The organism is Pseudomonas sp. FP597 (assembly GCF_030687435.1).
GTDB lineage: Bacteria > Pseudomonadota > Gammaproteobacteria > Pseudomonadales > Pseudomonadaceae > Aquipseudomonas > Aquipseudomonas lactucae.
In genome coordinates this window covers 3,906,162-3,963,832 of record NZ_CP117432.1, presented here as the reverse complement: position 1 = coordinate 3,963,832, position 57,671 = coordinate 3,906,162, and the positions used below count along the sequence as shown (strand labels likewise).

Genomic DNA, 57,671 nt, shown 5'->3' with positions numbered 1-57,671 from the left:
GGAGCTGTTTCAGCGTCTAGCTCGGCAGGGCAATTGCCCACGGGTGGTCTTCGCTAGCACGATCGCTGTCTACGGCTCATCGCTTCCACAGGTAGTGGACGAAAAGACGCCATTGCGGCCGGCAATGTCCTACGCGGCACACAAGTTGGCCGGTGAGATCCTCTTGGATGACTACAATCGGCAAGGTCTTCTGGACGGGCGTACATTGCGACTGCCTGGCATAGTCGCGCGGCCGCCGGAGCCGTCGGGATTGTTGTCTGCTTTCATGAGTGATCTATTCTGGAAACTTGCCGCAGGTGAGCATTTCGCCTGTCCAGTGTCAGCCAAAGCAGTGGCGTGGTGGATGTCGGTTGGTTGCTGCGTCGAGAACCTTCTTCATGCTTCACGCGTTTCATCTGAGCAACTTGGGGCGCGTAGGGTCTACACACTTCCGGTGCTGCGTCTAACCATTGCACAGGTAGTGGAAGGGCTTTGCGAGCGTTATGGGGAAAATCGTCGGCTACTGGTCGATTACCAACCAAACCCTGACCTTGAGAGAGTTTTTGGCAGTTTCCCGGAGCTCGATTCAAATGTTGCCGAGTCCATTGGCTTTCGCAACGATGGCAGCGTAGCCGACCTCGTCGTCAATGCCACGGCCTGGCGTGATCCAGCCTAGGTTCGTCTGAGCTCAATTCAAAGTGCATGAACAGATATACTCAGCCGCAGACACCCGCCTACTATCAGGTGGCGGGTCGCTCGGCTGATGTATCTGTTTGGGTTTTTTTGTAGACAGCGGAGGGGCTAGTTGCTCGACCGCAAAAGAAACTGTGGCGGCCCTAGCAACGAGCCCTACGCCGTAAAGGGCGGAACCACAATTCCGTCGTGGCCTGCGCCGGTGGGGCTCGACGCGGTGAGCGTTTAGGAGGTTCGACCGTCAAGGGGTTCTGCGACCCAGTCAGCGACGTACTGATCAGTGTGATGCTTTTGTCGACGCTCGAATGCTGCACACCGCCTTTCGTTCGGTAAAGATCTTCAGGTCTCCACGCCGCGACCGATCTCGACCACCTCGCCGGTGATCTCGTGGCTCAGCACCAGACTTCCGGCGCGGTGGTGCGCGACGGACTATGTGATGGTCGGAGCCGCAGATTTTGCTGGAAACGACGCGCAGGGTCACCCCGTGATCGATCTGCTTGCTCTGTGGGTCCTGCATCTTAGGATAGGGGATGTTCTGCACTTCGACCTTGCCCAGGGTAAGAAAAACCACACCACGATTAACAGAGATGCGTCTTTCTCCATGCGCTTGAGGCGTCTTTTCGTAGAGCGTTTAATGGCAGCCCTTTCAGGCTGCCGTGGAGTTCAGCAAGAAGCCTGCCGAAGCTGCTCAATGATTTTTCGAGCGCGGTTGGCGCCCACGTCGACATGGATGTCTACCATGGGCTGCGGGCCAAAAGTCACCATGTTCTTGTATTGGGCCTCGATGACCACCTTGTCTTCATCGAAGGTCAGCGCAGTTTGCTCAACGACCTTGGCCTTGACCTCGGAGGCATTGCTCTTCGGGTTCGTTGCCATGGTCCAGAAGTAGTGACTGGTGGTCTCTGTCTCCGGAGTTACGCCATGGAAACCACGCATGTGGAATCCGCCACGCGCAGGGTTTTCCAGCGAGTCGGTACCGGCGTCGATAGCTCCCGTCCAGATGCGCAAGTGGCTTACACGAAACTCAATTTCTTGCCAGCGATCAACCCGGCCTTCAAACGGATAGGCCGCGGTGTAGGTAGGTGGTGGAACAGAGTCGGGCATGTGACGAATCACGCGTACGCTGGTGTCATCACTCTCAACTCGCATCTGTGCATTCATGTGAATGCTTGCGTTCCCGCCGATAGTACGCAGATGGACATAGCCGAGATGGCTCAGGTCTAGCAGATTGTCGTGGATAAGCTGATAAGGAGCGTCGTAGTGGTAGACGTCACCTTCGAACAGGTACTCGCCATTGCTATGAAACTCATAGGCCGGCGGCTCGCAGGTGGGCTCAGAGTGCTCCGAACTGCCAAACCAGATCCAGAGGATCTGATCACGCTCGCGTACGTGATAAGTAGGAATCTTTGCCTTTCCAGGAATACGGGTCTGGCCCGGGACTTCGATGCAAAGACCGGCACTATCAAACAGCAGGCCGTGGTATCCGCATCGAACACCACCTTCCTCCAGGGTGCCGTGAGATAGCGGTAACGCGCGGTGACAACATCTATCCTCCAGCGCAGCAGGCTGTCCATCCGCGGAACGGAAAAGCACGATGGGTTTGTTCAGCAATGTACGCCCGACAGGCTTGTCCTTTAGTTCCCAGGCCAGGCCAGCGACATACCACTGATTAAGGGGAAAAGAGGGCATCGCTGAAGGCGAGCGTACTTCATTTGCCAACGAGTGAGCTTGTACAGTGCTCATGTCTATCTCCTGTATTTGTTGTTGCTGAGTTAGAGGTCCAACACCAGGCGGGGTGTGTGAGAGCGCGAACAGCAGGGCGTGAAACAATCGTTGCGTGCGTGTTCGACATCGGTCATGTACTGGTCTCGGTGATCAGGGGAGCCCTCCAGTACTCGTGTGATACAAGCACCACAAATGCCTTGTTCACAGGAGCTTTCCACTTGAACACCATGCTCCAGCAGCACTTCCAAGGCCGTACGCTGGGCGGGAACCACGAGAACCTGGCCGCTCTGGGTGAGTTCGATCTTGAAGGGCTGGTCGTTCTCATGGACCTGGGGGGCGGCAGCGAAGTCCTCGCGATGGAGCTGCGTCTCGCTCCAGCCGCTAGCTCGAGCGTTGTCGAGGACGTGGTTCATGAAGCCTGTTGGGCCGCACACGTAGAGCTGGTCACCGGCGGAGGGGCTTGCCAGAACAGAGGCCGCATTTAGCCGTTGCTCTTCCGGGCCATTGTCGACGTGAACCCGCAGGCACTCTCCCCAGGGGGTCGCTCGTATCTGCTCGACGAACGCAAGGCGCTCTATGGAGCGGCCGCAGTAATGCAACTCAAACGACTTACCTACGGCTGCCAGGCTGTAGGCCATGGCCAAGATGGGAGTGATGCCGATGCCGCCCGCAAAGAGCAGGTAGTGGGATGCCCCCATATCCAGCTCAAAGAGATTGCGCGGAGCACCTATCTGCACGCTGGAACCTTCGGTCACCCCAGCATGCATAGCCTTGGATCCACCCCGAGATGTCGGTTCTTGAAGGACCGCAATGAGATAACGGCTTCGCTCCTGCGGCGGATTACACAGCGAATATTGTCGGATAAGCCCCGGTGCGACATAGACATCAACATGAGCACCGGCGGTGAATGCCGGCAATTCGATTCCAGCAGTAGGTGTCAGCTCGAAGCTGCAGACACCGTCAGCTTCAACGACCTTACGAGAAACGCGTACTTCAAGCATGAGTGTGCTCCCACCACGGTAATGGCAGTGTTTGCAGGTGATCGGATGCACCACCGACGATGTCGGCGGAGTTGGATTAGTTAGGGGGGGTCAGGAAGGAGGAGTGTGAGGAAGGCAAAGCATGGTAAGGGACCTCGGATTTTTATTGTCGTTGTGACTGCGCTTATGATGCGGACGCACAGTTATCTCGTTATCCTCATCTTAATCAAATTGGTTGCGGTGTCAACCAATTAGCACCCGTAAGCAGGAACCACTCGTCATGCCGTACCAACCTCTAGACCTCGATCGCTATGTGCCTGCTCTACTGACGGCCCTGACTAACAAGCTCTCCAGCGGGGCTTCGGTTTGCTACCGCAAGCATTACGGTATAGGGATCGTAGAGTGGCGCGTGTTGGCCATGCTGGCGGTGGAGAACAACATCACCGCGAACCGCATTGGACAGGTTGTAGGCCTAGATAAGAGTGCAATTAGTCGGGCGATAAAAGTCCTTGAGGAGGATCGCCACGTGTCCACCCAAGTCGACGCAAATGATGCACGTCGTTACACAGTTTCAATGACCGCGATCGGGAGGGCGCTTCACGACCGCGTTTTGGTCACGGCGTTGGAGCGTGAGCGGTTGTTGTTAGCAGATTTCTCAGTTGAAGAGACTGAAGTGCTGATTGGTTTCCTGCATCGGATGGGTTCTCAGTTGGAAAAGGTCAACGCAGTAGAGCCGGACTGACTAATTACTAAAGTAGGTGTGCGAGGAATGCAGATTTGCCCGCTTTTAGTCGAATCTTTTGAAAAAAAGCGGCAACGTCTGCGTCGCTACGCAAAATCTGGAGCAATCCAGTGCCGGGATTGTGCCTCCGACTTCAATGTCAGCCGTCCACTTTTGCAGGTAGAAATCAAAAGTAATTTTTCAACAGAGTTGGCCGATTTCTGCTTATCACCACGGGTCCATGATTCGACCGTGGTTTTCTTTCTTCTGCGTGTAATGGTCCGAGCGACGCATGGCTCGCGTTCACCGTAAATGTTCAAGTACTTCAGCCTGTATGAAGAAGGTGCGAAAGATCGTCTTGTGTGACACCTGATAGCTCGTATCGTCCGGGTAAGTGCGCGTCACTCATTCGACAATTTGCTCCGGTGATCACTGCAATTGAAGCTTGTCTGCCTGGTATTGCAGATCCCCTCAATCCGTTCAGAAAGTCACTCTTTCCATCGTTAGGGCCCACAACTCAACACCAAGCATGCCCCGTATGTATGTGCCACGTCTCTTCACCCCAAAAATCGCAGCAAAGCAGGCTTAGAAGTTCAGGCCTCAAAATGTTCTCAATTTCCACATCAATCGTGGCCTTATGTCCCTGGCCGCGAGGTCCATCTGGACGATTCCACTCTTCGGATAGCAAAGCGCCCGTTCGTTGAATAATTTCGGTTACTCGGTTGAGAAGCTCTATTCGATCTGGACTAGTCATGACACTCTGAAAAAAATGAACCTTTTAAGGGGTGCCTCCAGCTAAAAGCGATCCATTGTAAGTAGCGGCGCTTGATCTTAGATGAGGCGGCTCACCACATTAACTCGGACAGCGCGTGGCATTTGACTAGGCGTTTACAGCCGATTTGACTTGGACCAGTCAAAGTCCCCTCCCCACGCGACAACTACCAGCGCCGTAACGTCAGCTTGATGATCCCGGCTGGGCTTATGGCGACTGCAGTCGTTTTAAGTGGTAGATGATTGTCTATCGCCATAGATGTCTGTGGGGGCAATCAACCCTGGTCACCAGCCCGTGGTGTCGTCATTCACTGTCGAACCCTAGTGGAACTGAAAGCAATCGTTGGTCGGGGTCCACTTAAAACGTAAGCATAATTTTGTTATGATGCAGCTATGTCAGGTATCGTTCGCTTTACCTCTTTATAGAGTTTTAAGCGTCTAGATTGGATGTGAAGGGTTTGTTTCAAAGTTTTTTATTTTCCGCTAAGTTTTCTATTTTTGGTTTTTGTGGTAACTAACTGTCTCAACCATTGCAATGGATTTTAAGGTTTAGGTGGGGCATTTTTTCATTGTGGTTATTTCTCAATTGTTAGTCGGAACGTGAAGTTATGATGATAAATGAAAATGCATCTCAAATAAATAAGGCTGCAGAGCTTCGTCGTAAAAAGCTCCGTGGCAATGTCGGAAAGGCCGTTGTAGATTACGCGATGATCGAAGATGGCGATAAAGTTATGGTGTGCGTGAGTGGTGGCAAAGATTCTTTTGTAATGTTGGATGCACTAATACATCTGCAGCGCGTTGCGCATATAAAGTTTAGCGTTGTGGCTGTAAATCTTGATCAGAAACAACCTGGTTTTCCTGAGCATGTATTGCCTGAGTTTTTTGAAAGTAAAGGGATCGATTATTATATAGTTGATAAGGATACTTATTCGGTTGTCAAGCAAAAAATCCCTGAAGGTAAAACAACCTGTTCTCTTTGTTCCAGACTCAGAAGAGGTACGCTTTATAGTTTTGCTGAGGAAATTGGGGCCACTAAATTGGCGCTTGGGCATCACATGGATGATATGGTTGAGACCTTGTTTCTCAATATGTTTTTCCAGGCACAGATGAAAGGGATGCCGCCTAAACTTCTCAGTGACGATAAGAGGAATATAGTTATTCGGCCGCTCGCCTATTGTCGAGAAAAAGATATAGCGAAAGTGGCTGCCGATAGCGCGTATCCGATAATTCCGTGTAATCTCTGTGGCTCACAGGAGAATCTCCAAAGGAAAAAAATTAAATCGATGATTGCGGAGTGGGACTCGGTAAATCCCGGATGCGTGGAAAACATTTTTCACAGCTTACAAAGCGTAAGCCCTTCCCAGATGGCTGATCGCAGCCTATTCAATTTTGTAGATCTATCTATTGACAGATCGGAAGACCGGCAGCCGTACAAATTTGAAGAGGCAACGGTTTCGTCTTCCCGCGTTGAAAATTGGATAAAAGTCGTCCAGGTTTTGTAAAGGTTCAACGTCGCTTTATTGGAGGTAAGGAAGGTTCGGGAGTCCGTGATATCATAAAATTTACATTACCGACTTTTTGTGTAAAGCGTTTTATATATAAAAACCTATTGAAATCATAAGGTTATTAACATGAATCTGCTATCTGTTGGGCTGTCCTTGAGCTATAAGGGAAGGACAGTTACACCCTGCTCGATGTGCTGCTGCACCTGCAAAAGGTCGCGCCGATCCAGTTCGAGATCGTTGCCGTCAACATGGACCAGAAACAACCGGGCTTTCCCGAGCATGTGCTGCCGGCCTACCTTAAAGCGCTGGGCGTCGAGTACCACATCGTCGAAAAAGACACCTATTCGGTGGTCAAGGAGCTTATTCCTGAAGGCAAGACCACCTGCTCACTGTGCTCGCGCCTGCGCCGTGGCACGCTCTATACGTTTGCCGATGAGATCGGCGCGACCAAGATGGCCCTGGGGCATCATCGCGACGACATCGTCGAGACCTTCTTCCTGAACATGTTCTTCAACGGCTCGCTCAAGGCCATGCCGCCCAAGCTGCGTGCCGATGACGGGCGTAACGTGGTGATTCGCCCGCTGGCGTATTGCAACGAGAAGGACATCCAGGCCTACTCCGACCTCAAGCAGTTTCCGATCATCCCGTGCAACCTGTGCGGCTCCCAGGAAAACCTGCAGCGCCAGGTGGTCAAGGAGATGCTGCTGGATTGGGAGCGCAAGACGCCGGGCCGTACCGAAAGCATCTTCCGCAGCCTGCAGAACGTGATCCCGTCACAGTTGGCCGACCGCAACCTGTTCGACTTTACCAGCCTGAAGATCGACGAAACGGCGGCGTCGCGCTTCGTCAATGTAGTGAACCTCTGAGCGAATACAATGCTCTGACACACGGCGCTTGCGAGCGCCGTTTTCAATTGAATTGCCAGGAGAGGGCATGCGCGATTACAAGTGGTTGCACGAATACTGTCTGAACCGCTTCGGTTCGGCCGCCGAACTGGACGCCCACCTGCCTGTACCCAAGACTGCGGCGCAATTGCGCAAGATCAGCGATGATCGCTACCTGTCGACCCTGGCCCTGCGGGTATTCCGCGCCGGTTTGAAGCACAGTGTGGTGGACGCCAAATGGCCGGCGTTCGAGCAGGTGTTCTTCGGCTTCGATCCGGAAAAAGTCGTACTGATGGGCGCCGAGCACCTGGAGCGCCTGATGCAGGACACGCGCATTATCCGGCATCTGGGCAAGCTCAAGAGCGTGCCGCGCAATGCGCAGATGGTCCTGGATATCGAGCAGGAAAAGGGCAGCTTCGGCGCGTTTATCGCTGACTGGCCGGTGACCGACATCGTCGGGCTGTGGAAGTACCTGAGCAAGCATGGCCACCAGTTGGGCGGGCTGTCGGCTCCGCGCTTCTTGCGCATGGTGGGCAAGGATACCTTCGTGCCCAGCTATGACGTGGTGGCCGCCCTTAATGCACAGAAGATCGTCGACAAGGCGCCCACCAGCCTGCGCGACCTGGCGACGGTGCAGGGCGCGTTCAACCAGTGGCATGCCGAGAGTGGGCGGCCGATGTGCCAGTTGTCGATGATGCTGGCGTATACGGTGAATCACTGAGGTTGAGGTGAGGCTTGCTCGCGAAGACTGACTGTCCGGCGCCAACTCTCTATCAGGCCGCCGCCAGCCGCCGATTCAACTGGTGCCGCCAGCGCACATACAACAGCGCCGTACAGAACACCGCCAGGCTTGCCAGCATCTCCAGCACCCCGAACATTTGCCGGTTCGGGTCATACGCCGCCAGCGCGCCCTTGATGAAATACAGGTTCACCGTAAAGCACATCCACGAATGCCCGCGCGCGCTGCCGATCAGCATTCCCGGCGCGAGCACCAGCAACGGCACGAGTTCGATCAGCAGGATCACCCACGGTCGCGCGCCGTGCAGGTCGGCTACGAACAGGTAATACACGCACAGCAACCCCACCAACGCGAACAACGCCAGCAGGCTCAAGGCGCGTGCAATCTTGACGCGCGGCTCCAGCCACGCCTGGGACGGCAGGACTTTAGGTTTTCTGGCCACGGCCGTTCTCCAGCAGCGTGGCGGTAGTTGCCAGGCGCAAACCCAAGGCCCGGCACAAGGTGATTTCGTGTTGATCGAGCATGCGCTTGCCGTCCGGCCCGGAATGGTGGCTGGCGCCATACGGCGTGCCGCCGCCCTGGGTGTCGAGCAACGCCTGTTCGCTGTAGGGCAGGCCGGTGATCAGCATGCCGTGGTGCAACAGCGGCAACAACATCGACATCAGCGTGGTTTCCTGGCCGCCGTGCAGGCTGGCGGTGGAGGTGAACACGCCAGCCGGCTTGCCGACGAGGGCACCGGTGAGCCACAGGTTGCTGGTGCCATCCAGGAAGTACTTGAGCGGCGCGGCCATGTTGCCGAAACGCGTCGGACTGCCCAGGGCCAGGCCCGAGCAGTGCTTCAGGTCGTCGAGGCTTGCATACAGCGCGCCTTCGTCCGGAATGCTCGGCGCCACGGCTTCGCACTCGGTGGAGATCGCCGGCACGGTGCGCAAGCGCGCTTCCATCCCGCCCTGCTCGATGCCCCGGGCAATTTGCCGGGCCATTTCGCTGACCGAGCCGTTGCGGCTGTAATACAACACCAGCACATACGGTGTGGTCACGGCAGAATCTCCAGTACGCGTTCCGGTGGGCGGCCGATGATGGCCTTGTCGGCGGTTTCCAGGATCGGGCGTTCCATCAACTTGGGGTGCTCGGCGATGGCGGCGATCAGTTGCGCTTCGCTGAGGCTGGCGTCGGCCAGGTTGAGGCTTTTGTATTCGTCTTCGCCGGTGCGCAGCAGTTGACGCGCGCCGAGGCCGAGCTTGGCGAGCAGGGCCTTGATTTGCGCGGTGTTCAGCGGCGTTTCCAGGTAGCGCACCACGGTGGGGGTGAGGCCGCGGGCTTCGAGCAGTTCGAGCGCACCGCGAGATTTCGAGCAGCGCGGGTTGTGATAAAGCGTCAGATCGGTCATGTGCGGGTCGCATCTTGCGTAAGGTGGCGGGTATTCTACCCGCGCGGCACCCCGTCCTTAAACCGTAAGAGGCGATAGGTCGCAGCCAACGTTCATTTTTGCGAAGGAATACCCCATGACAAGGCGACTGATCGGTGCATTGGCGATCATCACAACCCTGCTGCTCAGCGGCTGCGGGAATGACTACGGTGTTGACCAGTACGGCCAGAAAGTCGCGGCCGAACGCTTGGACAAGCAATGGCTGGTGGTCAACTACTGGGCGGAGTGGTGCGGCCCGTGCCGCACGGAAATCCCGGAACTCAATGCCCTGGCCGAACAGCTCAAGGCGCAGAACGTGGGGGTGTTCGGGGTCAACTTCGACAATGTGCAGGGTGAAGAATTGAAGGCGGCCAGCGAAAAACTGGGCATCAAGTTCACCGTACTGGCACAGAATCCGGAAGTGATTTTTGATATTCCGCGCAGCGAGGCGTTGCCGGTCACCTACATCATCGATGACAAGGGCAAGGTGCGTGAGCAGTTGATGGGCGAGCAGACGGCGGAGGGGGTGTTGGCCAAGCTCAAGGCCCTGCGCGGCTAGAGAATTTGCCCCAATCAAAGGTGAGAGGGGGTTTGCCCCCCCTCCCACATTTGGATTTCACCAACCGTCAGAGCGGTGCAATCAGCCTTCTTCAGGCCACAAGCGAATCGGCTTGCCCTCGGCCGGCCAGAAGCGCGTCTGCTCGATCGGCGAGATGTCCCAGCGTTGCACGCCTTGCAGGGCCTGGAAGAAGCGCTGTTCCTGCTCCATCAAGGCTTCGCCGCAGAGCTTGCGGGTGCTGCCCAACTTGCCGAAGCTGAGCGTGTTGCCGTCCAGGGTGTACGGCGCAAACCAGTGGTTGCAACCGCCATTGCCATAGGCGCGACCATCGGCGCCGAGCGTGACGGTCAGGTGTGCGTAATCCATCAAGGGCCGCTCACCGATCCATTCCACCACGTAGCTGTGATCCTGCTTGAGCTTGACCGCATCACCGGCGCAACCATTGAGGGCCGCACCGACGGCGGCGAGCAGCAGCAGGCGTCTCATTTCGCGGCCTTCTGGCATTTCGGGCAGCGGTGCTTGTCGCCTTCGCTGGCCCAGCCCAATTCTTTGATGCGCGCATTGGCGGCCGGTTGCAGGGGCTCTTTGGTCAGCTTGGTTTCCACCGCGAATTCAAACTCCAGCACCGCGTCGCAGCTGTCGCAGTTGACCTTCCAGGTGTGGATCTCCAGCTCGCCGAACTTTGGCCCCTGGGCCATGGCGACCCACTGGCCCGCCGGGCGGATGGAGTAGCGCGCGTCTCCTTCGACGGTCAGGCGCATCGACAGGGTTTTACTGCCGCGCAGGGTGACGATCAGTACGTCGCCATGCTTGATCGAGCCACCGTTGCCGGTGACCTGGTAACGGCCCGGCACCAGGGCGCGGCATTCGATCAGGGTGTGTTGCGGGCTCAGCAAGCTGAAGCGGAAATCGTGTTCGGCCATGGATCCTCCAAATAGGCGCGGCATCCTATCACGGGTGCCTGCTGATCATGAGCCTGGTATGTGACCGCTGATCATCCTTCGACGAGGTTCTGCGCCCGGCCATCGGCCCATGCGGCAATGTTGGCCAGAGTAGTGCCGGCAATCGCTGCCAGCGCCTCGCGGGTGAGGAACGCCTGGTGCGCGGTGATGATCACGTTGGGGAAGGTCAGCAGACGCGCCAGCACGTCGTCCTGCAGGGGCAGGTCCGAACGGTCTTCGAAAAACAGCTGGGCTTCTTCCTCGTACACATCCAGCCCCAGGTAGCCGAGTTGGCCGTCCTTGAGCGCTTCGATCAACGCCGGGGTGTCCACCAGGCCGCCGCGGCCGGTGTTGATCAGCATTGCGCCGGGCTGCATCCGCGCCAGCGAACGGGCGTTGATCAAGTGCTTGCTGTCGGCGGTGAGCGGGCAATGCAGGCTGACGATCTGCGCCTCGGCCAGCAGTTCGGCCAGGCTCACGTAGCGTGCGCCCAGGGCCTGGACTTGCGGGTTGGGGAAGGGGTCGCAGGCCAGCAATGTGCAGCCGAAGCCGGCCATGATTTTGGCGAAGGTCGCGCCGATCTGGCCGGTGCCGACCACGCCGACGGTCTTGCCCACCAGGTCGAAACCGGTCAGGCCATGCAGGCTGAAGTCGCCATCGCGGGTGCGGTTGTAGGCGCGGTGCAGACGACGGTTGAGGGCGAGGATCAGGGCCACCGCGTGTTCGGCCACGGCATGCGGTGAATAGGCAGGTACGCGCACGATGCTTAGCCCCAGGCGCTTGGCGGCTGCCAGGTCGACATGGTTATAACCGGCCGAGCGCAGGGCGATCAGCCGGGTGCCGCCCTGGGCCAGGTGTTCCAGCACGGGTGCGCTGAGATCGTCGTTGATAAAGGCGCAGACCACTTCGTGGTGCTCGGCCAGGGCCACGGTGTCCAGGTTCAGCCGGGCGGGTTGGAATTGCAGCGCCAGGCCGGGCGGCAAGGGTTCGCCGAGGAAACTGTCGCGGTCGTAGGTCTGGCTGCTGAATAGAATGACGCGCATCAAAAAAGCTCCCTGCAGTGATTAGGTGAAGTCCCTTATGCGCGGTTTTTTTTGTGGTAAGCGGGCTTGCCCCGCGCGAGGCCGGCTCGCTCACCACAAAAAACCGGTTTCATAGGTATCAAGCGCTGACCCGCGCCTCGCTGGCCAGCCGTGCGATCGCCATGTCCAGTTCGTCCAGGGCGTTCATGGCCTTGGCGTCGTTCTGCTTGAGCAGGGTTTCGGCACGCTGGCAGGCGGCGCGCAGTTGCGGCACGCCGCAGTAACGGGTGGCGCCGTGCAAGCGGTGGACGCGTTCGATCAAGGCGTTGTTGTCATTGGCATCGCGCGCCACATGAATGGCCTGGCGATCGGCCTCCAGCGAGGCCAGCAGCATGGCAAGCATGTCGGCGGCCAGGTCGGCCTTGCCCGCGGCCAGGCGCAGGCCCTCTTCGTGGTCCAGCACTGGCAGACGCACGCCAGGGGGCAGGCCGTCGACTGAGCGCTCCGGCCCCTGATTGCGCAGGGCCAACCCGGTCCATTTCAGCACCACCTGGGCCAGCTGCCGCTCGCTGATGGGCTTGGTCAGGTAATCGTCCATGCCGCTTTGCAGCAAGGCGCGTTTTTCGTTGGCCATGGCGTGGGCGGTCAGGGCCACCACCGGCAATGGCGTGCCATGGCGCTCACTTTCCCATTGGCGGATCGCCTCGGTGCTCTGGCGACCGTCCATGCCGGGCATCTGCACGTCCATCAATACCAGGTCGTAGGTGTCCAGTTTCACTGCGTCGACCGCGGCGTAACCGCTTTCGACCGCATACACCTTGGCGCCCATGTCTTCGAGCAAGGTCTGCACCAGCAACAGGTTCGCCGGGTTGTCGTCCACGCACAATACGCGAGGCGCACGGCTGGCCAGGGGTTCGCCCTGCTCACTGCGCGACGGGCGTGGGCTGATCAGGTCGGACAACGCTCGGCGCAGTTTGCGTGTGCACGCAGGTTTGGCCTGCAACTGGCTGTTGGGGTTGGGCACTGACTGGTTGAACAGCATCTGTTCGGTGGTGGGGCACAGCACCAGCACTTTGCAACCCAGGTGTTCCAAGTCCCAAAGGTGTTGGTTGAGGCGCTCGGGCGGTATGTCGTTGGCGGTCACGCCGAGTACCGCCAGGTCGATGGCCTGCTCGGTCTGATGGGCGCTGGTGATGCCGTTGGTCAGGTTTTCCAGGGTATTGAACGGCGTGACTTCCAGGCCGCAGTCTTCCAGTTGATGTTGCAGGGCCTGGCGCGCCAGCTCATGGTTTTCCAGTACCGCCACACGGTGGCCCAGCAACGGCGCGCACGGCAGGTCTTCGACGTCGTCGCGGGTCTTGGGCAGGTTCAGGCTGATCCAGAACTCCGAGCCTTCGCCCGGTGTGCTGTCGACGCCGATTTCGCCGCCCATCTGCTCGATCAGGCGCTTGGAGATCACCAGTCCCAGCCCCGTGCCGCCGGGCTGGCGCGACAACGAGTTGTCGGCCTGGCTGAACGCCTGGAACAAGGCGCGCACATCCTGGCTGGACAGGCCGATGCCGGTGTCCTGCACGCTGATGCGCAGTTGCACGTTGTCCTCCTGCTCGTCCTCGATCATCGCGCGGGCCACGATGGTGCCTTCGCGGGTGAACTTGATCGCATTGCTGATCAGGTTGGTGAGGATCTGCTTGAGGCGCAACGGGTCGCCCACCAGTGACAGCGGCGTGTCGCGGTAGACCAGGCTCACCAGTTCCAGCTGCTTGGCATGGGCGGCGGGGGCGAGGATGGTCAGGGTGTCTTGCAGCAAATCACGCAGGTTGAAGGGGATGCTGTCGAGCACCAGCTTGCCGGCCTCGATCTTCGAGAAGTCGAGGATTTCGTTGATGATGCCCAGCAGGTTGTCGGCGGATTTCTCGATGGTGCCCAGGTAGTCGAGCTGGCGCGGCGTCAGTTCGCTTTTTTGCAGCAGGTGGGTAAAACCGAGAATGCCGTTGAGCGGCGTGCGGATTTCGTGGCTCATGTTGGCCAGGAATTCCGACTTGATGCGGCTGGCCTCCAGGGCCTCCTTGCGCGCCAGGTCCAGTTCGATGTTCTGGATTTCGATGGTTTCCAGGTTCTGGCGCACGTCCTCCGTGGCCTGTTCGATGCTGTGCTGCAGTTCTTCCTGGGCGTTTTGCAGGGTTTCGGCCATGCGGTTGATGCCCGAGGCGAGCTGGTCCAGTTCCTGGCTGCCCAAGGGTGGCAGACGCGTTTCCAGGTTACCGTCCTTGAGTTGGGCCACGGCTTGCTTGATCTGCCCGATCGGCGCATTGATCGTGCGGCTGATGCGCAGCGCGAGGGCGGCGGTGCAGATCAGGCCAAGGGCAACCAGCAGCAGGCTGGCGAACAAACTGCGATAGCCGCGCAGCAGCATGCCGTTATGGGACAGCTCCACCTCGACCCAGCCCAGCAGGCGGTCCGCTTCATCGGGGATCACGTCGCCCGCCAGGTTGCGGTGACGGCCAAACACCGGCAGCAGGTAACGGGTGGCGTCGTTGCCGGTGCGTTGCAATAAATGCGAACTGTTGCCCACGGGCGGCTGGTTGAGCATGGTCGGGCCAGCATGGGCGAGGGGAGTGCGGTCCGGCGCGAGGAACGACACCGTGCGTACATCCGGCTGTTCCAGCGATTGCGTGGCGATGCGTTCCAGCAGTTCGGTGTTGCGCCCGCTCAGCGCTGGCGCAACCAGCGGCGCCAATTGCTCGGCGATCATTTCGCCGCGCTGCAGCAATTGGGCTTGCAGCTCAGAGAGCTGCATCCAGGTGAAATAGCCCCCCAACAGCAGCGCCATCAGGCTGGTCGGCAATAAGGTCAGCAACAGTACGCGGCCTTTTATCCCCATTCTTCTAAGCACGCCACTCTCCTGCTACCACGCTGGTTTCAATAGTCTGCGCCGGCATCCGGCCCGCGCCACCTGCGCAGTGTAGCCATTTGCACGGGGTGGAATCTTGCAAATTAATGACATACCGCAATCTTCGGGCCGTTGGGCGTCGAGTGGCGATTGCCTGCGGCGGGGTAATCTTGAATAATCAGCGATTGAGAATGACTTGCAGACGCTAATGAATCCCGCAGCAGTTAGCCTACCCAGTATCCTGACCATCGAAGATGACCCCGTGCTGGGCGCCTATGTCCATGAGCATCTGGGGCGCTGTGGCTTTCAGGTCACCTGGTGCCGGAACGGCCGGCAGGGCCTCCAAATGGCACGTGACCAGGCATTTGACGTGGTGTTGATGGATATCCTGCTGCCGGGGCTGGATGGCTTGTCGATCCTGACCCATTTGCGCCAGAGCCATTCGATCCCGGTGATTCTGATGTCCGCCCTGGGCGCCGAAGCTGACCGCGTCAGTGGGTTTCGCCTGGGCGCCGATGACTACCTGCCCAAGCCCTTCAGCATGGTCGAACTGCGGGTGCGCATCGAGGCCATCCTGCGCCGGGTCGCGCTGGATCGTCGTCCGTTGCCCGCACGAGCCCCTGCGCGCGACGATGTGCGGACTCTGCGGTTCGATGATGAGGTGTGCGACGTCTCCTTCCTGGGACATTCGGCCGGCCTGACGCGCAGCGAATATCGTCTGCTCGAAACCCTGCATCGCAGTGCGGAGGAAGTCCTCAGCAAAGCCTTCCTGTACCAGCATGTGTTGCAACGCGGCTATGCCCCCCATGACCGCAGCCTGGACATGCATATCAGCCAGATCCGCCGCAAGCTCAAGGTCATCGGCTACAGCGAGCTCGAAGTGCGTACGGTGTGGGGCAAGGGCTACGTGCTGAGCGGGCACGCCGATGGGTTTTGAGACTTCACTGAAACGGTTGCCGGGCAAGCATTCGTTATTCTGGAAACTGGCCTGCCTGTTGATCGCCTTCTGTTTATTGATGATCTGGCTCAGTTGGTCTTGGGGCCGGTACATGGAGCAGAAGAATGCCTACCTGTCGGACGAGGCCCGGATCACCTTGAGTGGGTATGCCGTGAGTGCCGAGCAGGCCTGGAACCGTGACGGCAGTGCCGGCGTCGATGCGTGGCTGCAGGCGACGGGCAAGCGCGAAAGCACGTGGATCGGCGTGATCGGCAATGACTTGCAATCGTTGAGCAGTTACCCGCTGACCGACGCCGAAAGCCAGCGCCTGACATTCCTGCGCGGCCTGGATTGGCCGGTCAGCCGTCATGTAAAGGGCTTGCCGTGGTTGAAAATCCCGTTTGCGGCCGTCCCCGGTGCTGGCTCGCTGGTGATCGAATTGCCGCAACGCTTTATGCCGGGGCGTTACCAGGTGTTCTGGCGGGTGCTGACCAACGGTGTGATCCCCGGCCTGTTTACCCTGTTGCTGTGCATCGGCCTCTATCGGCTGTTGATCATGCCGCTCAATCAACTGCGCGAGCAGGCCAATGCCTGGCGCGCGGATCAGTTGAATACGCGCATGTCCCACGATGCCACCAGCCGCCAGGACGAGCTGGGCGAACTGGGGCGGGCCTTCGATCATATGTCCGAGCGCTTGCAGGGCACGGTGGTGTTGCAACAGCAGTTGCTGCGGGACATGTCCCATGAACTGCGCACACCATTGAGCCGTCTGCGAGTGGCCTGCGACAGTGAGCAGAACCTGGCGCAACTGCGCGAACGGCTGGGACGCGAGATTGATGCCATGCAGCGCCTGGTGGACGACAGCCTGCAACTGGCCTGGCTGGATGCCGAGCGGACGCCGCTGCCCAAGGAAGATATCCAGGTTCTGGCCCTGTGGGACATGCTGCGTGAGAACGCGTGCTTTGAAAGCGATTGGCCTGTATCGCGCCTGCCGTGTTTGTTGGGCGCGCAGTGTTGGGTACGCGGCAATTTGAATGCCTTGGCCCAGGCCCTGGAAAATATCCTGCGCAACGCCATACGCCATTCCCCGCAGGACGCAGTGGTATGCCTCGATGGGCAGCGGGATGGCGAGTACTGGCACCTATGGCTGGAAGACCAGGGCGGGGGGATTGATGACGAGGATCTGGAGCGGATTTTCGCGCCGTTTACCCGGCTCGAAGGGTCCCGGCCGGGGGATGGTGGCTTTGGCCTTGGCTTGAGCATCGCGCGCAATGCCTTGCAGCGTCAGGACGGCAGCCTGTGGGCGGAAAATACCGGCCAGGGTTTGCGCGTCCATCTGCGTTTGCCGGCGCGCTAGGTTTCAACCGCGACGCTGCTTGCGTTTCTTCCACTGGTGCGCGACCCACCAGCGCCAGTAGCCCATGGTCAAGCAATAGGCCAGCGCGCCCAGCACCAGCCCCAACACTACCGAACCCAGCAGGAACGGTTGCCACAGCGTACTCAATTGGCCGCTGATCCATTCCCAGGTCAGGTCATCGGGCAGGCTGCGTGGCGGTACGTTCATCAACCAGGCGCCGGTCAAGTACGTGCACACGAACACCACCGGCATGGTGATCGGGTTGGTCAGCCACACCAGGCTGACGGCGATGGGCATATTGCCGCGCACGGTGATCGCCAGCACTGCCGCCAGCAGCATCTGCAGCGGAATCGGGATAAACGCCGCGAACAAACCCACCGCCATGGCGCGTGCCACTGAGTGTCGATTGAGGTGCCATAGGTTCGGGTCATGCAACAAGGTGCCAAGAAACTGTAATGACTTGTGTTCCCTGATACTGGTGGGGTCGGGCATGTACCGTTTGAATAAGCGCCGGGGCATAAGGGGTCCAGGTCAGTTCGAGGGGCAAGTATGCGCGCATTCTATAAACAGAAAATTCAGACTTTGTGACAAAACATCATAAGCGCCATCGAATCCCTGATTAAGACTGAGTGGATCACTTGAAAGGGATGATCCATGAAAACAGGGATGTTTGCGCTTGCGCTGGGGCTGCTCACTTTGGGGTTGCTGCCGGCGCTGCCGTCCACCGGCTGGCTGATAGCCCTGTTGGTACTGGCGCTGATGCTGTTGCCGTTTCGCACGTACCCGTTGGCGTTTTTCCTGCTGGGGCTGAGCTGGGCATGCATCAGCGCGCAAGGGGCGCTCGATGACCGCCTGGCACCGTCCCTCGACGGCCAGACGCGCTGGGTGGAAGGGCGTGTCAGTGGGCTGGCGCAGCAAACCGGTGACAGTGTGCGTTTTGAACTGTCCGACAGCCGGTCACGCAAGGCGCGGTTGCCCAAGCGTATCCGAGTGTCCTGGCATGGCGGACCGACGGTGCGCAGCGGTGAGCGCTGGCGTTTGGCAGTGACCCTCAAGCGACCCTCCGGGCTGCTTAATTTCCATGGCTTTGACCGGGAAGCCTGGCTGCTGGCCCAGCGCATCGGCGCGACGGGCTCGGTGAAGGACGGTGAGCGTTTGACGCCGGCGCGCAATGCCTGGCGCGACAGCGTTCGCCAGCGGTTGATGGCGGTGGATGCGCAGGGCCGTGAGGCGGGGCTGGCCGCCCTGGTGCTGGGCGATGGTTCCGGATTGGCCTTCGATGACTGGCACGTATTGCAGGCCACCGGCACCGTGCACCTGCTGGTCATTTCCGGGCAGCACATCGGGCTGCTGGCGGGGTTGGTCTACGGGGTGGTCGCGCTGCTGGCGCGGTATGGGTGCTGGCCGCGGTACTGGCCGTGGTTACCCTGGGCCTGTGGCCTGGCGTTTGCCGCCGCGCTGGGCTATGGCCTGCTGGCGGGGTTCGGCGTGCCGGTGCAGCGCGCCTGCGTGATGGTGGGCCTGGTGTTGGTGTGGCGTTTGCGTTTTCGTCATCTGGGGCTGTGGTGGCCGCTGTTGCTGGCACTCAATGGGGTGCTTGTGCTTGAGCCGTTGGCCAGTTTGCAGCCGGGGTTCTGGTTGTCGTTCGCGGCGGTCGCCGTGCTGGTCCTGGCGTTCGGCGGGCGCTTGGGCCCCTGGAGTGCCTGGCAGGCCTGGACCCGTCCCCAGTGGTTGATTGCCATTGGTCTGTTTCCCGTATTGCTGGTGTTGGGGTTGCCTGTCAGCGTCAGTGCACCGCTGGCCAATCTGGTTGCGGTGCCGTGGATCAGCCTGGTGGTGTTGCCGCTGGCATTGCTGGGGACGGCGTTGCTGTGGGTGCCGTTTCTGGGGGCGGGGATTGTGTGGCTGGCGGGTGGCGCGCTGGATGGCTTGTTCCAGGGATTGGCATGGCTCGCTGGGCAAGTGCCCGCCTGGATACCGGCCGAGGTGCCCTTGGGGTATTGGTGCGTGAGCCAGGCGGGCGCGATATTGTTGCTGTTGCCCAAAGGCGTGCCGTTTCGCCTGTTGGGCTGGCCGATGCTGCTGTTGGCGGTGTTTCCACCGCGCGAGCCGGTGCCCCAAGGGCGGGTGGAGGTGGAGCAGCTGGATGTGGGGCAGGGCCAGGCGCTGATCCTGCGCACCCGTCATCATGCCTTGCTCTACGATGCGGGCCCGCGCTCGGGAGCGGTTGACCTTGGCGCTCGGGTGGTGCTGCCGACGTTGAAGAAACTCGGGGTCGGGACGCTGGACATGATGTTGCTTAGCCATGCGGACGCCGATCATGCCGGTGGCGCTGCCGCTGTTGCTCGGGGGGTGTCGATCAAACGGGTGGTGGGCGGAGAAACCGAGGGGCTGCCGACCTTTCTCGCGACTCAGCCGTGTGTCAGCGGTGAGCGGTGGGTGTGGGACGGTGTGCAATTCGAATTGTGGCAATGGCCTGAAGCTATCACTGGCAACCCGAAATCCTGCGTATTGCAGGTGCAGGCCAATGGCGAGCGGCTGCTGCTCACCGGGGATATCGATCGCGCCGCCGAGCGGGCGTTTCTCGCCTCACCGCTGGCCGTGCGCACCGATTGGCTGCAAGCGCCGCACCATGGCAGCCACAGTTCGTCGTCCTGGCCCTTCGTGCAGCAACTGGCCCCGGCATCGGTGCTGATTTCCAGGGGCCGTGGCAATGCCTTCGGTCATCCTCATCCGCAAGTGCTGCAGCGCTACCAGGCGCTGGGCAGCCGCGTTTACGACAGCGCCGAACAGGGAGCCATTCGCTTGCAACTGGGCGCGTTTGCACCCCCAATCGTTGCGCGCAGTCAACGGCGTTTCTGGCGCGAGCGGTTACCCTAGGCCGACGAACCCCGCTGCCGAACCTATATGGTAAAGTGGCGCACTTTTTCGAGGGGACATTCACTGTGTGGGAATTGGTCAAATCCGGTGGCTGGATGATGTTGCCGATCATCTTGAGCTCCATCGCCGCACTCGGCATTGTTGCCGAACGCCTGTGGACGTTGCGCGCCAGTCGTGTCACCCCCGAGCATCTGCTGGGGCAGGTCTGGGGCTGGATCAAGAACAAGCAGCTGGACAAGGAAAAACTCAAGGCCCTGCGCGCCGACTCGCCGCTGGGTGAAATCCTTGCCGCGGGCCTGGCCAACTCCAAGCATGGTCGCGAGATCATGAAAGAGTGCATCGAAGAGGCCGCCGCCCGGGTTATCCATGAACTGGAACGCTACATCAATGCCCTCGGCACCATCGCCGCCATGGCCCCGCTGCTCGGTTTGCTGGGGACGGTGCTGGGCATGATCGATATCTTCAGCTCGTTCATGGGCTCGGGCATGAGCACCAACGCCGCGGTGCTGGCGGGCGGTATCTCCAAGGCGCTGATCACCACGGCGGCGGGCCTGATGGTGGGTATTCCTTCGGTGTTCTTCCACCGTTTCCTGCAACGGCGCATCGATGAACTGGTGGTCGGCATGGAGCAGGAAGCCATCAAGCTGGTGGAAGTGGTGCAGGGCGACCGTGATGTGGACCTGGTCGGGGGCAACGCGTGAAATTTCGCCGCAAGCAACGGGAAAATGTCGATATCAACCTGGCGTCGCTGATCGACGTGGTGTTTATCCTGCTGCTGTTTTTTGTCGTCACCACCACCTTCACCCGGCAGACCGAACTGCGTGTCGACCTGCCGGAAGCGGTGAGCGGTTCGCCGGCCGAAGACCAGGAGGTCAAGCAGATTGACATCGCCATCAGCGCCGACGGTGTGTTCTCGGTGAATAATCAGGTACTGGAGAAAAACGACCTCGCCAGCCTGATGGTTGCCCTGGAAAAAGAGTCCGGCGGCGATACCAAGATGCCGCTGTCCATCAGTGCCGATGGCAAGACCCAGCACCAGGCCGTGATCACCGCGATGGACGCGGCCGGCAAGCTGGGCTTCAGCCACTTGCGCATGAGCACGGTCGAGGCGGCGAGCCCTCCCTGATGGCCATGTCCGATCGTTTGCTCAAGGCCTGGTACGAGGGCCATCCTGCACTTGCGCTGTTGCGGCCGCTGGAGTCCCTGTATCGCCGCGTTGTGGCGCGCAAACGTGCGCGATTCGTGGCGGGCGAGGGCGATATTTATCAGTCCCCGGTGCCGGTGGTGGTGGTCGGCAATATCACCGTCGGCGGCACCGGCAAGACGCCGCTGATCCTGTGGTTGATCGAACACTGCCGGCGCACGGGCTTGCGCGTCGGCGTGGTCAGCCGGGGCTATGGCGCCAAGCCGCCGCAGTTGCCGTGGCGTGTCGAAGCCAGCCATAGCGCCGAGGTGGCGGGGGATGAACCTCTGCTGATCGTGCAGCGTTGCGGCGTGCCTCTGATGATCGACCCCGACCGCAGCCGCGCGGTCAAGGCGCTGCTGGCCAGCGAACCGCTCGACCTGATCCTTTCCGATGACGGCCTGCAGCACTACCGTCTGGCTCGCGACCTGGAGTTGGTGCTGATCGATGCCGCCCGTGGCCTGGGCAACCGCCGTTGCCTGCCGGCCGGGCCATTGCGCGAGCCGGTGGAGCGTTTGCAGAGTGTGGATGCGCTGCTTTATAACGGCGCCGGCTCAGATCGCGACGATGGTTTTGCCTTTCGCCTGCAGCCCAGCGCGCTGATCAACCTGCAGACCGGCGAGCGCCGCTGCGTCGAGCACTTCGCTCCGGGCCAGCGGGTGCATGCGGTCGCCGGTATCGGCAATCCGCAACGTTTCTTCAACACCCTTGAAACGCTACACTGGCAACCCATACCCCATGCGTTTGCCGACCATGCGCCCTACAGCGCCGAGGTCTTGAATTTTACCCCGTCGTTGCCACTGGTCATGACTGAAAAGGACGCGGTGAAGTGCCGCGCCTTTGCCCGGCCCGACTGGTGGTACCTTGCGGTGGATGCGCTGCCGTCGCCGGCGTTCGTCGCCTGGTTCGACACGCAACTGATGCGCCTGCTGCCCGACCGACTCTTGCCTTAAACGCTTCTTTCCAGGAAACCCTCATGGACACCAAACTGCTCGACATCCTCGCTTGCCCGATCTGCAAAGGCCCGCTCAAGCTCAGCGCCGATAAGACCGAGCTGATCAGCAAAGGCGCCGGCCTGGCGTATCCGATCCGTGACGGCATCCCGGTGATGCTCGAAAGCGAAGCCCGCACCCTGACCACCGATGAGCGCCTGGATAAATGACCACAGCCTTTACCGTTGTCATTCCCTCGCGCTATGCGTCGACCCGCCTGCCGGGCAAGCCGCTGCAACTGATCGGCACCAAGCCGATGATCCAGCTGGTGTGGGAACAGGCCTGCAAAAGCAGCGCCGAGCGCGTGGTGGTAGCCACCGATGACCCGCGCATCATCGAAGCCTGCAAAGGTTTCGGCGCCGAGGCGGTACTGACCCGTGAAGACCATAATTCCGGCACCGACCGCCTGGCCGAAGTGGCCGCGAAACTTGGCCTGGCGCCCGACGCCATCGTGGTCAACGTGCAAGGTGACGAACCGCTGATTCCGCCGAGCGTGATCGATCAGGTGGCCGCCAACCTGGCCGCCCATGACGAGGCGCGCATGGCGACCCTGGCTGAGCCGATTGAAGACATTGAAACGCTGTTCAACCCGAACGTGGTTAAAGTAGTCAGCGACGTCAACGGCCTGGCCCTGACTTTCAGTCGTTCGACCCTGCCGTGGGCACGTGACGCCTTCGCCCGCAACCGCGACCTGCTGCCGGAAGGCGTGCCGTATCGCCGCCATATCGGCATCTACGCCTATCGCGCCGGTTTCCTGCATGACTTCGTCAACTGGGGCCCGTGCTGGCTGGAAAACACCGAATCGCTGGAGCAACTGCGGGCCTTGTGGCATGGCGTGCGCATCCACGTGGCGGATGCCCTGGAAGCACCGCCTGCCGGTGTCGACACCCAGGAAGACCTCGACCGCGTTCGTCGTCTGCTGGGGGCCTGATGGAGGTCCTGTTCGTCTGCCTGGGCAATATCTGCCGCTCGCCCACCGCCGAAGGCGTACTGCGCCATAAATTGCGCGAAGCGGGGTTGGCCGGTCAGGTCGAGGTGGCCTCGGCCGGCACCGGTGAATGGCATATCGGTAACCCGCCGGACCAGCGCAGCCAACGTGCGGCGCTGGTGCGCGGTTACGATTTGTCGGCGCAACGTGCGCAGCAGGTCTCCCGTGCCGATTTTGCGCGCTATGACCTGATCCTCGCCATGGACCACAGCAACCTGCGCAACCTCAAGGCGCTGCAGCCGGGGCAGGGCAAGGCTGAGCTGGACCTGTTCCTGCGCCGGTATGACGCCGAAGTGGACGAAGTACCGGATCCTTACTACGAAGGCGAACAAGGTTTCGAACGCGTTCTGGACCTGATCGAACGGGCCTGTGATTTATTGGTGATCGAATTGAAGGGGCGGTTATGACCTTGCAAGTACTTGCGCAGGTATCGCTCAAGCCATTCAACAGTTTTGGCATCGATGTGCGCGCCCGGTTGTTCGCCGAGGCCCACAGCGATGCTGATGTGCGCGAAGCCTTGGCCTATGCCGAGACGCAGGCGCTGCCGCTGCTGGTCATTGGTGGTGGTAGCAATCTGCTGCTGACCCAGGACATTTCAGCGTTGGTCTTGCGGATGGCCACCCAAGGCATCCGTGTGCTGCACGATGATGGCATGCAGGTGGTGGTCGAAGCCGAAGCCGGCGAGGCCTGGCACCCGTTTGTACTGTGGACCCTGGCGCAGGGTTTTTGCGGCCTGGAAAACCTCAGCCTGATCCCCGGCACCGTCGGCGCGGCTCCGATGCAGAACATCGGCGCCTATGGCGTGGAGATCAAGGATGTATTCGCCGGCCTCACCGCCCTGGACCGCCACACCGGTGAGTTGCGCGACTTCACGCTGCACGAATGCAACTTCGCCTACCGTGACAGCCTGTTCAAGCACGAAACCGGGCGCTGGCTGATCCTGCGGGTGCGCTTTGCCCTGAGCCGCACCCGCCACCTCACGCTCGACTATGGCCCGGTGCAACAGCGTCTGGCGGGGCAGGGGATCACTGACGCGACGCCGAGCGATGTCAGCCGCGCAATCTGTAGTATCCGCAGCGAAAAACTGCCGGACCCGGCCGTGCTGGGCAATGCCGGCAGCTTCTTCAAGAACCCGCTGGTACCCAAAGCCTTGGCCGAAGAACTGCAGGCGCAGTACCCGGATCTGGTGGCCTACCCCCAGGCGGAAGGGCAGATGAAGCTCGCTGCCGGCTGGCTGATCGACAAGGCCGGTTGGAAGGGCTTTCGTGACGGTGACGCGGGTGTGCACACGTTGCAGGCGCTGGTGCTGGTCAACTATGGCAACGCCACGGGGCACGACATTGCCCACTTGGCCGAACGCATCCAGCAGGACATCCGCCAACGTTTCAAGGTCGAGCTGGAAATGGAACCCAACCGGTACTGACGGCCTGGCTCTTGATGTTCTTGATAAGTAAAAAAATGCCCCGCATCTTTCGATACGGGGCATTTTTTATGCGGCTGGCAATCAGTCGTCGCGGCTCATGATGCCGAAGATCTGCAACAGGCTGATAAACAGGTTGTAGATCGACACATACAGGCTGACGGTTGCCATGATGTAGTTGCGCTCGCCGCCATGGATGATGGCGCTGGTCTGGAACAGGATGCACACCGAGGAGAACAGCACAAAACCTGCGCTGATCGCCAGTTGCAGACCGCTGATCTGGAAGAACATGCCTGCAACCACCGCCGCCAGCAACACGAAGAAACCTGCGGTGATGAAGCCGCCCAGGAAGCTCATGTCCTTACGGGTGATCAGCACATAGGCCGACAGGCCGCCGAACACCAGGGCCGTCATGGCAAACGCCGAACTGACCACTTCCGCACCGCCGGCCATGCCGAGGTAACGGTTGAGGATCGGGCCGAGGATAAAGCCCATGAAACCGGTCAAGGCAAACGCCGACACCAGGCCCCAGGCCGAGTCGCGCAACTTGTTGGTCAGGAAGAACAGACCATAGAAGCCGATCAGCACGACAAAGATATTCGGATAGCCGACGCGCATCTGCTGCGCCACGAACGCCATTACACCGCTGAAGGCGAGGGTAAGGGCGAGCAAGCCATAGGTGTTGCGCAACACGCGGCTGACTTCAAGCTGCTCAGCCTGCGCGTTGCCATTCACTGCGTAATTCTGTTCGCGCATGGCGACACTCCTTCGGTTTTGAAACGTTCAGTCGCAAAGATCATAACAGACGCTCTGTAACAAGCTATGGCGAGAGTTTGACAGTGTGTTTCATTCGGGTATTATGGCGCCCGCTGAGACAGGATGGCCTACTATAATCCTGTGACGCAAAAGGGAAATTGGCAGAGTGGTTGAATGCACCGGTCTTGAAAACCGGCGAACGTTAATAGCGTTCCCAGGGTTCGAATCCCTGGTTTCCCGCCAAGATTCAAACGAAAGCCCCGCAATGCGGGGCTTTTGTGTTTCTGGCATTTTTCTACGCTTGTCGTTGAGCGCCAGGTAGTCTGCGCATCATTTCCGGCGGTTTGCGCAACTCTTAATCAGGGCTCAAATGCCCCGAATTGCCGGGCTGGCGACACCAGAAAACCAGAGAGGCGCACTTGGACTACCTAGCAGCACTGACCGCTTTCGTAGAGGCTGCCAATGAGAACAGCTTCTCCAAAGCCGCAGGGCGTTTGGGAATCAAAGCTTCTACGGTCTCGCGTTACATCAAAGACCTGGAGCAAGATCGCGTGGTCAACCCGCCTGTGTGGTGATGGTTCCCGGTATGAGCTAGCCATACCGGGCGTCCATTTAGCTGAACCGAATATCCAGTGATCGCAGATATGTCTGTAGACCTGCATCCTGAATCGGGATCAGAAATGCCTCGCGATCCGACTCGTTGAAGTGGGCATGCCAATAGCCAGGTGGTGTGACGAACGCCAGCCCTGGTGTCCAATCTACGCGTTCTGGATGACGAATATGGCCATTTTCGTCCAGTTCAGTCCCGACAAGCGAATAGCACCCGGTTGGGCAGTCAATGATGAAGTCCAGTGCGATGGATTGGTGCCGGTGGGGTTTTTGGATCGAGCCGGCGGGGAGGATGCCGTACATAGCCCACAGCACATGGGTCACTGTGCGTGTCTGGGGGAAGTTGCTGTTACCCAGCAGAATGCTGATGCGGCTGCGATCCTGTGCACGTGGGTCATCAGCGGCTTCACGAAGCTTTGCCGATGCGACATCCGCAGGGTACAGCGTCGGGGTGAAGCGGTCTTCACTTCTGCTCACGCCTAAGTAGCGAAGAAGAGGCTCATCATGTACCCAGTAGAATCGTGCGTCCGCCGACGCCTTCAGGGTTGTGCTGTTCATCCCTGGCAGGGCGATAAAACAACCTTTGGTCCATTCAAACGCCTCTTCACCGTACGAAAGGCTGCCGCTACCATCGATTACATACAGAACCTGTGAGGTCGCGTTGGGCGCTAATGTGACGTCATCGCCGGCGTTCAGTCGAATAAAACTAGCGCAAAGACCTGGGCCGGTTGCTGGGCCTTCGCACTGTAGTTTTTCGCTCAAGTCGAGAGCAACTGTTCGAGACGGGCCTGAATCATAGAGCGAAGCGGGGAAGCTCTGGTACGGAATGCGGGTGATCAAGTTCGCGCTGATCGGGTTTGCCGCTTTGCTGTACTCGAAGTATTCGGCATCGATCTCATGTGCAGCTACGTTCAGGTTTGAATGCGGTTGAATTGTACTGTTCATAATGACGTCTCGTTTTGGGGTCTCATCATCAGCACGCTGCGTGAGCCAGCATGCCACGGTGGATTCAATATACGAGTCTGGTAGGGCGCTATGAAGAACCGCACCGGCACATCACTTATGTGTAAAGGGGTATTGATCCCCTCCCGTTTTTGGCTTTTAAAGGTTGGGGTCAGTGTGATGCGCAAGACCCTATGTAAGATCTTATGGCAGCTCGGCGGTCGTTGGTTTGGGGGCGCTTTTAAAGTGCGAGGTACGCACGTATCTTCCCAGCATCCATATGCCAACAGAAATACCCGCCGTCACAATGCAAACAATCCAGGTTCCCAACACCTGCCCAAAGCTGTAAGGGGTCAAATAAACAAAAAATACGAGCACCGTAGATTCGATGACCGTTTTTACGACGTAGGCCCATAACAAAATGGATATCGCATAGAAGGGTATTGAGGCAAAAAAGCGTAGTGAATAAATTACTTTATTCATCAGCGTTTACTTCCCTGATGGCTGATTGGAACATCTATGTTAAGGGCTTCTCGCTCCATGTCCAGCACCGCGACACCTATACACAAGCCACCTGGCCGCTGATCCGGGCAAAAAAAATCCGATGCCAGAGGTCTGGAATCGGATATTCGGACAAGCTCAGCAAAAACAGTTCTCGCTGGGTTGCGATCCGCCTGTTACCAGCGATAGTTGACCGATCCGATCACTGTGCGTTCGTCGCCATAGCGGCACGAGGTATTGCAGAACAGGTATTTTTCATTGGTCAGGTTTTGCGCCTTCATGGCCACGGTCCAGTTCTTGTCGACTTCGTAGCTGACTTTGGCGTCGAACAGGGTGTAGGCGTCAACCTTCTCGTTGTTGTCCGAGCTGGAAGTACGGCTGGTGCCCATGTAGCGGGCACCACCGCCGATCACGACCTTGGACAGGCCCAGGGCGCTCAAGCGATAGTCTGCCCACAGGTTGGCCATGTGGTAAGGCACGCCGTCGATGCGCGTGCCCACGCGGCTGGCGACGGCGTCATCGGTGATTTTCGCGTCGGTGTAGGTATACGATGCGGTGGCGGTGAGGTTGGCGGTGACCTCTGCCTTTGCCTCCAACTCGACGCCCCGCGAGCGGGTTTCACCGAACTGCACGGTGTTGCCGGTGAGGTCGGTGCTCAGCGAGTTTTTCTGTTTGAGGTCATAGACGGCGGCGGTCAACAGGGCATTGGTGCCTGGTGGTGTATAGCGCACGCCCACTTCGTATTGTTCACCCTCGGTCGGTTCGAACGAGGTGTTGGCATTGGCGTTGAAGACGTTGGCCGGCAGGAACGACTGGCTCCAACTGATGTAGGGGGCCAGGCCATTGTCCGCCTGATACACCAGGCCTACACGGCCAGTGGCTTTCTTGTCGTCGCGTGGGGTGCGCGCGCCGGTAGCGTTGACGTAGGTGCGGCTTTCCGCCCAATCCTGACGTCCGCCCAGGAGCAGGATCCACTTATCGTCGAACTTGATCTGATCCTGTACGTAAACGCCCGCCTGGGCGCTGTGCAGGTCCGAGCCGGTGTCGGCCGACGTGATGCGTGTAGGCGCGCCGTACACCGGGTTGGCCGGGTTGAAGAGGGAGTTGGCGCCGGAGAAACGGTGTGAGTCGTAGGTCTTGTGGTAGTAGTCCACGCCGGCCAGCAGGGTGTGCTGCCAGCGGCCGCTGTTGAGGGTCCATTCCACGTTGTTGTCGCTGGTCCAGCCTTCGGAGCGCTCGCGGCGAATGCTCGCCCGGCGCGCCAGCAGACCCTGGTTGCGTAAGGCGGCGCTGCCGGTATCGGCGACTTGCATGTAGTCCCAGCTCAGGTCGGCGTCGAAGTGGCGCAGCGCGTGGCGGACTTTCAGGTCAGGCGTGAAGTTATGTTCAAACAGGTAGCCGACCGTGGTCGAGTAGTTGTTGTAGTGATCGAAGCCACGCTCGCCCGTGAACAGATCGCGGTCGACCTTGGGATAACGGGCGCTGGACGAGGTCGTCAGGTCGTAGTCCAGGGGCGGTGCGAAACCGGTACGGGTTTCCTGATAGCTGGCCAGGAGGGTCAGCGAGGTGTCTTCGTTTGGACGCCAGGTGAAGGCCGGCGCGATGTAGCGGCGGTCGTCGTCGGCATCGGTGGTCTGGGTGTCGCTGTCGCGCCACAGTCCTGTGAGGCGATAAGAGAACTTGCCTTCGTCATCGATCGGGCCGCCCAGGTCGAAGCTGTACTGCTTGCGTGCATGGCTGCCATATTCAACGTTGATTTCATGCAGGGGCGTGTCGGTCGGTCGCTTGGTGATGGTGTTGATCAGGCCACCCGGCGACAGTTGGCCGTACAGCACCGAAGAGGCGCCCTTGACCACTTCCACGCGCTCCAGGCCGTAGGGTTCGATGCCGCCGTCATACACGCTGCCTTGCAGTTTCATGCCATCGCGCAGGATGCCGCCGGTGCCCGAGCCCACGTTGAAGCCACGGATCACGAAGTCATCCCCCACACGACTGAAACCGCCCGGCTGTGAAATCACGCCTGGCGTGTAGCTCAAGGCTTCAGCCAGGGTGTCGCTCTTACGGTTGTCCATTTCATCGCGAGTGACGACCGAAATCGACTGCGGAATCTCCTTGATCGCCGAGTTGGTCTTGCTCGCGCTCGTACTGCGCGTCGCGACCGGGCCGGTGAGCTGGCCTGTTGGGTTCTCGACCGCCTTCGCATTGACGTTGGTTTCCTGCAGCACCAGCGCGGTACCGGGGGCAGCGGTATCGGTGCTGTCGGCGGCGTGGACTGCGCTCAATGGCAGGCCACTGAGAAACAAGGCCAGCGCCAACGGATGGTAGTGGAAGACGTTCTTTGCGTGCATGGAGGCTCCTAAGTGTGACGTAGTTTTTTTAAGTGGGTGGGTATCAGGCCGCCCGTTGCTTGATCCCCATCAAGCAGCGGGCAGCCAACGGATAACGGTCAGGGGTAGTACTCGTCGAAGAACGTCTCGCGTTCCAGGCGCAGCAGGGCGGCTTTCTTGTGCGGCAAGGTGATGGTCTTGAGGCGGCCGTAGCCCTGGGATTCAAGGAAGCCGATCTGTCGGGTGTGGTCGATCCGCGGTTCGCCGAGGATGCGCTGGGTGCGAGGCTCGTCGATGAACATGTAATGCATGAGTGAGCGGAACCAGCCCTTGAGCTTGCCGGCGCTTTGATGCTTGCTCTCGCCAACCACGACGTGCCAGCCACGGTCGTGGTCCTGCACGTCGTAATAGGGGGCGATGCGATCTTCCTTGCACCAGTAGACCTCGAAGTAGGCGAAGGGCTCATCGTCGTAGCTGCCTATCAACGGCAAGACCCGCGGGTCGTCGAGCATCTGCTGCAGGTACGCGGCATGCTCGTCCAGGCTGCCGGTCTGCTCCCAGAAAAACGCGACTTGCTCCAGGTTCATCCAGCGGTTGAAACGCTCCAGGTCGAGCCCGAGGTCTACGGTGCGCAGGCTGAAGGTGGTGTTCAGGCCGGGCAGCTCGCGGCGATAGACTTCGCCGTGCGGGATCGGCGGGCGCTGGGGGTGACGTTTTTCGCCGCTGAAGGTGTAGCGCAGCGGCATGCCCGCGGCAGAACGGGTGGTCAGCCAGGGCAGGGGGTGTTGCCAGAAACTGCTGCGTGCGCAGGCCAGGCGGGCCGTATGGCCGTCATGGCCCAGCAGGGTGTCGAATACGCCTTCGCGTACCGCGTCGCGCGCGCGGTCGAGGGTGAGCGGGGCACTGATTTCCAGCATTGGGACGCGGGACGAATTGCAGAAGACTTGGCCAAGCAGCGCCAGCAGGCCAAGCACGGGGAATGCGTCGGGCATGTTTTCCAGGCGTACGTAGCCGTCTTGCCGACGGAAATGCACGGCGTCGATGCCTTCGATGACCAGGCTGCCGTTGCCGTCGTCCGCCACTTGGGCGATCACACTGCGGCCGTCAGCCAGATGTAGGGTGAAGTTCGGCGTGGTCATGATGATTCTCCGTTAGTGGTTTCTCACGTATGCCGACCCGCAGAAACCTCGCGGGCCTTGACCTGCTGAGTTCGTCCAGGGCATAGCTTAAGTAAGTCTGTAACGAATGGGAATCACAACTATTTAGAATTTGTTTAAAAAACCTGCATTCACGCTCCGTCAGCGCTTACGCGCCAACAACCACATGAAATAAGGACCGCCGATAAAGGTCGCGAACATCCCGGCCGGGATTTGCCACGGGAACACCAGGTTGCGTCCCAGCCAGTCCGCCAGCACCAGGAGCGTGCCGCCCAGCAGTGCCGAGAGCAGCAATTGCGCGATAGGCCGTTGCGCGCCGAGCAGCCGCGCCATGTGCGGTGCGATCAGACCGATGAAACTCAGCGGGCCTATTACCAGGGTCGCGGCGGCGGTCATCACGGCGGTGAGCAGCAGCAAGACCAGGCGGCTGCCGCCCAGGGAAATACCCAGCGATCGAGTGTATTCAGCGCCCAGCGGCATGATCGCCAGCCAACGGTTGCACAGCGGCGTGACCAGCAGGAACACCGCCGCAAGGGCACTGATGACCACTGCCTGGCTGGCATCGATACGATAGGTCGAACCGGTCATCCAGCTGAGCATGAGCAGCACGCGGGAGTCGCCGCTGACCATGAACAGCGCGGCGAAAGCATTGAGCAGAGTGCTCAGCGCGACGCCAATCAGCAGCATGCGATCCGGCGCGAAGGCACTGCGCCAGCTCAGCGCGACAATGGCCAGCAAGGCCAGCAGGGCGCCGAACGTCGCCGCCAGCAGCAGTATCAGCGGGTTGAAACCGGGTACGAACAGCAAGGCAAGAATGCCGCCCAGCGCGGCACCCGAACTGACCCCGAGCATTTCCGGGCTGGCCATGGGGTTGCCTGTCATGCGTTGCATCAGGGTGCCGGCCAGAGCCAGCAGGATGCCCGCGGCGAACGCGGCGGCCACCCGTGGCGCACGCCATGGCAGCAAGGCGTCGAACTCTGCGCCGCCGCTGAAATACCAGCCATCCGGGCCGCGTCCCCAGGTCAGCGCCAGGAACACGGAGGCTGCCAGCACCGCAAGCAGTATCCATGCAGTGCGTTTAAGTGGGGTGACGTGAGCGGCGGCGCGTTGGGTGGGTGCGGCGATCCGGGTTTCATGCAGGCGGGTCAGCAACACCAGCAGCAGCGGTGCGCCGAGGAACGCAGTGAAGATGCCGGTGGGCATTTCTGCGCCCAGCAGGGCCGCCGACGCCTGCACTACCTGGTCAGCGAGTAGCAGCAGCAAGGCCCCGAACAACGGGGCCCAGGCCAGCCGTTGGCGCAGGGTACGGGCACCGGCCAGGCGGGCCAGGGCGGGGGCGGCCAGGCCGACGAAGCCGATCACGCCGACGCTGGCGATGGTGCTGGCGCTCAAGACCACCGCCACCGCCAGGGCCAACAGGCGCAGGCGATTGGGCGACAACCCGAGGCTACCCGCCGCCGCATCGTTGAGGCCGAGCAATTCCAGAGGGCGAGCGAGCAGGACGGCGAGCGCGGCCGCCACCGCCAGGCGCGGTGCCAGGTGATACACATCCTGCCAGCTGTTCTGGTTCAGCGAACCCGATTGCCAGATGAACAGGTTGCTCAGGACCTCGTGGTTGGCCAGCACCAGCAAGGTGCTCAGGGTCCCGCAATACAGGTTGATGATAAGCCCGGAAAGAATCAGCGCTACCGGCGACAGGCGCCGGCTCCAGGCCAGGCCCAGCACTGCCAGCATGCCCAGGGCGGCACCGGCCAGGGCTACGCCTTCCTGCCCGCCGTCGAGCAGGCTCGGCGCATAGATTGCACAGGCGGCCAGGGCCAGGTAGGCGCCGGAAGCGACGCCCAGGGTGGTTGGCTCGGCGATGGGATTGCGCAGGACTTGCTGGAAGATCACCCCGGCCAGGGCCAGGGCCGCGCCCACCAGCAGGCTGATGACCAGGCGTGGCAGATAGCTGTAGCGCACCAGCAACGCGGGCAGATCGCTGGGTGACGCTGAGCCGATGGCATTGCTCCAGGAGTGGCCGGCCAGCAGTGAGTTGCCTTGGTAAGCGCTCAGGGCCAGGGCGATCAATAACAGGCCGAGGGCCAGCCATATCGGTTGGCGGCGCAGGCGTGAGGTGCTGTCAGGCATGCTTGGTTTCCATGGCGAGCAGTTGCTCGGTGATCGACAGGGCCAGGCGTTGCGCAGTCAGCAAGCCGCCGCTTGGGTAGAAGCGGGGCAGTGCCTGGATGCGGCCTTCGCGAATCATCGGTAAGGCGCCCCAGATAGGGCTGTTATTCAGTCGGCGTTGCGCGGCCACGGCTTCGCGGGGGTTGGTGTAATACAGCAACGAGGCGTCCGGATGTTCCAGCAGCGTCTCGATGCCCACCGCGGGGCTGCCGCCCCATGCATTGGTGCGGCCCTGGTAGGCGTTGCGCAAGCCCAGTCTTTCGAGGACGGCCTGGTACATGCCCTTGGCGCCGAACAGCAGCAGGTGGCGGCCGTCTGGATTGAGGCGTGCGATATAGACCGGACGGTCGCTGATCGGCGTGAGCCTGGCGCGTAAGTTTTCGAGCAGGTCGTCCGTCTGTTGCAGCAAGGCGCGCGCTTCGTCGCGTCGATCCACCAGGGCGCCGAGGTCCAGCATCACCTGGCCGGCATTGCGGTAGGGCTGGGCATTCGAGGTATAGATGTCGAAGGTGCGCAACGGTGCGATGCGGCGCAGTAAGGTGCCTTCCAACTGCCAGGACGTGCCGATGATCAGGCCAGGCTTCAGGCGTTGCAGATACTCCAGATTCGGCTCGATGCTCGGGCCCAGGTCCAGGATGTCGTCGGGCATTTCCGGCTGGACGACGAACTCGCGATAATAACTGGCGTTGACCACGGCCATGGGGGCTACACCCAGGCCTAGCAGGCTTTCGGTGAGGGCGGGCTCGAAACTGACGATATCGACTTTCGGCATTGTAGGGCCAGCGGCGCGGGCCAGTGGCGAGCCGCACAGCGCGAGCGGCAGCAGCGCGAGGCCGGTCAAGGCTCGACGGCGGGTAATGAGCATTGCAGCAGACTCCGGAGCAGGCAGGTCGCCTTTTGGCGAGGATAGGAGTCTATAGCAACAGCATCTGATTCCCAATACCTGTAATAATGCCGCCGACGCGGCTTAAAGAATCTGCCGCAGGCTTCGTTTACTCCAGTGACCCCACTCTATCGACGGCGACGGCGTGACGGCCCGCGCCGGCCGACCCCAAGGAGACACCATGTCATTGTTCGGTATGCTGGTCCGCGCTTCGCGCACTCGGTTGGCCGTGGCCATTGGCGCAAGCCTGGTCTGCGGGCTGGCCAACGTGTTGCTGGTGGCGCTGATTAACCAGGCCCTGAACGCACCGCTGGACGGCTTGGCCGGCTACGCGCTGCCTTTCGTACTGGTGATAGCGCTGGTGATGGGCAGCCAAGTGCTGTCCCGCACGCTATTCGCCCATCTCAGCCAGCAAGGCCTGGCCACCCTGCGCCTGCACATCTCGCGGCATGTGGTTGCCGCGCCTTTGCGCGGTCTGGAGACCACCGGTCGCGGGCGCATCCAGGCGGCCCTGGCCGACGACACCACCACCTTGTCGAACTTCTTCACCGGTTTCCCGATGCTGGTGACCAGTGCCGTGGTGGTGCTTGGCTGCCTCGGCTATCTGGCGTACCTGTCGTGGGCGATTTTCCTGGTCTCGGTGCTGGCCATCGGTCTTGGCTCGCTGGGCTACCACCTGTGCCATTCGCACATGCTCCAGTACTTTCGCAAGGCGGGCTCCAGCCAGGACGAACTCTTCAGTCACTTCGACGCCATGGTGTCAGGTGCCAAGGAACTCAAGCTCAACCGGTCCAAGGCAAGGCGCTTTCTCGATGAGGTGCTCGTCAATGCTATCGAACAAGTGCGTCACAACCGTGCCAAGGGCCTGATGCTGTTCGCCATCACTGGCGGCTGGGGTCGCTTGCTGTTCCTGGTGTTGATCGGCGTGGTGCTGTTCCTGCGCTTGTGGATTCCTTCCGACACGGCGGTGATCACCGGCTACGTGATGGTGTTCCTGTACATGATGGGACCGCTGGAAGGGGTGCTGCTGAACCTGCCGCAGATGAGCCAGGCGCGCGTCGCCAGTGCGCGCATCGAAACCACGCTCGAACAGTTGAAGGCTGAAGCTCAACTGCAAAGCCCGATTCCCGGCGTACAGCCCAAGGGCGTGACATTGGAGCTGGATGGCCTGACCCATGGTTATTTCAGTGAGCGAGAAGACGAGGTATTCACCCTCGGTCCGGTGATGCTGACCCTCAACCCTGGCGAGATTACCTTCCTGGTGGGGGGGAACGGCAGTGGCAAGACCACCCTGGCCAAGCTGATCGCCGGCCTGTACCGGCCGGAAAGTGGTGAAGTGCGCGTCGATGGCCGGCCGGTGGCGGCGGATGAATGGGACGATTATCGCCAGCTGTTCTCGGCGGTGTTCTCCGACTTCCACCTGTTCGATACCCTGCTCGAGGCGCCTGACTCCAGTCTGGATACCCAGGCGAGCGAATGGCTGGCCAAACTGCACCTGGACCACAAAGTCAGCGTCAGCGACGGTTCGTTCTCCACCCGTGAACTGTCCCAGGGCCAGCGCAAGCGTCTGGCGTTGATCGTTGCTTGCCTGGAGGGGCGGCCAGTGATCATCTTCGACGAATGGGCCGCCGACCAAGACCCCGCGTTCCGCGAGGTGTTCTACTGTGAGCTGCTGCCCGAGCTGCGCGCCCAGGGCAAGACGCTGTTGGTCATCTCCCATGACGACCGCTACTTCCACCTGGCCGACCAGTTGATCAAGCTCGAACGCGGCCAGATCGTCCAGCGCCAGGCGCCCGCCGTGGCCTCGGGTTTGCAGCCGGTGGTCTGAAGATCGATGAAGAGGGGAGGCGCACCCCGCGCGCCTCCCCCCCGTCCAATCCGCCTCCCCGCAAATAACAATATTTATCAAAGACACTTAATTCCTCGCGCATTTCTTTCGTCCTTATTAGCAGTGTTCCAGGCAAGGCCGGTCCGGCTTGTCGATTGCTTCCAAGGAGATTCGCCGTGTCTGTCGCCCCTGATTGCATCCGCCTGTTCTGCTTCGCTTGTTCTGGTGCGAGCGCCATGGCGTTCGCACCATGGCGTGCTGCCTTGCCGGCCTGGCTCGATGTTCAGCCAGTCGAGCTGCCCGGCCATGGTCGCCGCGCCGATGAGCCACTGCAGGTGGACATGCCTGGCCTCGCGGCGAGCCTGGCGAGCGAGTTGGCGCCGCTGATCGACGGTCCTTACCTGATGCTCGGTCATAGCGTCGGCGGTGTCATTGCCCTGGAAGTGGCGCATGCGCTGGTTGCCCTGGGTATTGACCCGCCCAGCGCCTTGATCGCCGTGGCCAGCACCGCGCCCAGCCAGCGCGGCGGCAATCCCGATGCGCAACCCATGAACGATGCCGAGCTGATTGCCGAGTTGCGCCGCCTCGACGGTACGCCCCAGGCGGTACTCGATGACCCCGAGTTGCTGGCCATGGTGCTGCCCGTGCTGCGCGCCGACTTCCTGCTTGGCGACCGCTATCAACCACCCGGCCGCGCGCCGTTGCCATGCGCGCTGCATGTCTTCGGTGGGCGTGACGACAGCGTCGCGATCAGTGCCCTGGCGGCCTGGGAAGTTGAATGCAGTGGGCCGTTCCAGCTGGAGATGTGCGCCGGCGGCCATTTCTTCCTGCACCGCCAACGCGATGATTTCTTGCTGCGCCTGGTTGCGCTGGTCCAGGCACAACGTCCTTCACTCCCTTCCTTGCGCGCCCTGGGCTGACCCAATGCCGCACCGTCTTCCTCGTTTCGCGGAGTCTTCCATGCTTGATTCACGCTTCGACATCCGGCCCCTGCGCCACGCCAGTACCCCGTTGCCCCTGCTGATCGAGGCCCGTGAGCCTGGCCTTGATCTGTCGGCTTGCCTGTCCGATCTGCGAGGGTTGATCGATGAGCAACTGCTCGGTGCCGGTGGCGTGCTGCTACGTGGCTTTGATGTGCAGACCGCCGAGCGTTTTCGCCGTTTCGCCGTGGGCTTCGGTGCGGACCTGCTCACCTACGAATTCGGCTCCACGCCGCGCAGCAACGTCGCCGCCGGGATCTACACCTCCACCGAATACCCGCCGCACCAGCATATTCCGCTGCACAACGAGCAGGCCTACACCCGGGACTGGCCGATGAAAATCTGGTTCTTCTGCCAGCAGGCATCACCGGTGGGGGGCGCGACGCCAATTGGTGACAGCCGGGCGATCTACCGGCGGGTTGGCGAGCAGATTCGCGAGCGCTTCGCCGCCAAAGGCCTGATGTACACGCGCAACTACGGTAACGGCCTGGACGTGTCCTGGGAGCAGGTGTTCAACACCGAGGACCGCAGCGTCGTGCACGCCTACTGCGAGGCCCATGGCATCCGCCTGGAATGGAAGGAAGACGGTGGCCTGCGCACGCGTCAGGTCTGCCAGGCGGTGGCCACTCATCCACGCACCGGCGACGCGGTGTGGTTCAACCAGGCACACCTGTTTCATGTTTCCAACCTGCCCGAGGAAGTCCGCGAGACGTTGCTCGATCTGGTCGAGGAAGAGGACCTGCCGCGCAACGTCTATTACGGCGACGGCAGCCCGCTGGAAGAAACCCTGCTCGAAGACATCCGTGGCGTGATGCGGCAGGAGCAGGTCGAGTTCGCCTGGCAGGACAACGACGTGCTGATGCTCGACAACATGCTCACCGCCCACGGCCGCGCGCCCTTTGAGGGACCGCGCAAGGTGGTGGTCGCCATGGCCGAGCCCCATGGCGCCGACAGACGCTGAGCCGCCCTCGACTTTTACTGAATTTTTTTGCGATTGCAGGAGGACGCCCCATGGCCATCCCACATCAGCCTCAACCCCAATCCCTCATCGAGATGCTGGCGCAGCGCGCCGAACAACAAGGCGAGCAACTGGCCCTGCGTTTTCTCGGTGACGGCAACGAAACCACCGAGCTGTACACCTATGCCCAGCTCGACGCCCGGGTCCGTCACCTGGCCGCCTGCCTTGAGCAACGCGCCGAAGAGGGTGATCGCGTACTCCTGCTGCTGACCAACGGCCCTGACTACATCGTGGCGTTTTTCGCCTGCCTCTACGCGGGGCTGATCGCGGTGCCGGCCTATCCGCCGGAGCGCAATCGCCAGTTCCATGCCGAACGCCTGCAAGGCATGGCCATGGATGCCGAGCCGTCGCTGATTATCTGCGAGCAGGGCGCGCTGGAAGCCTCCCTGCTCTTGCGTGACGGCCTGACCCTGGCGAACCGGCCGGTCGTGGCAAGCGTCCAGGACCTGGAGGCCCAACCGGCCCAGGCCTGGCAGGCACGCGAAGTGCCGGGCGACACCATCGCCATGCTGCAATACACCTCGGGTTCCACCTCCGAACCCAAGGGTGTCGAAGTCACTCACACCAACCTGCTGGACAACCAGCGCCTGCTGCAAATGGGCTTCGGCACCCGGCCGGGCGATGTATTTGTCAGCTGGCTGCCGCTGTACCACGACATGGGCCTGATCGGCGGCATGCTGCAACCGATCTACGCCGGCGTGCCGCTGGTATTGCTGACCACCCAGCACTTCCTCGCCCGGCCGGCGCGCTGGCTGGAAGCGATCCACCGCTATGACGGCACCTTGAGCGGCGGTCCGGACTTTGCCTTCCGCCTGTGTACCGAAAGCGTGCGCGACAACCTGCTCGCCGAGCTCGATTTGAGCCGCTGGCGTGTGGCGTTCTGCGGCTCCGAGCCGGTGCGTGCCGATACCCTGGCCGATTTCGTTGAGCGCTTCTCGCCGGCGGGGCTGTCGGCAACCACGCTGCACCCATGCTATGGCCTGGCCGAAGCGACCTTGATGGTTACCAGTAATATCCGGGGCGGTCCCTACTACACGCTGCATGTCGACCACGAAGAACTGGCCCATGGCCGAGTGGTGCCCGATCCGTCCGGCACCGAAGTGGTCAGCAGCGGCGGGTTGCTGTTCGACGATCAGGTACGCCTGATGGACCCGCACACGCTGCAGCCCGTCGCGCAAGACACGGTCGGCGAAATCTGGGTGCGCGGCCCCAGCGTCGCGCGTGGTTACTGGCGCAATCCCGAGGCCACCGCCAAGACGTTCCTCGACTTGCCCGATGGGCGTTGGCTGCGCAGCGGTGATCTGGCGTTTCTGCACAACGGGGGTTTGTTCATCACCTCGCGGGCCAAGGACGTGATCATCATTCGCGGCCAGAACCGTTACCCACAAGACATCGAAAAAGCCGTGGAGCAGGGCGTCGAAGCGGTACGCAAAGGCCGCGTCGCCGCGTTCCCGGTACAAGTCGACGGCCGGGAATGCATCGGCATCGCCGCCGAGATCGGCCGCAGCGTGCAAAAGAAATTCGATCCGCAGACGTTGATCGATGCCATCGACCGGGTGGTCAGTGAAACCCAGCAGGAACCCGCCAGTGTCATCGCCTTGCTGGAGCCGGCGGCCTTGCCCAAGACCACCAGCGGCAAACTGCAACGCTCGGCCTGCCGCCTGCGCCTGGAAACCGGCGAACTGGGTGCCTATTACGTTTACCGCCGTCCGGTCGCGGGCCTGGTCACCGCCGGCCAGGGCGATGCCCCTCAAGGTGATACCGAGCAGCGCCTGGCGACCATCTGGTCCGACGTGCTCGAGGGCGTGGAGGTCAGCCGCGACGATGTATTTCTCGCCAAGGGCGGTCATTCCCTGGCCGCCGTGCAGGTGGTGGCGCGAGTGCGGGCCGAGTTCAATGTCGAGTTGCCGCTGAGCGCGCTATTTGCCGCCAAACCCCTTGCCCAGTTGGCTGCCATGGTTGACGCCGCGCCGCGTCTGGCCGACGGCGTGCCATTGCGCCGCGAACAGGCCAGCGGGCCGCAGGCCATGTCGCCGGTGCAGCGCAGCCTGTGGTTGGCACAACAGTTGGGCGGCGAACAGGGCAGGGCAGCCTATAACATGGTCGCCCGATTACGCCTGCGCGGCGACCTTCGGGTGGACGCCCTGCAGGCCGCGTTGGGCGATCTGATCCAGCGCCAGGCGAGCCTGCGCAGTGCCTTCGTGCCGGGGCCCGATGGCGTGGCGCTGGTGCACTGCGCCAGCCAGGTTGAACTGGCGTTGCCGCTGTTTGACCTGAGCGGCCTGCATGACGCAGAACAGGCCACCGCGCTGGCCGTGGCCGAAGCCGAAGCCGCCGGGCAGCCGTTCGATCTGCAACGGCCGCCGTTGCTGCGCGCTACGCTGCTGCGACTGAACCACCAAGAGCACTGCCTGCAACTGAGCATGCATCACCTGATCGGTGACGGCTGGTCATTCGGCGTACTGGTCCAGGAACTGGGCGCGCTTTACCAGGCACAAATGGCCGACAGCGAACCGTCGCTTGCGCCCTTGAACATCCAGTACAGCGATTACGCGGCGTGGCAGAACGCCAAGGCCGGCAGTGCCGAGCGCCAACGTGAACAGGACTTCTGGCGCGATTACCTGCGCGGCGCAGCGCAGCAGCTGGCCTTGCCCACTGATCGCCCACGCCCGGCGACGCCACAGACCGCCGGCGCAAGCGTGACCTTCCAGCTCAGTGCCGAGCAGGTCGCACGTCTTGAAACGCTCGGTCGCGCCCACGGCGCCAGCCTGTTCATGGTCCTGCGCGGGGCCTTTGACTGGCTGTTGCATCGCATCACCGGCCAGGATGATCTGGTCTACGGAACGGATATCGCCGGTCGGCCACGTGCCGAGCTGGAAAAACTCATCGGCTTTTTCGTCAACATCGTTCCGCTGCGCGCCCATGTCCGTGAGGAGCAGTCGTTCAGCCAATGGCTGGCCCATATCAGCGCGGATTCCCTGGCGGTTTTCGAGCAGGCGGACTTGCCCTTCGAGCAGATCCTCGACGCCAGTGGCGTGGCCCGCGAGCGCCAACGCAACCCGCTGGTACAGGCGCTGTTTGTGCTGCACAGCATGCCGCGCGGGCAGTTCGCCGTGCCGGGGCTGCACGCCGAGTTGCTTGCCGCGCCGGCGCAAACCTCGAAGTTCGACATGGCCCTGTTTCTGACCCCCAACGCCCAGGGCCTGGGTGGCGAATGGGTATTTGCCACCGCGATCCTCGACGAGGCGCGGGTACGCTGCTGGGCGAATGCCTGGGTCGACCTGCTCGAACAGATTCTCGCCGCGCCCGACCAGCCTCTTGCCGCACTGACCCTCGGTGCCCTGCAACCCGCGCCTGTCGCCCCAGCCAGCGGTCGCTCGCGGCTGGAGGCCAAGCGCGACAAGCTCAAGTCCTTCACCCGCCAGGCTGCGCCGTCCGCTGGCGCATCCGCGGTGCGTTGCACTCCGCTGAATGCCGACAGTCAGTTCCCCCTGGTGATCGAGCCGGTCAGTGCCGACCTCGACCCGTGCGTCTGGGCCAGCGAGCATCGCGAGTTCATCGAAACCCAGCTGCGCCGTCATGCCGGCTTGCTGTTCCGAGGCTTCGGCTTGAGTACCGCCCAGGATTTCGAGGCCTTCGCCGAGGCCATCCAGCCGGGTTTGTATGGCGCCTATGGCGATTTGCCGAAGAAAGAGGGCGGGCGCAACACCTACCGTTCCACGCCTTACCCCGAGCAGCAAATGATCCTGTTCCACAACGAAAGCGCTCACCTGCGCCGCTGGCCGCGCAAGCAGTGGTTCTTCTGCGAGCTGCCATCGCCGGTCGGCGGCGCCACGCCCATCGTCGACTGCCGGGCCATGTATCGCGCCTTGCCGGCCGAGCTGGCCGAGACCTTCGAGCGCAAGGGTTTGTTGTATGTGCGCACCTTTACCCCGGGTTTCGACGTGGACTGGCGCGACTTCTACAAGACCGACGAGCGTGCGGTAGTCGAGGCGGCGTGCCGCGAGCAGGACGTGGCGTTCGAGTGGTTGGCCAACGGTGGCCTGCAGACCCGCACGCCGTGCCCGGCGGTGATCCGTCATCCGTACACCGGGGAAAAGTCATTCTTCAATCAGGTCCAGTTGCACCACGACTATTGCCTGCAAGCCGATGTGCGCCGCGACCTGCTTGGCATCGTCGGTGCCGGGCACATGCCGCGCCAGGTGTATTTCGGTGACGGCACGCCCATCGATGACGCAGTGATGGAACAACTGGGCCAACTCTATGAAGCCTGCGCAGTGCGCTTCGACTGGCAACGCGGCGATGTAGTGATGCTCGACAACATGCTTGTCGCGCATGCCCGCGACCCGTTTGAAGGCCCGCGGCGGATCGTCGTGGCCATGGGCGAAATGACCGACCGCAGCGTGTTTGACAACGCCGCCGAAGGCACCGTCGAACGCACTGGCCTCCCTGTTTAAGGACATCCCCGATGAACGATCTGAGCCTTGATTTGACCGTGCAACACACCCTGGCCTTGAGCCCCGAGCAGCGCGCCTGTCTGCTCGGCCACGACCCTGCGTGCCCCGATGCGGGCAGCCACCGTCTGCGCCTCGCGATGACGGCGGCCGATGCGGCGGCGGACCTCCCCACGGCGCTGCAACGCTACGCGGCAAGCCAGCCGATCCTCGCCGCGCGCTGGCTGCAAGTTGCCGGTTTCCGGGGCTGGCGCCAGGCCTTGCCGAATCAGGGCGGCGCGGTGCGTTGGGTGGACCTGGACAGCACGGCGCCCGCCATAACGCTGGGCGAAGACGAAGTGCTGGCGGTCAGCCGCCGAACGCTTGTGGACGGCGCGGTCGAAGTGGAATTCGTGGCTGCCGCACTGGCCCTGGACCCACCGAGCCTGGAACGCCTGGCCGCCGATGTGCTGGCCTTGGCACGCGGTGACACGCCGCTGTCCAGCGAAGTGGGCTATGAACACTACGTGCAATGGCGTCAGGACATGGCTGCCGACGAAGATGCCGCCCAAGGCCGTGCCTATTGGCAACACGCCCAGGTCGACCCCACCCAGGGCGCCGCCTTGCAGCTGGGCCTGCGCGGCAGCCCGGCGACGGCTCAGGCCGAGCGCCTGAACGTGCAGCGCCAACTGTCGGGGTCACAGCTGCGCGGCGCCCAGGCCTTGGCGGATGGCCTCGGCCAACCCCTGGATTTCGTACTGCAAGGTCTGTGGTGGGCGCTGTTGGGGCGCGTGAGCGACCAACCGAGTTTCGTTGGCGGTTGGCTGCACGATTGCCGTGGCGACTATGACCACTTCGAACACACCTTGGGCGTGTTCGAGAAAATCCTGCCATTGCGCGTCGATCTGGACCCGGCGTGCCGTTTCGCCGACTGGTTGCAACAGGCCGAAGGTCGCCTGGGCGATCATCTCGGCTGGCAGGAATACTGCCCCATCGAGGCGCCGACCAGCACCGCGCCGCTGCTGGCGGGGTTCGTCTTTGAACAGGCACGCCTCGCGCCGGGCCAGGTGCTTGCCTACCCCAACCGACCGGCCTTTGAATTGCTGCTGCACGTGCGTGCGTGGGGCGAAACCCTGCACCTGAACCTTGAAGCCAACGGCGCTGCCTACAGCGCCGTGGGCCTTGAGGTGCTGCTCGAACAATTGTGCACGCTGGTGGTAACCCTGCCGGCCGACGGCCATATTGCCCTGGCCGACCTGGAGCCGATTGGCGCAGGCGAGCGCGAACGCTTGTTGGCGCTGGCCCCAACTCATCCGCTGTCCAACGGTGAGTGGCTGCCGCAACTGCTGGCCCGGCATGCCCGGCAGACACCTCATGCCATGGCCCTCAGTGATGGTCGACAGCGCCTTGATTACACCACGCTGCAGCAGAAGGTCACTCGCATGGCCGGTTGGTTGCAGGGCCAGGGTGTCGGCGCTGGGCAGTGCGTGGCCATCGAGAGCGAGCGCTCGCTGCAAGGCGTGCTGCAGATTCTCGCTGTCCTCAGCGCCGGCGCTTATTACTTGCCGCTGGAGCCGGCCTGGCCGGAGGAACGTCGTCATGACCTGTTGACCCGCGCCGCGCCCGCCCTGGTGCTGTGCGACCCAGCCTCGAGCAGCGCCCAAGGTCCATGGCCGAGCGCCAGCCTGGAGCAAGCGCAAAACGATGCCGAACTGCCGTTCGTGCCGCCGACGCTCAGCGACCATCAGCTGGCCTATCTGTTGTATACCTCCGGCTCCACCGGCGTGCCCAAAGGCGTGCTCATCGAGCATGGCGCACTACGCAACTATGCGCAGGCGGCCTGCACGGCGCTGGGCCTGGAGCCTGGCATGCGCCTGGCCCTGACCAGTCCGCTGACCGTCGATCTGGGCCATACCTTGCTGTTCGGCGCCTGGCAGGTTGGCGCCGAACTGGTGATCGCCGCCCAGGACGATCTCGCCGATGGTGCGGCGTTCAGGCGTTTCCTGCTCCGGGAGCGTCCGGATGTGGCGAAGTTCGTACCGTCGCACCTGGCGGCTTTGCTCGAAGGCGACGCGCCCCTGTTGCCCGGTACCCTCATTCTCGGCGGCGAAGCCACGCCGCGCCGGCTGGTTGAGCAACTGTTCGCCCAGGTGCCGACGTTGCGCCTGTTCAACCACTACGGCCCCACCGAAACGACCGTCGGCGTGCTGTTTCATCAGCTACGCGCCGACGCGCCGGACCGCGACGACCGAGTGCCGCTGAGCCGAGTCCTCGCCGGCAACCGCGTGTACCTGCTCGACGAGCACCTGCGCCTGGTGCCCACCGGCGCGTTGGGCGAGTTGTACATCGGCGGCGCGCAACTGTGCCGTGGCTACTTGGGTGAGTCCAACGCCGAGCGCTTCGTAGACGACCCCTTCATGCCGGGCCAGCGCCTTTATCGCTCCGGCGATCTGGGCCGGTACCGCGCCGAGGGTGGCCTGCAATTGGTCGGCCGCCAGGACTATCAGGTCAAGTTGCGCGGTCAGCGCATCGAGCTGGGTGAAGTGGAGGCGGCCTTGTTGACCTTGCCTGGGGTTGACCAGGCTGTGGCGCGGCTGTGGGCACCCAGTGAAGGGGTGGCGAGCCTGATCGCCTACGTGGTCCTCGCCCAAGGCGTTGCCGACGACGCCTTGCCACCGTTGTCGACGGCCCTGGCCGAGCGCCTGCCCGACGCGTCGTGCCCGACACGCCTGCTGGTCTTGCCGAGTCTGCCGCGTCTGTCCAATGGCAAGGTCGATCGCCATGCCTTGCCCGATCCGGGTCAGCTGGCGCGTCGTCAACCCGCGCGTGCACCGACCAGTGAGCTGGAAGCCAGCCTGCGTGATGCCATGGCCGAACTGCTGGGTTGTCCGCCGGCCGCCTTGGGTGTGGATGACGATTTCTTTGATGCCGGTGGCCACTCGCTGCTGGTGATCAAGCTGTTGGCGCGCTTGCGCACGATGTTCAAGCTCGAAGTCCCGCCGGGCGTGGTCTTTGACCACCCCAGCGCGGCCGCGCTGGCTGTGGCGCTTGGCGAACTGGCCGACCCGGCGCGCCTGGAAAAGGTCGCCCGCCTGCGCCGCGAGCTGGACAGCCTCAGCGATCAGGAGCGCGCCGAGTTGCTCGCCAAGGCCCGCGCCGCCAAGGGCCTGGCGGCCCACTGACAATGGGCCGGCGGATGCCGGCCCCCTTTATTCCGGATTGGATTGACCATGACCGATATCGACCGCGATGAACTGCTTGCCCTGCTACTTGATGATGAAGCGCCAGCCGCACCCACCGGGCCGGGCCGACGCACCGAGAATGGGCCGGCGCCGCTGTCGTTCGCCCAGCGTCGCTTGTGGTTTCTTCAACAGTACGAAGTGGACAGCCCGGCCTATAACTCGGCACGGGCGCTACGCATTCATGGCCGGCCGGATGTCGCCGCATTGCAGGCTGCCTTGTGCCGGCTGATCGAACGCCACGCCAGCCTGCGCACGCGCTTCGTGCTGGTCGATGACCGGCCGATGCAGGTGATCGAACCCCGTGTGGATTTCCACCTCGAATGCGTGAACCTGCCCGCCGACGCCAACCTGGAAGCCGAACTGCGCCATCGCGTCGCCGTGCCGTTCGACCTCGGCCAAGCGCCGCTGCTGCGCGCCAGCCTGTTGTGCGACGAAGACGGGGCGGTGTTGCTGCTGTGCCTGCACCATATCGTCGCCGACGCCTGGTCCAACCCGCTGCTGATCGCGGACCTGGGCCAGGCCTATGCCGCCGCATTGGGCGGCAACGACCGCGCCTTGCCGAGCCTGCCCCTGGATTACGCCGACTACGCGACCTGGCAGCAGCAACGCTTTGCCGGTGAGGGGGCCGCCGAAGGCCAGGCGTATTGGCGCGAATATCTGGGCCAGGACGTGCCGGTGCTGGAACTGCCCACCGATCGCCCACGCAGCGCCGTGCCACGTCTGGACGCCGCACGCCACGATATTCGTGTGCCGGCTGCCACTGCCCAGGCCGTGCGTGAATTCTGCCGCCAGCAGCATTGCTCGCCCTTTGTGTTGTTGCTGGGCGCCTGGCAAGTGTTGCTGGCGCGCTACAGCGGTCAACTCGACTTCGCCGTCGGCGTGCCCAACGCTGCACGCAGTCATACCCAGGTGCAGGACATCGTCGGTTTCTTCGTCAACACCCAGGTGTACCGCGCCCGACTCGAGCGACAGCTGACCACCCGACACCTGTGTGCCCGCCTGCGCGATGAAAGCCGCATCGCACTCGAACAGGCAGAGTTTCCGTTCGAGTGCGTGCTGGACGGCTTGAACCTGACCCGCGACCTGCATCACACCGCGCTGTTCCAGGTGCTGTTCAATTTCCGCCATTCCCGCGACGCCCAGGCCTTGCATCTGCCGGGGTTGAACGTGCAGGTTCTGGACATCGAACTGGAAAGCGCGCGCTTCGACCTGAGCCTGGACGTCATCGCCAGCCCCGACGGTATTGATTGCCGGTTGGAGTACGTCACCGCGCTGTATGACGCCGCGACGATCGACCGACTGGGTCAGCACCTGTGCCAGTTATTGCAGGGCATGGTCGCCGCGCCCGACAGTGCAGTGTTCAGCCTGCCGCTGATGGGCGTGGCCGAGCGGCAACAATTGAGCGCCTGGAACGCCACCGAAACCCGCTATGCGCAGTACCCGAGCCTGCCTGCATTGATCGCAGAACAGGTACGTGCCACGCCTGACGCCTTGGCGCTGGTGTACGGCGACACACGCCTGAGCTATGCCGAACTGGACGCGCGCGCCAATCAGCTCGCGCATTGGCTGCAAGGCCAGGGCGTGGGCCCGGATGTGCCGGTGGCGGTTTCGGCCGAGCGTTCGGTGGAACTGGTGGTGGCGTTGCTGGGTGTGATCAAGGCCGGTGGTGCGTATTTGCCGCTGGACCCGGAGCATCCGCGTGAGCGTTTGCAAGGCATGCTCGCCGACAGTGGCAGCCCGTTGCTGTTGACGCAAACCCACCTGCTGGACAAGTGGGCGGGCGATGCCGGCGTGCCGGTGCATGCCCTCGAAAGCTTGCCGCTGGCGACCCAGTTGCAGACGGCGCCGAGGGTCGATATCGGCCCGGAAAACCTGGTGTACTGCCTGTACACCTCCGGTTCCACCGGCAAGCCCAAAGCCGTGGGTAACCGTCACGCCGGCTTGCTCAATCGTCTGCAATGGATGCAGGCCGAATATGGCCTGACGGCCAGCGACCGCGTGCTGCAAAAGACTCCGTACAGCTTCGACGTGTCGGTGTGGGAATTCTTCTGGCCGCTGCTCAGTGGCGCGGCGCTGGTTATGGCGCCACCCGGTGCGCACCGGGATCCGCAGCTGCTGCGCGAGTTGATCGTCGAGCACGGCATCACCACGCTGCACTTCGTGCCGTCGATGCTCCAGGCCTTTGTCTCGGCCGGTGAATTGCCGGTTTGCACCTCGCTCAAACGCATCATTTGCAGCGGCGAAGCCTTGCCCGCCGAGTTGCAGCGCCAGGTCCTGGCGCAGACGGCCAGCGAGTTGCACAACCTGTACGGCCCGACCGAGGCGGCCATCGACGTCACGTCCTGGGCCTGCCGCGAGGATGGCAGCAGCGTGCCGATTGGTCGTCCTATCGCCAACACGCAAATCCATATTCTCGACGCCGACCTCAACCCCGTCCCGGTGGGCGTGGCGGGTGAGTTGTACATCGCCGGGGTCAACCTGGCGCGCGGTTATCAGGCGCGTCCGTCGCTGACCGCCGAACGCTTTGTCGCTAATCCGTACGGTGCGCCGGGTGCGCGCATGTACCGCAGCGGTGACCTGGCGCGCTGGCGTGCCGATGGTGCAATTGACTACCTCGGACGCCTGGATCACCAGGTCAAGTTGCGCGGCCTGCGTATCGAGCTGGGCGAGATCGAAGCGGTGCTGCTCGCCCATGCCAACGTGCAGGAAAGCGTGGTGATTGCCCGCGACGACAAGCTGATCGGCTACTGGGTTGGCGACGCGACCGAAGAGGAAGTGCTCAAGGCGCACCTGGCGTTGCACGTCCCCGAATACATGGTGCCGTGGCGCCTGGTGCGGCTCGATGGCATGCCGCTGTCGGCCAACGGCAAGCTCGATCGCAAGCAGTTGCCGCAGCCCGAAGGGCAGGCCGCTGCCGAAGGTTACGTGGCGCCGCGCAGTGAGGTCGAGCAGGCCCTGGCGGCTATCTGGGCCGAGGTGCTGGGCCTGGAGCAAGTCGGTATTACCGACAACTTCTTTGAGCTGGGAGGGGACTCGATCCTGTCCTTGCAGGTGATCAGCCGGGCACGCCGTGCCGGTTGGCAGCTCAACCCCCGTGACCTGTTCGAACATCAGCACATCGCGGCCTTGGCGCGCGTCGCCGCGCCACTGGATCAGGCCCGCGTCGACAGCGGCCCGGTGCAGGGCGAGGCGCCCGTCACGCCGATCCAGGCACACTTCTTCGCCCAGGCGGTGCCGGTCCCTGGGCACTGGAACCAGGCGTTGCTGCTGCGTCCGCTGCACAATCTCGAAGTGGGCGCGCTGGGCGAAGCGCTGCTGGCGCTGTTTGTCCATCACGATGCGCTGCGCCTGCAATTTAAGCGCGTCGAGGGCCGCTGGCGCGCCAGCCATGGGCAGGGCAGCGCATCGCTGCTGGATTGCCGAACCCTTGACGACTGCGCGTCCGAGGCGATCAGCGCGGTCTGCGAACATGCCCAGCGCGGTTTTGAACTGGGCCAGGGTCCGCTGTTCAAGGCCGTACTGATGCAGTTGGCCAATGGCGAACAACGCCTGTTACTGGTTGCGCATCACTTGGTGGTGGACGGGGTGTCGTGGCGTATCCTGCTTGAAGACCTGGCCCAGCTTTATACCCAGGCGCTCGCCGGCTCGCCTCTGGCACTCGCCTCGCGTACCAGCAGCTTCAAGGCGTGGAGCGAGTACCTCCAGGCATGGGCGCGTTCGGGCCTGGGCGATACCGAGCAGGCCTACTGGCAGGCTTATTCCGAGACGCCGGCCACCCCGTTGAACGTGCAACACCCGCAAGGCAGTCGTGCCCTCGGTGCCACGGCCTACGCGCGCGTGCAACTCGACCCGGCGCGCACCCGTGCGCTGCTGGGCGCGGCCCACGGAGCCTATCGCACGCGCATCGATGAGCTGCTGTTGGCCGGACTGGCCCAGACGTTGTGCCAATGGAGCGGCCAACCGGCGGTGGACATCCTCCTCGAAGGCCACGGCCGCACGCCCGGCGCGGATACTGCCGCAGACCTGGACTTGAGCCGCAGCGTGGGCTGGTTCACCGCGCTGTACCCGCTGCAACTGGTGCCCGGCAATGATTCGCCTGCGCAGGCCATCAAAGCCATCAAGGAACAACTGCGCCAGGTCCCCGGCCAAGGTCTTGGCTACGGCGTGTTGCGCTATCTGGGCGAGGATGCGACGGCAGGCCAGCTGGCGGCCCGGCCGAGCCCGCAAATCACCTTCAACTACCTCGGCCAGTTCGACCCTGGCCGCTCGGCGGGTGGCCTGTTTGCCTGGGCCGAGGAAAGCCTCGGCGCGTCCCTGGACCCGAGTGCCGACGCCGACAGCGAATGGGTTATCACCGGCCAGGTGCGCGACGGTTGTCTGCAATTGAGCTGGCGCTACGGCGCCGAGCGTTTCGACAGCGACGTGGTGCAAGCCCTGGCCGAACGCTACCTGGCAGCCCTGGAGCGTTTGCTCGACCATTGCCTGAGCCCCGGCGCTGCGGGCGTCACGCCGTCGGACTTCCCCCTGGCGAGCGTCAGCCAGGCTCAATTGGATGCGCTGCCGGTGGCTGCCGCCGACCTTGAAGACCTTTATCCATTGTCGCCGCTGCAACAGGGCATGCTCTTTCACGCCCTGCGGGGCGGGGCCAGCAGCGCTTATGTGAATCAAGTCTGCGTGCCGTTGAGCGATGTCGATGGCCCGCGTTTCGCGGCGGCCTGGGAACGGGTCACCCAGGAACATGCGATCCTGCGCGCCGGTTTCGCCTGGGAGGGCGACTTGCCGCAGCCGCTGCAATGGATCCATCGTCAGTTGCCATCCCCGGTGCAGCACCTGGACTGGCGCGCACGCTCGGCTGAACAGGCGCAGTTGGACTTGGTCGAGCTGGCCGATGCCCAGCGCGACCAAGGCTTCGACCTGCGCCGGCCACCGTTGCAACGGGTGCTGCTGGTACGCCTGGGCGAAAGCGACTATCAGCTGATCTGGACCCGTCATCACATCCTTCTCGATGGCTGGGCCACGGCGCGGATGATCGAAGAAGTGTTGCTGCATTATCGCGGCGAAGCGCCCGTCGCCAGCGCCAGCCGCTACCGCGATTACCTGGCCTGGCTAGGCTGCCAGGACGCTGATTCGAGCCAGGCATTCTGGAACGAGCACCTGCGTCAGCTGGATGAACCGACCCGGCTGGCCGACGCGTTGCCGGCGGTGCCGGCGCAGACTGGGCATGGCGACGTGCGCCTGCAACTGGACCCCGCTGTCACCTCGGCGTTGGTGGCGTTTGCGCGTCGTGAACGCGTGACATTGAACACCTTGGTGCAGGGTGCCTGGAGCCTGCTGTTGCAGCGCTACACCGGGCAGCGCAGCGTTGCCTTCGGCGCCACCGTGGCCGGGCGCCCGACCGCATTGGCCGATGCCGAGCGTGTGCTCGGGCTGTTTATCAATACCTTGCCGATCATCCAGGCGCCCGGCCCCGAGCGTTTGCTGGGCGACTGGCTGCGTGACCTTCAATCGCTGAACCTGAAGGTTCGCGAGCATGAACACACGCCGTTGTTCGATATCCAGCGCTGGGCCGGGCAGGGGGGCCAGGCGTTATTCGACAGCGTGCTGGTGTTCGAAAACTACCCGGTGGACAGCGCCTTGCGCAGTGGCAGTGGTGTGCGGTTCGGCCAGGTCATCTCGCGGGAAACCACCCATTACCCGTTGACCGTGGTGATCCATGCCGGCGACACGCTGAACGTGCAGTTGAGTTATTTGCTGGGTGCCTTCGAGGCGACCAGCGTGGTTCGCCTGGGTGAGCATTTGCAAAACCTGCTGCTGGCGATGGCGTCCCAGGCGCAGGGACCGTCCACGCTGTGCCTGGGCGAGTTGTGCATGCTGGAGGCCACGGAACAACGCCAGTTGGCGGACTTGAACGCGACCCAGCACGACTATCCCGAGTACGCGAACCTGCCCGACTTGATCGACAGGCAAGTACATGCCACACCTGACGCCCTGGCGCTGGTGTACGGCGACACACGCCTGAGCTACGCCGAACTGGACGCCCGCGCCAACCAACTCGCGCATTGGCTGCAAGGCCAGGGCGTGGGGTCGGATGTGCCGGTGGCGGTTTCGGCCGAGCGTTCGGTGGAACTGGTGGTGGCGTTGCTGGGTGTGATCAAGGCCGGTGGCGCGTATTTGCCGCTGGACCCGGAGCATCCGCGTGAGCGTTTGCAAGGCATGCTTGTCGACAGTGGCAGCCCGTTGCTGTTGACGCAAACCCACCTGCTGGACAAGTGGGCGGGCGATGCCGGCGTGCCGGTGCATGCCCTCGAAAGCTTGCCGCTGGCGACCCAGTTACGGACGGCGCCGAGGGTCGATATCGGCCCGGAAAACCTGGTGTACTGCCTGTACACCTCCGGTTCCACCGGCAAGCCCAAAGCCGTGGGTAACCGCCATGCCGGCCTGCTCAATCGCCTGCAATGGATGCAGGCCGAATATGGCCTGACGGCCAGCGACCGCGTGCTGCAAAAGACCCCGTACAGCTTCGACGTGTCGGTGTGGGAATTCTTCTGGCCGCTGCTCAGCGGCGCGGCGTTGGTCATGGCGCCACCCGGTGCGCACCGGGATCCGCAGCTGCTGCGCGAGTTGATCGTCGAGCACGGCATCACCACGCTGCACTTCGTGCCGTCGATGCTCCAGGCCTTTGTCTCGGCCGGTGAATTGCCGGTTTGCACCTCGCTCAAACGCATCATTTGCAGCGGCGAAGCCTTGCCCGCCGAGTTGCAGCGCCAGGTCCTGGCGCAGACGGCCAGCGAGTTGCACAACCTGTACGGCCCGACCGAGGCGGCCATCGACGTCACGTCCTGGGCCTGCCGCGAGGATGGCAGCAGCGTGCCGATTGGTCGTCCTATCGCCAACACGCAAATCCATATTCTCGACGCCGACCTCAACCCCGTCCCGGTGGGCGTGGCGGGTGAGTTGTACATCGCCGGGGTCAACCTGGCGCGCGGTTATCAGGCGCGTCCGTCGCTGACCGCCGAACGCTTTGTCGCTAATCCGTACGGTGCGCCGGGTGCGCGCATGTACCGCAGTGGTGACCTGGCGCGCTGGCGTGCCGATGGTGCAATTGACTACCTCGGACGCCTGGATCACCAGGTCAAGTTGCGCGGCCTGCGTATCGAGCTGGGCGAGATCGAAACCGTACTGGTGAACCATGAGGCGGTTCGCGAAGCGGTCGTGGTTGCCCAGGGCGACAAGCTGATCGGTTACTGGGTCGGTGAGGCCTGTGATGAAGCGGCGCTTAAATTTCACCTCGACCAGCACGTTCCTGACTATATGGTGCCGTGGCGATTGATGCGGTTGCCGGCGATGCCGCTCTCGGCCAATGGCAAGCTGGATCGCAAGCAACTGCTGCAGGTCGAGGCGCAAGTCGCCGCTACCGGCTATGTCGAACCCCGCAATGACGCCGAACGCAGCCTCGCCAGAATCTGGTCCGAGGTGCTGGGCGTGGAGCGGGTGGGTGTGACGGATGACTTTTTCGAGCTGGGCGGGCATTCGCTGCTTGCGACCCGCCTGGCCTCGCAGATCCGCCATCAGTTAGGCGTACAGATACACCTCGGCGCGGTGTTCGATACACCGACGATCGAGGCGCTCGCTCGGCACCTGGAGCACATTCCGGCACACACCTGCGAAGACGAGGTGGATGCCATGACCCAATTGCTGAACGAACTGGAGCGCATTGAATGAACGACCTGAGCCAAGCCCACGGCCCCAGCCACCGTGACGATCCGTTGCGCCCGCTGGCCGAACGGCTCAACGCTCTTCCTGCCGAAAAGCAGCGGATATTCCTGCGGCAGTTGCGTGAAAAAGGCATTGATGCGCGCCGTTTGCCCATCGTTGCGGCGCCTGCCGAGACGTCGCACACGTTGTCCTACAGCCAGCGCCGGCTATGGCTGCTCTGGCAGTTGGAGCCGACCGCCAGCGCCTATCACATTACCGGTGGCCTGCAACTCACGGGGCAATTGAACGAGGCGGCGCTGCAGGCGGCGCTGGCCGATATCGTCGCCCGTCACGCGGTACTGCGCAGTGTCTTCCCCAGCGAAGGCGGTGAGCCGGTGGTGCGTGTGCAGGCTGCCGATGCCTGTGCCGTGCTCCTGGGGCGCGAAGACCTCAGCGAGTTGTCGGCCCAGGCCCAGGACGCGGCCTTGGCGCGCCTGGCCCAGGCTCAGGCCCGACAACCGTTCGACTTGACCCAGGGGCCTTTGCTGCGCCTGTGCCTGGTGCGCTGTGACGCCGAACGGCATGCCTTGCTGGTCACCTTGCACCACATCGTCGCCGATGGCGTCTCGGTGGAGCTGTTCGTTCAAGAGCTGGCTGGCGGCTATGCCCGTCACCTTCAGGCCGTCGACAGTCCGTTGCCCAGCCTTGATGTGCAATACAGCGACTATGCGCGCTGGCAGCGCCTGTGGCTGGAGTCCGGCGAAAGTGAGCAACAACTGGCGTATTGGCGCGAGCGCCTGGGCGTTGAGGAGCCCGTGCTGGAGTTGCCGGTCGATCACCTGCGTTCGGGCTTGCCCACCTATCACGGTGCACGGGTCGGCAAACCGTTGTCCGAGGCCACCAGCAGCCGTTTGCGGCAGTTCGCCCGCAGTCAACAAGCCACGCCGTTCATGGTGTTGCTCGCCGCTTATGGCGTGTGGCTAAGCCGCCTGTGCGGCCAGACGCAAGTGCGCGTCGGCATCCCGGTTGCCAATCGCGAGGCCGTCGCGACCCAGGGTTTGATCGGATGCTTTGTCAATACACAAGTCTGGCCGTTAAGCGTTTCACGCCGTGAATCCTTCATCGACCAGCTCAAGGCTGTGCGCGAACAGGCCTTGCAAGCCCAGGCTCATCAGGATTTGCCCTTCGAACAGCTGGTCGAAGCACTGCAGCCCCAACGCAGCATGGGCCGCAACCCGCTGTTCCAGGTCATGTTCAACCACTTGCAGCGCGGCGACAGCCAGCTGGATGTGGGCGGGCTGGTCTTCGAGCGCCTGGACCAGGCCGCTGAAACCGCGCAGCTGGATCTGACCCTGACCACCGAGGAAGACCGCCAGGGCCAGATCACCGCGACCTTCAGCTACGCGACCGACCTGTTCGACGCCGCCACCGTGCATGCCTGGCACGCGCATTTCCTGTTTCTGCTCGAGCAACTGCTGGAACAGCCCGAGCGTGCATTGCACGAACTGCTGCCGCTGACCCCCGTCGAGCAACAGCAACTGTCCGGTTGGAACGCCACCGAGGAAAACTACCCTTCGTACGCGAATCTGCCGGCGTTGATCGGCCAGCAAGTGCGCGCCACACCTGACGCCTTGGCGCTGGTGTACGGCGACACACGCCTGAGCTACGCCGAACTGGACGCCCGCGCCAATCAACTCGCGCATTGGCTGCAAGGCCAGGGCGTGGGGCCGGATGTGCCGGTGGCGGTTTCGGCCGAACGTTCGGTGGAATTGGTGGTAGCCCTGCTGGGTGTGATCAAGGCCGGTGGTGCGTATTTGCCGCTGGACCCGGAACACCCGCGTGAGCGTTTGCAAGGCATGCTCGCCGACAGTGGCAGCCCGTTGCTGTTGACGCAAACCCACCTGCTGGACAAGTGGGCGGGCGATGCCGGCGTGCCGGTGCATGCCCTCGAAAGCCTGCCGCTGGCGACCCAGTTACGGACGGCGCCGAGGGTCGATATCGGCCCGGAAAACCTGGTGTACTGCCTGTACACCTCCGGTTCCACCGGCAAGCCCAAAGCCGTGGGTAACCGCCATGCCGGCCTGCTCAATCGCCTGCAATGGATGCAGGCCGAATATGGCCTGACGGCCAGCGACCGCGTGCTGCAAAAGACTCCGTACAGCTTTGACGTGTCGGTGTGGGAATTCTTCTGGCCGCTGCTCAGCGGCGCGGCGTTGGTCATGGCGCCACCCGGTGCGCACCGGGATCCGCAGCTGCTGCGCGAGTTGATCGTCGAGCACGGCATCACCACGCTGCACTTCGTGCCGTCGATGCTCCAGGCCTTTGTCTCGGCCGGTGAATTGCCGGTTTGCACCTCGCTCAAACGCATCATTTGCAGCGGCGAAGCCTTGCCCGCCGAGTTGCAGCGCCAGGTCCTGGCGCAGACGGCCAGCGAGTTGCACAACCTGTACGGCCCGACCGAGGCGGCCATCGACGTCACGTCCTGGGCCTGCCGCGAGGATGGCAGCAGCGTGCCGATTGGCCGGCCGATTGCCAACACGCAAATCCATATTCTCGACGCCGACCTCAACCCCGTCCCGGTGGGCGTGGCAGGCGAGTTGTACATCGCCGGGGTCAACCTGGCGCGCGGTTATCAGTCGCGTCCGTCGCTGACCGCCGAACGCTTTGTCGCCAGCCCGTACGGTGCGCCCGGTGCGCGCATGTACCGCAGCGGCGACCTCGCGCGCTGGCGTGCCGATGGTGCGATTGACTACCTCGGACGCCTGGACCATCAGGTCAAGTTGCGCGGCCTGCGTATCGAGCTGGGCGAGATCGAAGCGGTGCTGCTCGCCCATGCCAACGTGCAGGAAAGCGTAGTGATTGCCCGCGACGACAAGCTGATCGGCTACTGGGTTGGCGACGCGACCGAAGAGGAAGTGCTCAAGGCGCACCTGGCGTTGCATGTCCCCGAATACATGGTGCCGTGGCGCCTGGTGCGGCTCGATGGCATGCCGCTTTCGGCCAACGGCAAGCTCGATCGCAAGCAGTTGCCGCAGCCTGAAGGGCAGGCCGCTGCCGAAGGTTACGTGGCGCCGCGCAGTGAGGTCGAGCAGGCCCTGGCGGCTATCTGGGCCGAGGTGCTGGGCCTGGAGCAAGTCGGTATTACCGACAACTTCTTTGAGCTGGGAGGGGACTCGATCCTGTCCTTGCAGGTGATCAGCCGGGCACGTCAGGCCGGCTGGCAATTGAGCCCGCGCGACCTGTTCCTGCACCCGACGCTGGCAGCCCTGGCCCATGCGACGCGCAATGCCCGCCAGGGTGCCGAACAGCAGCCGGGCGTGACCGTCGGGCCTGCTCCGCTGACGCCGATTCAGCATTACTTTTTCAGTCAGGAGATTGCACAGCGTCAACACTGGAACCAGTCAGCCTTGCTGCGTCCGCTACAGGCTCTGCAAGCCGAACCCCTGCGCGCCAGCCTTGCCGCCCTGACTGAACACCACGCCAGCCTGCGTCTGCGTTATCAGCAGGACGCCCATGGCACCTGGCAACAGGGCTACACCGAGGTTTCCGATGACAACCTGCTGGTGGAGATCGACGCCTCGGACGCCGAGACCTTTCTTCACGAGGCCGAGCGCCTGCAAACCAGCCTCGATCTGCATAACGGTCCCTTGTTACGCGCCGCCTTGCTGGCTTTGAGCGATGGCAGCCAACGGCTGTTGATCGTGGTCCATCACCTGGTGGTGGACGGCGTGTCCTGGCGAATCCTGGTGGAAGACCTGCAGCAAGCCTATCGACAGCAGAGCGCAGGCCAGGCGGTGACGCTGGCGCCGGTGGGTGCCAGCTTCGCCCAGTGGGGCGAGCGCTTGCAGGCATTTGCACAAAGCCCGGTGCTGCTTGATGAGCTCGATTACTGGCGCGCGCAGACGCTTGGGCAACCGGCACAAGACCTGGGGTGTGAGGGCCAGGCGGTAGAGCGCCGATTGCGCCTGCCGGCCGAACTGACCCGGCGCCTGCACAAGGAAGCGCCAGGTGCCTATCGCACGCGTCTGGATGAACTGTTGCTCGTCGCCTTGGCCCGCGTGCTCTGCCGCCAAAGCGGGCAGGCGTCGCTCAGCGTTGCCCTGGAAGGTCATGGACGCGACGCGTTGCCTGCGCCTTACCACGAAGGCCTGAATATCGAGCGCAGCGTCGGCTGGTTTACCAGCCTGTACCCCGTGCGCCTGAGCCCCGGCCTTGGCGACCTGGGGTCGGCGATCAAGGCGGTCAAGGAGCAACTGCGCCAGGTGCCGAACAAGGGCATCGGCTACGGTGCGTTGCGCTACCTCGGCCCGACGTCCGCCCAGGCATTGCTCGCCGAGCAGGCCCCGCCGCAAGTGATGTTCAACTACCTGGGGCAATACGACGCCAGCCTCGATGGCCAGCGTCTGTTTGGCCTTGCCAGTGAACCGCAAGGCCGTCAGCGCGACGATGCCGCGCCCCTTAGCCATGCGTTGACGGTCAATGCGCGCCTGGTTGAAGGCCAGTTGCAATTCGAGGGCCGCGCCGATCCTGGACATTACAGCCCCTCGCAGCTGGAGT

39 protein-coding genes, 1 tRNA gene and 3 pseudogenes (2 of these 43 cut by a window edge) are annotated in these 57,671 nt (G+C 62.4%); 25 read left to right on the top strand and 18 right to left on the bottom strand.

Going from position 1 to position 57,671, the window contains the following annotated elements:
• Positions 1–655: the 3' portion of an NAD-dependent epimerase/dehydratase family protein gene (locus PSH66_RS17995; RefSeq protein WP_305427362.1), read on the top strand. The gene continues 308 nt to the left of window position 1, outside the view; 655 of the gene's 963 nt are visible here — the last part of the coding sequence; its start codon lies off the left edge, out of view; it ends in the stop codon at positions 653–655.
• Between the two features lie 359 nt (positions 656–1,014).
• On the opposite strand, the pseudogene PSH66_RS17990 reads toward PSH66_RS17995, so the two are convergent.
• The 3 genes and pseudogenes from PSH66_RS17990 to PSH66_RS17980 all read right to left on the bottom strand — a co-directional run.
• A pseudogene (locus PSH66_RS17990) lies at positions 1,015–1,261 on the bottom strand (alcohol dehydrogenase catalytic domain-containing protein); the annotation flags it as partial.
• Between the two features lie 74 nt (positions 1,262–1,335).
• Entirely contained in the window at positions 1,336–2,415 is a 1,080-nt protein-coding gene (locus PSH66_RS17985; protein ID WP_305427361.1) for an aromatic ring-hydroxylating dioxygenase subunit alpha, read from the bottom strand.
• A gap of 29 nt (positions 2,416–2,444) precedes the next feature.
• Positions 2,445–3,398: a PDR/VanB family oxidoreductase gene (locus PSH66_RS17980; RefSeq protein WP_305427360.1), complete on the bottom strand. Its 954-nt coding sequence runs from the start codon at positions 3,396–3,398 to the stop codon at positions 2,445–2,447.
• Between the two features lie 259 nt (positions 3,399–3,657).
• Here PSH66_RS17980 and PSH66_RS17975 point away from each other — a divergent pair, with 259 nt between their 5' ends.
• The 4 genes and pseudogenes from PSH66_RS17975 to PSH66_RS17955 all read left to right on the top strand — a co-directional run bounded on the left by PSH66_RS17975 (position 3,658) and on the right by PSH66_RS17955 (position 7,979).
• Positions 3,658–4,119, top strand: a complete 462-nt coding sequence (locus PSH66_RS17975; protein ID WP_305427359.1) for a MarR family winged helix-turn-helix transcriptional regulator — start codon at positions 3,658–3,660, stop codon at positions 4,117–4,119.
• 1,358 nt (positions 4,120–5,477) lie between these two features.
• On the top strand, positions 5,478–6,371 hold the full coding sequence (ttcA, locus tag PSH66_RS17965) for a tRNA 2-thiocytidine(32) synthetase TtcA (RefSeq protein WP_370694809.1): 894 nt from the start codon (positions 5,478–5,480) through the stop codon (positions 6,369–6,371).
• A gap of 167 nt (positions 6,372–6,538) precedes the next feature.
• Positions 6,539–7,240: pseudogene (gene ttcA, locus PSH66_RS17960) on the top strand (tRNA 2-thiocytidine(32) synthetase TtcA); the annotation flags it as partial.
• A gap of 67 nt (positions 7,241–7,307) precedes the next feature.
• Entirely contained in the window at positions 7,308–7,979 is a 672-nt protein-coding gene (locus PSH66_RS17955; protein WP_003174685.1) for a DNA-3-methyladenine glycosylase I, read from the top strand.
• Positions 7,980–8,031: 52 nt separating this feature from the next.
• Here the strand turns inward: PSH66_RS17955 and PSH66_RS17950 are convergent, their stop codons facing one another.
• Genes PSH66_RS17950 through arsC form a run of 3 tightly spaced genes read right to left on the bottom strand, consistent with a single transcriptional unit; the run spans position 8,032 to position 9,387 of the window.
• Positions 8,032–8,439, bottom strand: coding sequence for a DUF2069 domain-containing protein (locus tag PSH66_RS17950; protein WP_305427358.1), 408 nt, complete (start codon positions 8,437–8,439; stop codon positions 8,032–8,034).
• Complete coding sequence (gene wrbA, locus PSH66_RS17945; RefSeq protein ID WP_042944919.1) at positions 8,423–9,037, bottom strand: NAD(P)H:quinone oxidoreductase; 615 nt, start codon at positions 9,035–9,037, stop codon at positions 8,423–8,425. Before wrbA ends, PSH66_RS17950 begins: the two co-directional genes overlap by 17 nt.
• On the bottom strand, positions 9,034–9,387 hold the full coding sequence (gene arsC, locus PSH66_RS17940) for an arsenate reductase (glutaredoxin) (RefSeq protein ID WP_141064400.1): 354 nt from the start codon (positions 9,385–9,387) through the stop codon (positions 9,034–9,036). Before arsC ends, wrbA begins: the two co-directional genes overlap by 4 nt.
• Positions 9,388–9,502: 115 nt before the next feature.
• Here arsC and PSH66_RS17935 point away from each other — a divergent pair, with 115 nt between their 5' ends.
• Complete coding sequence (locus PSH66_RS17935) at positions 9,503–9,964, top strand: TlpA disulfide reductase family protein (protein WP_003174681.1); 462 nt, start codon at positions 9,503–9,505, stop codon at positions 9,962–9,964.
• Positions 9,965–10,045: 81 nt separating this feature from the next.
• On the opposite strand, the gene PSH66_RS17930 is transcribed toward PSH66_RS17935, so the two are convergent.
• The 4 genes from PSH66_RS17930 to PSH66_RS17915 form a co-directional block, all read right to left on the bottom strand.
• The gene (locus PSH66_RS17930; protein WP_305427357.1) at positions 10,046–10,450 is read right to left on the bottom strand and encodes an META domain-containing protein; all 405 of its coding nucleotides are present in this window, start codon (positions 10,448–10,450) and stop codon (positions 10,046–10,048) included.
• Positions 10,447–10,887 carry a hypothetical protein gene (locus tag PSH66_RS17925; protein ID WP_078733673.1) on the bottom strand — a complete coding sequence of 147 codons (441 nt, stop codon included), beginning with the start codon at positions 10,885–10,887 and terminating at the stop codon, positions 10,447–10,449. The genes PSH66_RS17930 and PSH66_RS17925 overlap by 4 nt, the downstream gene beginning before the upstream one ends.
• Positions 10,888–10,958: 71 nt before the next feature.
• Positions 10,959–11,948, bottom strand: a complete 990-nt coding sequence (locus tag PSH66_RS17920; RefSeq protein WP_305427356.1) for a 2-hydroxyacid dehydrogenase — start codon at positions 11,946–11,948, stop codon at positions 10,959–10,961.
• A 118-nt stretch (positions 11,949–12,066) separates the two neighbouring features.
• The gene (locus PSH66_RS17915) at positions 12,067–14,820 is read right to left on the bottom strand and encodes a response regulator (RefSeq protein WP_003174677.1); all 2,754 of its coding nucleotides are present in this window, start codon (positions 14,818–14,820) and stop codon (positions 12,067–12,069) included.
• A 205-nt stretch (positions 14,821–15,025) separates the two neighbouring features.
• On the opposite strand from PSH66_RS17915, the gene PSH66_RS17910 reads away from it, so the two are divergent.
• Together PSH66_RS17910 and PSH66_RS17905 are read left to right on the top strand one after the other, a co-directional pair.
• Complete coding sequence (locus PSH66_RS17910; RefSeq protein ID WP_078825182.1) at positions 15,026–15,754, top strand: response regulator transcription factor; 729 nt, start codon at positions 15,026–15,028, stop codon at positions 15,752–15,754.
• The gene (locus tag PSH66_RS17905; RefSeq protein ID WP_305427355.1) at positions 15,744–17,111 is read left to right on the top strand and encodes a sensor histidine kinase; all 1,368 of its coding nucleotides are present in this window, start codon (positions 15,744–15,746) and stop codon (positions 17,109–17,111) included. The genes PSH66_RS17910 and PSH66_RS17905 overlap by 11 nt, the downstream gene beginning before the upstream one ends.
• A gap of 3 nt (positions 17,112–17,114) precedes the next feature.
• Here the strand turns inward: PSH66_RS17905 and PSH66_RS17900 are convergent, their stop codons facing one another.
• A complete protein-coding gene (locus PSH66_RS17900; protein ID WP_078825180.1) occupies positions 17,115–17,630 on the bottom strand; it encodes a DUF2062 domain-containing protein in 516 nt (171 codons plus the stop codon).
• A 135-nt stretch (positions 17,631–17,765) separates the two neighbouring features.
• On the opposite strand from PSH66_RS17900, the gene PSH66_RS17895 reads away from it, so the two are divergent.
• The 8 genes from PSH66_RS17895 (at position 17,766) to murB (ending at position 24,577) form a co-directional block, all read left to right on the top strand.
• Positions 17,766–19,991 (top strand): DNA internalization-related competence protein ComEC/Rec2, encoded by a 2,226-nt coding sequence (locus tag PSH66_RS17895; RefSeq protein WP_305427354.1) that lies wholly within the window; start codon positions 17,766–17,768, stop codon positions 19,989–19,991.
• A gap of 65 nt (positions 19,992–20,056) precedes the next feature.
• Positions 20,057–20,692: a MotA/TolQ/ExbB proton channel family protein gene (locus PSH66_RS17890; RefSeq protein WP_042944912.1), complete on the top strand. Its 636-nt coding sequence runs from the start codon at positions 20,057–20,059 to the stop codon at positions 20,690–20,692.
• Positions 20,689–21,117: a biopolymer transporter ExbD gene (locus PSH66_RS17885; RefSeq protein ID WP_078733666.1), complete on the top strand. Its 429-nt coding sequence runs from the start codon at positions 20,689–20,691 to the stop codon at positions 21,115–21,117. The genes PSH66_RS17890 and PSH66_RS17885 overlap by 4 nt, the downstream gene beginning before the upstream one ends.
• Positions 21,117–22,127, top strand: coding sequence for a tetraacyldisaccharide 4'-kinase (gene lpxK / locus PSH66_RS17880; protein WP_141064397.1), 1,011 nt, complete (start codon positions 21,117–21,119; stop codon positions 22,125–22,127). Before PSH66_RS17885 ends, lpxK begins: the two co-directional genes overlap by 1 nt.
• 23 nt (positions 22,128–22,150) lie before the next feature.
• Positions 22,151–22,336: a Trm112 family protein gene (locus tag PSH66_RS17875; protein WP_003174668.1), complete on the top strand. Its 186-nt coding sequence runs from the start codon at positions 22,151–22,153 to the stop codon at positions 22,334–22,336.
• Positions 22,333–23,097 carry a 3-deoxy-manno-octulosonate cytidylyltransferase gene (kdsB, locus tag PSH66_RS17870; protein ID WP_003174667.1) on the top strand — a complete coding sequence of 255 codons (765 nt, stop codon included), beginning with the start codon at positions 22,333–22,335 and terminating at the stop codon, positions 23,095–23,097. Before PSH66_RS17875 ends, kdsB begins: the two co-directional genes overlap by 4 nt.
• Entirely contained in the window at positions 23,097–23,561 is a 465-nt protein-coding gene (locus PSH66_RS17865) for a low molecular weight protein-tyrosine-phosphatase (RefSeq protein WP_003174666.1), read from the top strand. Before kdsB ends, PSH66_RS17865 begins: the two co-directional genes overlap by 1 nt.
• Positions 23,558–24,577: a UDP-N-acetylmuramate dehydrogenase gene (gene murB / locus PSH66_RS17860; RefSeq protein ID WP_003174665.1), complete on the top strand. Its 1,020-nt coding sequence runs from the start codon at positions 23,558–23,560 to the stop codon at positions 24,575–24,577. The genes PSH66_RS17865 and murB overlap by 4 nt, the downstream gene beginning before the upstream one ends.
• Before the next feature lie 81 nt (positions 24,578–24,658).
• On the opposite strand, the gene PSH66_RS17855 is transcribed toward murB, so the two are convergent.
• A complete protein-coding gene (locus PSH66_RS17855; protein ID WP_003174664.1) occupies positions 24,659–25,330 on the bottom strand; it encodes a Bax inhibitor-1/YccA family protein in 672 nt (223 codons plus the stop codon).
• Between the two features lie 152 nt (positions 25,331–25,482).
• Between PSH66_RS17855 and PSH66_RS17850 the strand changes: the two genes are divergently transcribed.
• Both PSH66_RS17850 and PSH66_RS17845 read left to right on the top strand, forming a co-directional pair.
• Positions 25,483–25,573 (top strand) — tRNA-Ser (locus PSH66_RS17850).
• A gap of 176 nt (positions 25,574–25,749) precedes the next feature.
• Positions 25,750–25,878 (top strand): annotated as a pseudogene (locus PSH66_RS17845) (LysR family transcriptional regulator); the annotation flags it as partial.
• A 64-nt stretch (positions 25,879–25,942) separates the two neighbouring features.
• Here the strand turns inward: PSH66_RS17845 and PSH66_RS17840 are convergent.
• The 6 genes from PSH66_RS17840 to PSH66_RS17815 form a co-directional block, all read right to left on the bottom strand.
• Entirely contained in the window at positions 25,943–26,884 is a 942-nt protein-coding gene (locus tag PSH66_RS17840) for a cupin (protein WP_305427353.1), read from the bottom strand.
• A gap of 201 nt (positions 26,885–27,085) precedes the next feature.
• Entirely contained in the window at positions 27,086–27,364 is a 279-nt protein-coding gene (locus PSH66_RS17835) for a hypothetical protein (RefSeq protein ID WP_305427352.1), read from the bottom strand.
• 194 nt (positions 27,365–27,558) lie between these two features.
• Entirely contained in the window at positions 27,559–29,730 is a 2,172-nt protein-coding gene (locus PSH66_RS17830) for a TonB-dependent siderophore receptor (RefSeq protein ID WP_141064380.1), read from the bottom strand.
• Between the two features lie 98 nt (positions 29,731–29,828).
• A complete protein-coding gene (locus PSH66_RS17825; RefSeq protein ID WP_003174659.1) occupies positions 29,829–30,848 on the bottom strand; it encodes a GNAT family N-acetyltransferase in 1,020 nt (339 codons plus the stop codon).
• Between the two features lie 159 nt (positions 30,849–31,007).
• The gene (gene fhuB, locus PSH66_RS17820; protein ID WP_305427351.1) at positions 31,008–32,996 is read right to left on the bottom strand and encodes a Fe(3+)-hydroxamate ABC transporter permease FhuB; all 1,989 of its coding nucleotides are present in this window, start codon (positions 32,994–32,996) and stop codon (positions 31,008–31,010) included.
• Complete coding sequence (locus PSH66_RS17815; protein WP_003174657.1) at positions 32,989–33,900, bottom strand: ABC transporter substrate-binding protein; 912 nt, start codon at positions 33,898–33,900, stop codon at positions 32,989–32,991. Before PSH66_RS17815 ends, fhuB begins: the two co-directional genes overlap by 8 nt.
• 199 nt (positions 33,901–34,099) lie before the next feature.
• Between PSH66_RS17815 and PSH66_RS17810 the strand changes: the two genes are divergently transcribed.
• The 7 genes from PSH66_RS17810 to PSH66_RS17780 all read left to right on the top strand — a co-directional run.
• A complete protein-coding gene (locus PSH66_RS17810) occupies positions 34,100–35,746 on the top strand; it encodes a cyclic peptide export ABC transporter (protein ID WP_305427350.1) in 1,647 nt (548 codons plus the stop codon).
• Positions 35,747–35,982: 236 nt separating this feature from the next.
• Positions 35,983–36,666, top strand: a complete 684-nt coding sequence (locus tag PSH66_RS17805) for a thioesterase II family protein (protein WP_305427349.1) — start codon at positions 35,983–35,985, stop codon at positions 36,664–36,666.
• A gap of 40 nt (positions 36,667–36,706) precedes the next feature.
• Positions 36,707–37,687 (top strand): TauD/TfdA family dioxygenase, encoded by a 981-nt coding sequence (locus tag PSH66_RS17800; RefSeq protein ID WP_305427348.1) that lies wholly within the window; start codon positions 36,707–36,709, stop codon positions 37,685–37,687.
• Between the two features lie 50 nt (positions 37,688–37,737).
• Positions 37,738–42,201 carry a condensation domain-containing protein gene (locus tag PSH66_RS17795; RefSeq protein ID WP_305427347.1) on the top strand — a complete coding sequence of 1,488 codons (4,464 nt, stop codon included), beginning with the start codon at positions 37,738–37,740 and terminating at the stop codon, positions 42,199–42,201.
• An 11-nt stretch (positions 42,202–42,212) separates the two neighbouring features.
• Complete coding sequence (locus tag PSH66_RS17790; protein ID WP_305427346.1) at positions 42,213–45,359, top strand: non-ribosomal peptide synthetase; 3,147 nt, start codon at positions 42,213–42,215, stop codon at positions 45,357–45,359.
• Positions 45,360–45,407: 48 nt separating this feature from the next.
• Positions 45,408–53,141: a non-ribosomal peptide synthetase gene (locus tag PSH66_RS17785; RefSeq protein WP_305427345.1), complete on the top strand. Its 7,734-nt coding sequence runs from the start codon at positions 45,408–45,410 to the stop codon at positions 53,139–53,141.
• Positions 53,138–57,671, top strand: partial view of a non-ribosomal peptide synthetase gene (locus PSH66_RS17780; RefSeq protein ID WP_305427344.1) — the 5' portion only. It continues 7,784 nt past the right edge of the window; only the first 4,534 of its 12,318 coding nucleotides appear in the window; the start codon lies at positions 53,138–53,140; the stop codon falls past the right edge of the window. Before PSH66_RS17785 ends, PSH66_RS17780 begins: the two co-directional genes overlap by 4 nt.

Coding starts and splice junctions, on each gene's coding strand:
- arsC (WP_141064400.1), bottom strand. CDS start 9,387: ATGACCGATCTGACGCTTTATCACAACCCGCGCTGCTCGAAATCTCGC.
- PSH66_RS17955 (WP_003174685.1), top strand. CDS start 7,308: ATGCGCGATTACAAGTGGTTGCACGAATACTGTCTGAACCGCTTCGGT.
- PSH66_RS17975 (WP_305427359.1), top strand. CDS start 3,658: ATGCCGTACCAACCTCTAGACCTCGATCGCTATGTGCCTGCTCTACTG.
- PSH66_RS17980 (WP_305427360.1), bottom strand. CDS start 3,398: ATGCTTGAAGTACGCGTTTCTCGTAAGGTCGTTGAAGCTGACGGTGTC.
- PSH66_RS17930 (WP_305427357.1), bottom strand. CDS start 10,450: ATGAGACGCCTGCTGCTGCTCGCCGCCGTCGGTGCGGCCCTCAATGGT.
- PSH66_RS17840 (WP_305427353.1), bottom strand. CDS start 26,884: ATGAACAGTACAATTCAACCGCATTCAAACCTGAACGTAGCTGCACAT.
- PSH66_RS17795 (WP_305427347.1), top strand. CDS start 37,738: ATGGCCATCCCACATCAGCCTCAACCCCAATCCCTCATCGAGATGCTG.
- kdsB (WP_003174667.1), top strand. CDS start 22,333: ATGACCACAGCCTTTACCGTTGTCATTCCCTCGCGCTATGCGTCGACC.
- PSH66_RS17925 (WP_078733673.1), bottom strand. CDS start 10,887: ATGGCCGAACACGATTTCCGCTTCAGCTTGCTGAGCCCGCAACACACC.
- PSH66_RS17855 (WP_003174664.1), bottom strand. CDS start 25,330: ATGCGCGAACAGAATTACGCAGTGAATGGCAACGCGCAGGCTGAGCAG.
- PSH66_RS17900 (WP_078825180.1), bottom strand. CDS start 17,630: ATGCCCCGGCGCTTATTCAAACGGTACATGCCCGACCCCACCAGTATC.
- lpxK (WP_141064397.1), top strand. CDS start 21,117: ATGGCCATGTCCGATCGTTTGCTCAAGGCCTGGTACGAGGGCCATCCT.
- PSH66_RS17875 (WP_003174668.1), top strand. CDS start 22,151: ATGGACACCAAACTGCTCGACATCCTCGCTTGCCCGATCTGCAAAGGC.
- PSH66_RS17785 (WP_305427345.1), top strand. CDS start 45,408: ATGACCGATATCGACCGCGATGAACTGCTTGCCCTGCTACTTGATGAT.
- PSH66_RS17815 (WP_003174657.1), bottom strand. CDS start 33,900: ATGCTCATTACCCGCCGTCGAGCCTTGACCGGCCTCGCGCTGCTGCCG.
- PSH66_RS17905 (WP_305427355.1), top strand. CDS start 15,744: ATGGGTTTTGAGACTTCACTGAAACGGTTGCCGGGCAAGCATTCGTTA.
- PSH66_RS17835 (WP_305427352.1), bottom strand. CDS start 27,364: ATGAATAAAGTAATTTATTCACTACGCTTTTTTGCCTCAATACCCTTC.
- PSH66_RS17910 (WP_078825182.1), top strand. CDS start 15,026: ATGAATCCCGCAGCAGTTAGCCTACCCAGTATCCTGACCATCGAAGAT.
- murB (WP_003174665.1), top strand. CDS start 23,558: ATGACCTTGCAAGTACTTGCGCAGGTATCGCTCAAGCCATTCAACAGT.
- PSH66_RS17935 (WP_003174681.1), top strand. CDS start 9,503: ATGACAAGGCGACTGATCGGTGCATTGGCGATCATCACAACCCTGCTG.
- PSH66_RS17985 (WP_305427361.1), bottom strand. CDS start 2,415: ATGAGCACTGTACAAGCTCACTCGTTGGCAAATGAAGTACGCTCGCCT.
- PSH66_RS17830 (WP_141064380.1), bottom strand. CDS start 29,730: ATGCACGCAAAGAACGTCTTCCACTACCATCCGTTGGCGCTGGCCTTG.
- fhuB (WP_305427351.1), bottom strand. CDS start 32,996: ATGCCTGACAGCACCTCACGCCTGCGCCGCCAACCGATATGGCTGGCC.
- PSH66_RS17825 (WP_003174659.1), bottom strand. CDS start 30,848: ATGACCACGCCGAACTTCACCCTACATCTGGCTGACGGCCGCAGTGTG.
- PSH66_RS17865 (WP_003174666.1), top strand. CDS start 23,097: ATGGAGGTCCTGTTCGTCTGCCTGGGCAATATCTGCCGCTCGCCCACC.
- PSH66_RS17920 (WP_305427356.1), bottom strand. CDS start 11,948: ATGCGCGTCATTCTATTCAGCAGCCAGACCTACGACCGCGACAGTTTC.
- PSH66_RS17790 (WP_305427346.1), top strand. CDS start 42,213: ATGAACGATCTGAGCCTTGATTTGACCGTGCAACACACCCTGGCCTTG.
- PSH66_RS17805 (WP_305427349.1), top strand. CDS start 35,983: ATGGCGTTCGCACCATGGCGTGCTGCCTTGCCGGCCTGGCTCGATGTT.
- PSH66_RS17895 (WP_305427354.1), top strand. CDS start 17,766: ATGAAAACAGGGATGTTTGCGCTTGCGCTGGGGCTGCTCACTTTGGGG.
- PSH66_RS17800 (WP_305427348.1), top strand. CDS start 36,707: ATGCTTGATTCACGCTTCGACATCCGGCCCCTGCGCCACGCCAGTACC.
- PSH66_RS17810 (WP_305427350.1), top strand. CDS start 34,100: ATGTCATTGTTCGGTATGCTGGTCCGCGCTTCGCGCACTCGGTTGGCC.
- ttcA (WP_370694809.1), top strand. CDS start 5,478: ATGATGATAAATGAAAATGCATCTCAAATAAATAAGGCTGCAGAGCTT.